A 57138-nucleotide genomic window follows, 5' to 3' on the forward strand; every position below is an offset into this window, starting at 1 on the left:
TCGGCGGCCTTCTGCTTCAGGCGGCAGGCGGCGGAGAGACCGGCGGGGCCCGCTCCGACGACGACGACGTCGAATTCCATGTATTCGCGTTGCATTTGTTGTTGTCCTCGCAATTCTTCGCAGCAGGGGCAGGCAAAAAAAAGGGCAACCCGTGGGTTGCCCATGCCCTGAAAAACCCTGTCTTTACCCAGGGCCAGTGTGCTGCTCGCGCAGCGTGGTATGAAATCAGCCGAGCTGGGCGCTCAGCTCGGGAACGGCCTCGAATAGGTCGGCGACCAGACCGTAGTCGGCGACCTGGAAGATCGGCGCCTCCTCGTCCTTGTTGATCGCCACGATCACCTTGGAGTCCTTCATGCCGGCCAGGTGCTGGATCGCACCGCTGATGCCGACGGCGACGTACAGCTGCGGCGCAACGATCTTGCCGGTCTGGCCGACCTGCATGTCGTTGGGCACGAAGCCGGCGTCCACCGCGGCGCGCGAGGCACCCACAGCGGCGCCGAGCTTGTCGGCCAGGCCGTAGAGCAGCTGGAAGTTGTCGCCGTTCTGCATGCCACGGCCACCGGAGACGATGATCTTGGCGGCGGTCAGCTCGGGACGCTCGGACTTGGCCAGTTCCTCGCCGACGAAGCTGGAGACGCCGGCGTCGCAGGAGGCGCCGATGGCTTCGATGCTGGCGCTGCCACCCGCGGCAGCCACGGCGTCGAAGCCGGTGCCGCGCACGGTGATCACCTTGACCGCCGCGCTGGACTGCACGGTGGCGATGGCGTTGCCGGCGTAGATCGGCCGCTGGAAGGTGTCGGCGTCGATCACCTTGACGATCTCGGATATCTGGTCGACGTCGAGCAGGGCGGCGACGCGCGGCAGGTAGTTCTTGCCGTTGGTGGTGGCCGGGGCCAGCACGTGGCTGTAACCGCGGGCCAGCTCGACGATCAGCGGCGCGACGTTTTCCGGCAGTTGGTGGGCGTAGGCCGGTGCATCGGCGACCAGCACCTTGGCCACGCCGGCGACCTGGGCGGCGGCCTCGGCCACCGCGCCACAGCCCTGACCGGCGACCAGCAGGTGGACATCGCCACCGATCTGTTGGGCGGCGGCCACGGTGTTCAGGGTGGCGGCGGCCAGGGCGACGTTGTTGTGTTCGGCAATGACGAGAATGGCCATCAGATCACCTTCGCTTCGTTCTTCAGTTTCTCGACCAGTTCAGCCACCGACTTGACCTTGATGCCGGCCTGGCGGGCAGCCGGGGCCTCGACCTTGAGGGTCTTCACGGTCGAGGTGGTGGACACGCCGAGCGCCTCCGGAGTCAGCACGTCGAGCGGCTTCTTCTTGGCCTTCATGATGTTGGGCAAGGAGGCGTAGCGCGGTTCGTTGAGGCGCAGGTCGGTGGTGACGATGGCCGGCAGTTTGAGGGCCACGGTTTGCAGGCCGCCGTCGATCTCGCGGGTGACGTTGACCTTGTCACCGGCGACCTCGACCTTGGAGGCGAAGGTGCCCTGGGCGAAACCGGTCAGCGCGGCGAGCATCTGGCCGGTCTGGTTGTTGTCGCTGTCGATGGCCTGCTTGCCAAGGATCACCAGCTGCGGCTGTTCCTTGTCCACCACGGCCTTGAGCAGCTTGGCCACGGCCAGGGAATTCAGCTCCTCGTTGCTCTCGACCAGGATGGCGCGGTCGGCGCCGAGGGCCAGGGCGGTGCGCAACTGCTCCTGGGCGGTATTCGGGCCCACAGAGACCACCACGATCTCGCTGGCGATGCCCTTTTCCTTGAGGCGCACGGCTTCTTCCACGGCGATCTCGCAGAAGGGGTTCATGGCCATCTTGACGTTGGCCAGGTCGACCCCGCTGTTGTCCGCCTTGACGCGGACCTTGACGTTGTAGTCGACCACGCGTTTTACCGCGACCAGTACTTTCATGGACGTGTCTCCTCTCAGATGCGCTCGAAGATCGCGGCGATGCCCTGGCCGCCGCCAATGCACATGGTCACCAGGGCGTAGCGGCCGCCAATGCGCTCAAGCTCATGCAGCGCCTTGAGGGTGATGATCGCGCCGGTGGCGCCGATCGGATGGCCGAGGGAGATGCCCGAGCCGTTCGGATTGACCTTCTGCGGGTCGAGGCCCAGCTCCTGGATGACCGCGCAGGCCTGGGCGGCGAAGGCCTCGTTGGCCTCGACCACGTCCAGATCGGCGACGCTCAGGCCGGCGCGCTCGAGGGCCAGCTTGGTCGCCGGCACCGGGCCGATGCCCATGTGGAGCGGGTCGACGCCGGCCATGGCGTACGACACCAGGCGCGCCATCGGCTTGAGGCCGCGACGCTCGGCAGTGGCGCGCTCCATCAGCACCACGGCGGCGGCGCCATCGTTGAGGCTGGAAGCGTTGCCGGCGGTCACGCTGCCGTCGTTGCGCTCGAAGGCCGGCTTGAGCTTGCTCAGCTCCTCGAGGGTCAGGTTGTCGCGCACGTGCTCATCGGTGTCGAACACCACTTCGCCGCGGCGAGTCTTCAGGGTGATCGGCAGGATCTGCTCCTTGAAGCGGCCTTCCTCGATGGCCACGGCGGCGCGGCGATGGGATTCCAGCGCCAGCGCGTCCTGGGCCTCGCGGGAGATGTGGTAGGTGCGGCGCACGTTCTCGGCGGTGACGCCCATGTGCACCTTGTTCATCGGGTCGGTGAGGGCGCCGACCATCATGTCGACCATGCCGGTGTCGCCCATGCGCGCGCCGAAGCGCATCGCCGAGGAGGAGTAGGGCGCGCGGCTCATGCAGTCGGCACCGCCGGCGACGGCGATCTCGGCATCGCCGAGCAGGATGCCCTGGGCGGCGCTGACGATGGCCTGCAGGCCCGAACCGCACAGGCGGTTGACGGTCAGGGCGGTGGACTGCTCGCTGACGCCGCTCTTCAGGGCGACCACGCGCGAGATGTACATGTCGACCGGCTCGGTATGGATGACGTTGCCGAACACCACCTGGCCGACTTCGTCGCCGTTCACCTGGGCACGCTGCAGGGCTTCGCGGGCGACCATGGCGCCCAGGTCGCTGGGGGAGAAGTCCTTCAGGCTGCCGCCGAAATCGCCGATGGCAGTACGGGCACCGCTGACGATGACTACTTCACGCTGATTCATGGGAGATACCCTCTTTTCAAAGCTGAAATTGGTTGATTAGTCTTTGCTGATGCGGGTCTTGCCGACGGCGACCAGGCGCTCGAGCAACGGTGCCGGTTGCAGCCACAGCTCGCCGTAGGCACCGAGTTGTTCGCGATACTGGCGGATGCTGTTGAGCACCCGCTCCAGGCCCAGGTGCTCGGCGTAGTGCAGCGGGCCGCCTAGCCAGGTGGGGAAGCCGTAGCCGCAGGTCCATACCAGGTCGATGTCGCCGGCGCGCAGGGCGATGCCCTCGTCGAGGATCTGCAGGCCTTCGTTGATCAGCATGAACAGGCAGCGGTCGTGGATTTCCTGGTCGCTGATCTCGCGGCGCTGGATGCCCAGTTCGGCGGCCAGGCGCTCGGCCATGGCCAGCACTTCCGGATCGTCCTGGCGCTCGCGGCCTTCGTAGATGTACATGCCGCGGCCGGTCTTCTGGCCGTAGCGGCCGAGGGCGTACAGCTCGTCGGCCAGGCGGTAGTAGCTGGGGTCGCGGGCCAGCACCTCGCGCAGCGGGGTGCGGATCAGGTAGCCGACGTCGATGCCGACCAGGTCGTACATGCTCAGCACGCCCATGTTCAGGCCGAGGTCGGTGAGTACGCGGTCGATCTGCGCCGGGGTGGCGCCTTCCAGCAGCAGGCGGTGCGCTTCGCGGGCGTAGGGCTCGAGCATGCGGTTGCCGATGAAGCCGTAGCACACCCCTGACACCACCGGCAGCTTGCCGATCTGCTTGCCCAGCTTGAGCGCGGTGGCCAGCACGTCGAGGGCAGTTTCCTTGCCGCGCACCACTTCCAGCAGGCGCATGACGTTGGCCGGGCTGAAGAAGTGCAGGCCGATCACGTCCTGCGGGCGACGGGTGAAGGCGGCGATCTGGTCGACGTCCAGGGTCGAGGTGTTGGTAGCGAGGATGGCGCCGGGCTTGCATACCTCGTCGAGGGTGGCGAACACCTGGCGTTTGACCTCCATGCTCTCGAACACCGCCTCGATCACCAGGTCGGCGTCGGCCAGATCGGCGTAGTCGAGGGTGCCGGCCAGCAGGGCCATGCGCTGCTCGACCTGCTCCTGGGTCAGCTTGCCGCGCTTGGCGCTGATCTCGTAGTTCTTGCGGATCTGCGCCAGGCCACGATCCAGCGCCTCGCGCTTCTGCTCGAGCAGCACCACCGGCATGCCGATGTTGGCGAAGTTCATGGCGATGCCGCCGCCCATGGTGCCGGCGCCGATCACCGCGACCTTGCGGATCGGCCGCAGCGGCAGGGAGGCGTCGATGCCGGGCACCTTGCCGGCTTCGCGCTCGGCGAAGAACAGGTGGCGCAGGGCCTTGGACTGCGGCGAGTCCATGGCCTCCTTGAACAGCTCCTCCTCGCGGGCCAGGCCGATTTCCAGCGGCTGCTCGCAGGCGATGCGTACCGCCTCGAGGGCCAGGTGCGGGGCGACCTGGCCCTTCCACTGACCGCTCTTGCGGGCGGTGTAGTCGACGAAGAAGTTGGCCGGCAGGTCGGCACCCGGCGCGGCATGCGGGGCGGATGGCTGCGCCGGGGCACCTGCCAGAACCAGTTCGCGGGCGAAGGCGCAGGCCTCGTCCAGCAGCGTCTCGGCCGAGGCGGTCAGGCGGTCGACCAGGCCCAGCTCGAGGGCGCGTTCGGCGCGCAGCGGCTGGCCGGAAAGGATGGTTTCCAGAGCGGTTTCGGCGCCGATCAGGCGCGGCAGGCGCTGGGTGCCGCCGGCGCCAGGCAGCAGGCCGAGGGTGATTTCCGGCATGCCCAGGCGCGCCTTGGGCTCGCTGATGCGGTAGCCGCAGGCCATGGCCAGCTCCAGGCCGCCGCCGAGGGCGAGGCCGCCGACCGCGGCGACCATCGGCTTGGCGCTGCCGGCCAGTTCGATCAGCAGCTGGGGCAGGGCCGGGGCGTCGAACGCGGCGCCGCCGAATTCGGCGATGTCGGCACCGGCGCAGAACGGCAGGCCGCGGCCGTAGACGACCATGGCCTTGACCGCCGGATCGGCGCTGGCCTGGCGGAAGGCAGCCTGCAGCTCCTGGCGCAGGGTGAGGCCGAGGGCGTTGACCGGGGCGCGGCCCAGCCCGATCAGGGCCAGCTCGTTATCCAGGGAGTAGTCGATCAGGGTGTACATGGCAGACCTCTGCAGAAGGTTGGGCCGGTCAGGGGCGAGGCATCCGGCCTAGCGGGTACGCGAATAAAGAAGCCGCCGCGCGGCGGCCAAGCAAAAAATCCGGCGGGGAGTGACCAAGAACGCCGGAGGCTGCTTCAGTGACTCAGAACTACGCCGGATACAGGCCCCAGGCATGGGTGATGTAGAAGGTGGCGTCGCTTTCGACGATGGTGTCCAGGGTCTCGGCAGCCACGCTCTCGGAGCCCTGTGGGTTCTCGAGGTCGAACGGTGCGTGGGTGGCGAAGCTCAGATCGCGCGAGGGCGCTTGGTAGGCCGGCATGTTGTTTCCCCTTGTTATGGTTGTGGGAGCCGATGCCGTTTTGTAGCAAGTCACACCCGCGGTTCGCTTCGAACCGCGGGTGGATTTGCGGGTGGAGTCGGCTGGAGTCGGGTGGAGCTTGAGGTTAAGGGCGCTCGGTCGGGCCGATGCAGCCCGGCCGGCGCTCTCTGCGAGCGACCAGCCGGGCTGTTGACGCTTAGGCCTGTACTACGGGAATACTGGCCTGCGCCGCAGCGTCCCGGTACTCGGCGATCTGGTCGAAGGACAGGTAGCGATAGATGTCGGCAGCCATGCTGTCGATGTTCTTCGCGTAGCCCATGTACTCCTCGACGCTCGGCAGCTTGCCGAGGATGGAGGCGACAGCCGCCAGCTCGGCCGAGGCCAGGAACACGTTGGTCGAATCGCCCAGCCGGTTCGGGAAGTTGCGGGTCGAGGTGGACACCACGGTCGAACCGGCCTGCACACGCGCCTGGTTACCCATGCACAGCGAGCAGCCCGGCATCTCCATGCGCGCACCGGCGCGGCCGAAGATGCCGTAGTAGCCTTCCTCGGTCAGCTGGTGCACGTCCATCTTGGTCGGCGGAGCCAGCCACAGACGGGTCGGGATGCCGCCCTTGACCTTGTCCAGCAGCTTGCCGGCCGCGCGGAAGTGACCGATGTTGGTCATGCACGAACCGATGAACACTTCGTCGATCTTCTGACCGGCAACGGTGGACAGCAGACGGGCGTCGTCCGGGTCGTTCGGCGCGCAGAGGACCGGCTCGGTCACTTCGGACAGGTCGATCTCGATCACGGCCGCGTATTCGGCGTCCTTGTCGGCTTCCAGCAGCTTCGGATCGGCCAGCCAGGCTTCCATCGCCTGGGCACGACGCTCCAGGGTGCGGGCATCGCCGTAGCCTTCGCCGATCATCCAGCGCAGCATGGTGATGTTGGAGCGCAGGTATTCGGCGATGGCCTCTTCCGGCAGCTTGATGGCGCAACCGGCAGCGGAACGCTCGGCGGAGGCGTCGGACAGCAAAAACAAGCCTTCGATCTCGAGGATGCGGCCGGAGAAGATGTTCTGCTTGCCCTTCTTCTCGACGGTCAGCAGGCCCTGCTGGATGGCGTAGTAGGGGATGGCATGCACCAGGTCACGCAGGGTGATACCGGGTTGCATCTTGCCCTTGAAGCGCACCAGCACGGATTCCGGCATGTCCAGCGGCATTACGCCGGTGGCGGCGGCGAAGGCGACCAGGCCGGAACCGGCCGGGAAGGAGATGCCGATCGGGAAGCGGGTGTGCGAGTCGCCACCGGTGCCGACGGTGTCCGGCAGCAGCATGCGGTTCAGCCAGCTGTGGATGATGCCGTCGCCCGGCTTGAGCGCAACGCCGCCGCGATTGCGCATGAAGTCGGGCAGGGTGTGGTGGGTCTTCACGTCCACCGGCTTCGGATAGGCGGCCGTGTGGCAGAACGACTGCATCACCAGGTCGGCGGAGAAGCCCAGGCAAGCCAGGTCCTTCAGCTCGTCGCGGGTCATCGGGCCGGTGGTGTCCTGGGAACCGACGGTGGTCATCTTTGGCTCGCAGTAGGTGCCCGGACGGATACCTTCGACGCCGCAGGCGCGGCCGACCATCTTCTGTGCCAGGGTGAAGCCCTTGCCGCTGTCGGCCGGCGCTTGCGGCTTGTGGAACAGGGTGGACGGCGCCAGACCCAGCTCGGCGCGGGCCTTCTCGGTCAGGCCGCGGCCGATGATCAGTGGGATACGGCCGCCAGCGCGCACCTCGTCCAGCAGCACCTCGGTCTTCAGCTCGAAGCTGGCCAGAACCTCTTCAGTGTCGTGCTTGCAGACCTTGCCGGCGTAGGGGTAGACGTCGATCACGTCGCCCATGTTGAGGTTGGCGACGTCGAACTCGATCGGCAGGGCACCGGCGTCTTCCATGGTGTTGTAGAAGATCGGCGCGATCTTGTTGCCAAAGCAGAAACCGCCGGCGCGCTTGTTCGGAACAAAGGGGATGTCGTCGCCGAAGAACCACAGCACCGAGTTGGTGGCGGACTTGCGCGAGGAGCCGGTGCCGACCACGTCGCCGACGTAGGCGACCGGGAAGCCCTTGGCCTTGACCGCTTCGATCTGCTGCAACGGGCCGACGGCGCCGGGCTGCTCCGGCTCGATGCCGTCGCGGGCCATCTTCAGCATGGCCAGGGCGTGCAGCGGGATGTCGGGGCGCGACCAGGCGTCCGGAGCCGGGGACAGGTCGTCGGTGTTGGTTTCGCCGGGAACCTTGAACACGCTCAGGCTGATCTTCTCGGCCAGCGCCGGGCGGGCGGTGAACCACTCGCCCTCGGCCCAGGAGGCCAGCACGGCCTTGGCGGCTGCGTTGCCCTTATTGGCGCGCTCGGCGACATCGTGGAAGGCGTCGAACATCAGCAGGGTGTGCTTGAGTTGCTCGGCAGCGGCGTTGGCCAGCTCGGCATCGTCCAGCAGCTCGACCAGGGTGGCGATGTTGTAGCCACCCTGCATGGTGCCCAGCAGCTCGACGGCGCGGGTCTTGCTCAGCAGCGGGGAGACGGCTTCGCCCTTGGCGATGGCGGACAGGAAGCCGGCCTTGACGTAGGCGGCCTCGTCGACGCCCGCCGGAACGCGGTCGGTGATCAGGTCGACCAGCACTTGTTCTTCGCCAGCCGGCGGATTCTTCAGCAACTCGACCAGCGCGGCGGTCTGCTCGGCGTCCAGGGCCAGTGGCGGCAGGCCCTGCTGGGCGCGTTCTTCCAGGTGTTGGCGATAACTTGCGAGCAAGGCGATATCTCCAGTCATGTCGATGAGGGGCGTGCAAGAGGCGCGCTTCCGGCCCGGAGGCAAGCTGCGGGGGAAAGCAGTGGGCAAAAAAAGGGGAGCAGTACCGGGAAAGTGAGGGTGACCAGCCTCTTTCCCGGTACGGCTCCCATAAACGGTGCTTTAGCGCTGCGCCAGGGCCGGCACGGCGCGCGGCTCGACGCCGGTGTACTCGGCGCTCGGGCGGATGATGCGGTTGTTGGCGCGCTGCTCGAACACGTGGGACGCCCAGCCGGTAACCCGCGAGCAGACGAAGATCGGGGTGAACAGCTTGGTCGGGATGCCCATGAAGCGGTAGGCCGAGGCATGGTAGAAGTCGGCGTTGGGGAACAGCTTCTTCTGCTCCCACATCACCTGGTCGATGGCCTCGGAGACCGGGAAGATCACCGTGTCGCCGACTTCTTCGGCGAGCTGCTTCGACCAGACCTTGATCACCTCGTTGCGCGGATCGGACACGCTGTAGATCGCGTGACCGAAGCCCATGATCTTGTCCTTGCGCGCCAGCATGGCGAGGGTGCCGTCGATGGCCTCCTGCGGCGAGGCGAACTTCTCGATCATCTCCATCGCCGCCTCGTTGGCGCCGCCATGCAGCGGGCCGCGCAGGGTGCCGATGGAGCCGGTGATGCAGGAGTACAGATCGGACAGGGTCGAGGCGCAGACACGACCGGCGAAGGTCGAGGCGTTGAACTCGTGCTCTGCATAGAGGATCAGCGACACGTTCATCACCTTGCGGTGCAGTTCGCTGGGTTTCTTGTCGTGCAGCAGGGCCAGGAAGTGGCCACCCAGATCGGCTTCGCCGGTGACGCAGTCGATGCGTACGCCCTCGTGGCTGAAGCGGTACCAGTAGCACATGATGGCCGGGAAAGCGGCGAGCAGACGGTCGGCGATGTCACGCTGCTCGTCGAAGCTGTGCTCCGGCTCCAGGGTGCCGAGCATCGAGCAACCGGTGCGCATCACATCCATCGGGTGGGCGTCGGCGGGGATGCGTTCGAGCACGTCCTTGAGCGCTTGCGGCAGGTCGCGCAGGCCGTGCAGGCGCTGCAGGTAGGCATCCAGCTGGGCAGCGGTGGGCAGTTCGCCGTAGAACAGCAGGTAGGCGACTTCCTCGAACAGGCAGTCCTTGGCCAGCTCGCGCACGTCGTAGCCGCGGTAGGTCAGACCGGCGCCTTCCTTGCCAACGGTGGACAGTGCAGTCTGTCCGGCGATCTGGCCACGCAGGCCGGCGCCACTCAGTACCTTTGCTTCAGCCATGGCGTTCTCCTCTTGGATTTGTTCTGGGTAGGGCAGTCAGGGCCGGGGCCGAGGGCATTCGGTCAAGGTCCCTGGTCCGGGCACGGCGGATACCGACAGCGCTCTGCTCGATGAGGCTTGCGCACCTCATTCGGGGTAGCGAAGGTCAGGCGCTGGTCGCGTCGTGATGCATGCTAAGCGGGCTTTGTCCGGTCTACGTCGTTATGAAAGCCGATGCAGCTTTTTAGCAAGATGTGCTAAGAGGCGCGTCGAACCGCGGGTGGATTTGCGGGTGGAGGCGGATTGGTCCGGGTGGAGGGGCAGCTGCAGCGGCTCAGTCGAGCAGCCGCAGCTCGCGGGCGGCGCGCAGGGCGGCGTCGCGGTCGGTGACGTCGAGCTTGCGGAACAGGTTGTTGATGTGGGTCTTCACCGTACTGAGGCTGACGAACAGGCCGTCGGCGAGCTGCTGATTGCTCTGTCCCCGCGCCATGCGCCGCAGCACGTCCAGTTCGCGGCGGGTGAGCGGCTCGAGCAGCGCCTGCGCCTGGGTGGCGCCTTCGCCTCCGGCGAGCCCGGCCAGCAACGCGGCCAGCTGCTCGCGGGGCGGCAGCGGGCGCTCCAGGCCGGCCTGGCGGCGCACCTGCGGCTGCAGCAACTGGCGGAACAGCTCGACCAGCTCGCGGCCCTCGTGGTGCAGCAACTGGCCGAAGCCGTGGCTGGCGGCCAGCTGCAGGGCCTCGTCCAGGCAGGCGAGGGCGGCCGTCTGGTCGCCGCGGTCGCGCTGCAGGGTAGCGTCGAGCAGCCACAGGTCGAGTTGCAGGCGACGGTTGTTCTCGCTGTCGGCCTGCTCGCGCAGGTTGCCGAGGATCTGCTCGGCCAGCGCCGGCTGGCCGAGATGACGCTGCACCCAGGCATAGGCCAGCCATTCCTCCGGCATCAGGTCCTCGCCGTAGTGGCGCTGGCACCAGTGCCATTCCTCCAGCCAGTGCAGGATGAAGTCCTGGTCGCGCTGGCGCAGTGCCAGGCGGGCACGCCAGGCGCCGGCCAGCCGGTACACGCCGAACTGGCGGAACTGGCGGGCCATGCGTCGCGCCTCGTCCCAGTGCGCCTGGGCCTTGTCCTGGTCGCCCAAGGCGTCATGCAGGCAGGCCTTGTGGTGGAGCACCTGGACCAGGGCGGCCGAATGGGGAAAGCCCAGCGCCAGGGTCTCCGTCTTGGCCAGGCGCTGTCTGGCCTGTTCCAGATGATTCTGCTGGGCGAACACCAGCCCCAGGCCCAGGTGGTGGAACAGTTCGTAGAAGTTGCGCGAGGCGGTCGCCGGCGACTTGTGCTCCAGGGCGAGGAAACGGCGCATGGCGGCCACGCTGTCGCCCTGGGCCAGCTCGATCTGGCCGAGCAGCAGGTGGGGAATGTTGGCGAAGCCGCTGAAGCCGAACTCGTCGAACTCGCCCAGCGCCTGTTCCACATCCTGGCGGGCGGCGGCCAGCTGGCCGAGTTCGAACAGGCAGCGGGCGCGGATGAAGCGCAGCACCGATCCCGCGGAGTTGCGCTGCGGATAACGCTGCAGCGCCTGGCTGGCCAGCTCCAGCCCATGGCGCAGGTTGCCGCCGAGATAGGCCAGCAGGGTGCGCAGATAGGCGATGGTCTGCTGGACCCGCTCGGGATTGCGCGGCACGCCCTGGCGCTGCAGCAGTCGCAGGCGCTGGATGCATGCCTTGGTGCGGGCGATGTCGTTGGTCACCATGACGATCGAGGCTTCGCTGATCGCCAGGGTGAAGTGGTCGCTGCCGCTCTCGCCGGAAACCTGGCTGAGCAGATCGACCAGCGCGTTGATCTGGCCATCGCGCAGCAGATCGAAGGTGTGCCGCTCGGCGGTGGCGAGTACCGCGTTGAAGTCGCGGGCGCGGCCGTACTGGTGGATGGCTTCCGAATAGCGGCGGTGTTCCAGCAGCCAGGCCGCCGCCATCTGGTGCAGCTGCTGCTGCAACTGCGGGTCGCGCTGCTGCAGGCGCTGGTACAGCACCTCGCGCAGAACCCGGTGGTAGCGGTACTCCACGCGCTCGCGGGAGCGCTGCTCGATGAACAGGTCGCGGCGCTGCACCTGATGAATCAGCCGCTCGGCATCCGGCCGCTCGCTGAGCACGCCGGCCAGCTCCGGGTCGAAGGTCTGTACCACGGCGGTCCGTTCAAGGAAGGCCAGCAACTCCGCGGGCAGCCGGGCGAGCAGTTCCTCGGCGAGAAAGTCGCTCACATAGGTATAGGCCTGGCGGGTCACGCTGCGCACCAGTTCGGGCTGCGGGCTGGCCGGCACCAGCTCGCGGTAGGCGGTGAGCCAGAACAGCAGGCCGGTAATCCAGCCCTCGCTGCCGGCGCGCAGTTGGTAGAGGGCATCGGCGTCCAGCCTGGCGCCGCGGCCGCTGGCCAGTTGGCCGATTTCCTCGCTGTCCAGGGCCAGCTCGCGGGCATCAATGATCGCCAGGCGCTCGTCGCGGCGCAGGTGGTTGATGGCCAGCTCCGGGGCGCCTTCGCTGGCCGCCAGCACCAGCAGGCCGGGCGGGCCGAAGCGCAGCAGCTGCTCGATGTAGTGGCGAGCGCGATCGGCGCGCAGCAGGTGCAGGTCGTCGAGGATCAGGGTGAAGCCTTCGCTCTGCTGCTCCAGACACTGCAGGACGGTGCGCCACAGGCGCTGCTCGTCGGCGGGGACCAGGGTGTGCTCGGGCGCGGGCAGGCCGAGGGCAGCGTGCAGGTGCAGCAGCAGGTGCAGTGGTTGGTTGTCGGCTGTGTCCAGTCGATACCAGGCCCAGGGCGTCTGCAGGCTGGTGGCGTACTGGGCGAGCAGGGTGCTCTTGCCGTAGCCCAGCGGCGCGCTGAGCAGGATCAGGCGGCAGCCGCGGCTGGCGGCTTCCTGCAGATGCTGCAGCAGACGCGGGCGGGCCAGGGCCCTGTCCGGCAGTGGCAGCGGGCGGAGTTGACTCGGATTGACTAGCGGAGAGGCCATTGTTGTTCTGTTGTTTTTCACGAGGCGGATGCCGCGAAGTTACCAGAACTTGGCTGGGTGGTGTTCTGCTGAGGGCCGTTGGCTAGTGGGCAGACCTGCGTGAGAGGGTCGTCAAAAGCGACTGGCCGGACAAGCTGCGCCACGGTTGTGGCTAGCGGGCCAACCGTGGCGCGATCTCAATGGAACAGGCCGGACCAGCCGCCCACACCGGGTGGTAGGGAGCAGGTCTGTCGACTGTGGCTGTCCGGGCACGCATAGGCGAGAGGGTTCTCTGCCGCGGATTTCCACTCGCCGCCGAAGGTCAGCACCAGCGCGAGAATCGACAGGAACAGCAGCCAGGGATAGCTATCTACGTTCATGGCACGCCCCGTTGGTATTGTTTTTGGGTGAGGTGCAGTCCATGCATCGACGAGGCAATCCGCGCCGTTCTGGGCGTGGTTCCTCGGATGGACAGGAGGGTGCTCCACGGGTCCATCTGAGCAGGAGCTTAGATCAGCGATCGCCTGTGTGTCGTTCAAAAATCCTGAATAAGCTGTTCGATTTATCCGCACCGGCGCCCAGGATATGACGCGTCCTGACCCGGTGGCCTGTGCCTCTCCCGAACTGGGTGCGCGCATGGCCGCCGCCATCTTGCAACTTTACTGAACAACCCCTTCGCCCCGGCGGCCTGTCTTCCCCGCCTTCCCCTGCAAATAATCCGCCCCAACAGGTCAGCGGATTCGAGGAAGGGGACCATGCAGGATTTCGACGTCATAGTGATCGGCGGGGGCAATGCGGGGCTGTGCGCCGCGCTGTCGGCCCGCGAGCAGGGCGCGCGGGTGGCGCTGCTGGAGCGCGCTCCCGAGGAGCAGCGCGGCGGCAACTCGGCGCATACCGGCGGCGCCTTCCGCGTCGCCTATCGCGGGGTGGACGATCTGCGCCGGCTGATGCCCGACCTGCTCGACAGCGAGATCGAGAGCAGCGACTTCGGCAGCTACACCCAGGACGACTTCTACGGCGAGCTGGCCGCGCAGAGCCAGTACCGCGCCGACCCGGAAGTGCTCGACACCGTGGTCAGCGAGAGCCTCGACACCCTGGGCTGGATGACCCGCCAGGGCGTGCGCTTCATGCCGATCTACGGCCGCCAGGCGTTCAAGGTCGACGGCAAGTACAAGTTCTGGGGCGGTCTCACCGTCGAGGTGTCCGGCGGCGGCCTGGGCCTGGTCGAAGCGCTGATGCGCCGCGCCGAGCGCAGCGGCGTCGAGCTGCACTACGCCTGCCGCGCGCAGAAGATCGGCCGCGCCGACGGCCGCTGGCAGATCGAATGCGCGAACGGCCAGCGCTTCAGCGCCGCCGGGTTGATCCTCGCCACCGGCGGCTTCCACGCCAACCTCGAATGGCGCGCCAAGTACCTGGGGCCGGGCTGGGATCTGGCCAAGGTGCGCGGCTCGCGCTTCAACACCGGCGACGGCATCCGCATGGCCATGGACGTCGGCGCGGTGGCCCACGGCAACTGGTCGGGCTGTCACGCGGTGTTCTACGACGTCAACGCCCCCGAGCTGGGCGACCTCGACCTGCTCAACATGCAGAAGAACTACTTCCACCTCGGCGTGGTGGTCAACGCCGACGGCAAGCGCTTCGTCGACGAGGGCCTGGATTTCCGCAACTACACCTACTCGGGGATGGGCGCCAAGGTGCTGCAGCAGCCGGGCGGCGTCGCCTGGCAGCTGTTCGACCAGCACAGCGAGCACCTGCTGCCCGACGAATACCGCGTGCGCCACGCCACCCGCATCCAGGCCGACACCCTCGAGGAGCTGGCCGGCAAGCTCGAAGGCGTCAACGTCAACGCGCTGCTCGACACCCTCAGTGAATACAACGCCGCCGTGCGCCGCGAGGTGCCGTTCAACCCGGCGGTGCGCGACGGCCGCTCGACCCAGGGGCTGGCGATTCCCAAGTCGAACTGGGCCAACCCGCTGGAGCGCGGCCCCTTCGTCGCCTACGCGGTCACCTGCGGCATCACCTTCACCTTCGGCGGCCTCAAGGTGAACAGCGGGGCGCAGGTGATCGACGAGGATGGCCAGGTGATCCCCGGCCTGTACGCCGCCGGCGAGCTGGTCGGCAACCTCTACTACGTTAAGTACGCCGGCGGCGCCGGCCTCACCTCGGGTTCGGTGCTCGGCCGCATCGCCGGCGCGGCTGCTGCCAGCCAACAACAATAAGGAACCACCATGACCATCCGCATCTGGCACCAGAGCTTCACCGTGCTCAGCGACCTCGGCGCCTACGACGCCGCCCTGCGCGCCCACTTCAAGAAGGTCGCCCGTCCCGACACGGTGATCGACATGCACGGCATGCAGCCGGGCACCTACCGCACCAACTACCCGGGCGACGACATCAAGTACGGCGCCATCCAGTACCTGCACGGCCTGCAGTTCATGGCCGCCGGCATCAACGCCGAGCAGCAGGGCTACGACGCCTACGCCATCAGCACCCTGCCGGAGCCGGCGCTGCGCGAGATCCGCAGCCTGCTCGGCATCCCGGTGGTCGGCTACGGCGAGTCGGCGATGCTCACCGCCTGCACCCTCGGCCGCAAGTTCGGCGTGCTGGTGTTCATCGACGAGCTGGCCGAGCTGGTGGCCGAGAACGCCGCGCGCCACGGCCTCGGCCAGCGTCTGGCTGGGGTGCGCCACGTCGGCTTCCGCTTCGCCGACGTGCTGGCCGCGTTCAGCGATCCGGCATCCTTGATCGACCGTTTCCGCACCGCCGCCCGCGCGCTGATCGCCGTCGGCGCCGAGGTGATCATCCCCGGCGAGGCGCCGCTCAACGTGCTGCTCGCCACCCACGGCATCAGCGAGGTGGACGGCGTGCCGGTGCTCGACTCGCTCGGCGCCTGGATCAAGCAGGCCGAGTCGATGGTCGACCTGCAGCGCGCCAACGGCACGCGCACCTGCAACCGAGGCTACTTCTCCGCCCAGCCCGACCCCGAGCGGGTGCGCGAGATCTTCGCCTTCTATGGCCTGGCCCAGCGGTTTCTCGAGCCGCGCTGAGGAGTGACGAACATGAGCGAGATCCTGAATACCCAACTGCTGGTGATCGGCGGCGGCCTGGCCGGTTTCGCCGCCGCGCTGAGCGCCGCCGAGGCCGGCATCGACGTGTTGCTGCTGGAGAAGACCGCCGCCACCGGCGGTTCCTCGGCGATGAGCGGCGGCTGCCTGGCCTTCGCCGGCACCGACCTGCAGGTCGAGCGCAGCATCGAAGATTCGTCCGAGCTGCTGTATCGCGACCTGGTGGAGGTCGGCAAGGGCGAGTGCGACGAGGCGCTGGTGCGCGCCTACGCCGACAACCAGCTGGCCACCTACGAGTGGCTCAAGGCCCACGGCGTGGCCTTCCAGCCGGTTATCGAGGCCGCCTCCGGGCAGTCGGTGCCGCGCGTGCACAACGTCGATCCGGCCGACATGGTGCGCCAGCTGGAGCTGGCCGCGCTGAACACCGGCAAGGTCGAGGTGCTGCGCAACACCCGCGCCCGCCGCCTGCTGCGCAGCGCCGGCGGGCGGGTGATCGGCGCCAGCGCCGAGCGTGACGGCCAGCCCTTGGAGATTCGCGCCGCGCGCGGGGTGATCCTCGCCTGCGGCGGCTTCGTTCACGACCGCGAGCTGATCCACCGCTTCGCCCCGCTGTACGACAACGCCGTGTTCATCGGCGGCGAGGGCAATGAAGGCGACGGCCTGCGCATGGCCTGGGCGCTGGGCGCCGACCTGCGCGACATGGTCCACATCAAGGGCACCTTCGGCAAACACCCGATGGACGAGAACAACCACCACGCCTGCCTGGCCGTGTACAAGGGCGCCATCGCGGTCAACCAGGAGGGCCGCCGCTACGTCGACGAGTCGCTGTCCTACAAGCTGCTCGGCGACGCCTGCATGCAGCAGTCCTACGGCGTGACCTACCAGATCCTCGACCGCGACATCATGGAAAGCGGCGACGACCGCGTGCGCATCCTCGACTTCGAGCGCCGCCTGGAGGAAGGCCTGTTCGTCGAGGCCGACAGCTTGGAGCAGCTGGCCAAGCTGCTGGAGCTGCCGGTCGAAGACTTCCTCGCCGAGGTGGCCGCCTACAACGCCGCGCTCAGTGCGGGCGAGACGCCAGAGTTCGGCCGCCGCCACCTGGTCCACCAGCACGGCGCGCTGCGCAGCATCGCCCGCCCGCCGTTCTACGCCTACCCGTCCACCGCCGCGGTGTTCGGCACCTACTGCGGGGTCAAGGTGGATGCGCAGATGCGCGTGCACGACGTGTTCGGCGCGCCCATCGACGGCCTGCTGGCCGCCGGCGAGATGGTCGGCGGGCTGCACGGCGCCGCCTACATGACCGGCTCGGCGCTGGGCAAGGCGGCGATCTTCGGCCGCCTGGCCGCCGCCACCGCCTGCCAGAGCTGAGGGGAGAAGAGCCGATGAACATCCTGGTACTGCTGGCCGGCGTGGCCGACGTTCGCTACCCGCTGCACGAAATCCGCATCGACGCCGCCGGGCTGATCGAGGAGGGCGGCCAGTCGCGCCGCCAGCTCGGCCCGTTCGACGAGGGCGCCCTGGAGCTGGCGCTCAAGCTGCGCGACGCCCGCGAGGACTGCCGCATCGAGGTGCTGGTGCTCGGTGGCAGCAACAACGACAACCTGCTGCGCAGCGTCGCCGCCTTCAAGCCCGACCGCCTGCGCCTGCTCGACCTGCAGCCGTGCCGGCCCTGGGACGCCCGGCTGAGCGCGGCGCAGATCGCCGGGCTGATCGGCGCGGAAGGCACTCCCGACCTGTTGCTGATCGGCCGCGAGTTCGGCGACCTCGACGAGGGCAGCCTGCCGGTGCTGCTCGCCGCGCGCCTCGGCCTGCCGCTGTTCGCCCTGGCCCAGTACGCCGAATGGCAGGGCGAACAGGTGCGCCTGCTGCGCGAGCGCGGCATCCGCCAGCAGTGGCACAGCGTCGCCGGCCCGCTGCTGGCCACGGTGACCAACGACCGGCGCAACAAGCTGCGCCACCCGCTGATGAAGAACGTGATGCTGGCCAAGAAGATGACCTTCGACAGCGTGACTGCCAGCGCGGCGGCGGACAGCGACGTGCGCCTCGCCGACCTGGCCCCGGCCCGCGAAGTGCAGCGCGGCGGCCAGTGCCGGCTGCTGGACGGCGACGTGCCGAGCCAGGCCCGCGCGCTGGCCGGCTACCTGCGTGGCGAAGAAGAGGAGAACGCGGCATGAGCGCACCACTTAAGACACGCGAAATTCTGGCCCTGATCCCCCTGGCCTGGGGTGACGACGCCCTCGACATGACCCTCGGCGCCGCCCAGCGGGTGGCCGCCGACGCCGGCCTCGGCTTCGCCGCGCTGCTGCTCGGCAACGCCGGCGCCGAGGAGGGCGCCCGCCGCGCGGCCGCCGCCGGCGCCGCGCGCATCTGCCTGGCCGCGCATGGCGGGCTGGCGCTCGATGCCGAACCCGCCGCCCTGGCACTGGCCGGCGCCGACGCCGTGCGCCGCCAGCCCGAAGCCAACCAGCGCCTGCTGCTGGTGCCGCCGGGCGCCGACGGCGAGGAACTGGCCGCGCATCTGGCAGCGGTGCTGGACGCCCAGCCCCTCGGCCGCTGCAGCGCGTTGAGCTGGACCGAGGCAGGTCTCGAGGCCGAGCGCGCCACCTGGGGCGGCCGCCTGCGCCTGGGCATGACCCAGGCTGACGGTAGCGCCGTCGCCTGCCTGCGCTTGGGCAAGGCCGAGCTGAGCAGCACTGCCGAGCCGCCGTGCGAGCGCCTGGAGCTGGACACCGTCCTGCCCGCGCCGCTGGCGGTGGAGGAGAGCACCAGCGGCCAGCGCCTGCCCCCGGTGGAGAGTGCGCGCATCGTGGTTTCCGGCGGTCGCGGGGTCAACGAACAGGGCTTCGCCCTGCTCGAGGAACTGGCCGAACGCCTGGACGGCAGCCTCGGCGGCAGCCTGCCGGCGGTCGACGCCGGCATGGTCCCGGTGATGCGCCAGGTCGGCGTGTCCGGCAAGTTCGTCAGCCCGGACATCTACCTCGCCGTCGGCATCTCCGGCACCCCACAGCACCTCGCCGGCATCAGTCCGGACACCCGCATCGTCGCCATCAACAAGGACCCGGCGGCGGACATCTTCAAGGTCGCCAGTGTCGGTGTGGTGGGGGACTGGGAGCAGGTGTTGCCGGAGTTGTTGAGGGTGGTGGAGAGATAGGGAGGTGCTACCTGATATACCGGGGCTTGTGGGGTAGGTTAAGGCCGTAACCCACAAGCTGTCAGAAATAGCTATGATTTCGTAGATGTGGCGGCAATTTTTCTAGCAAGTCCCAAGATTTCAGGGGGTTTGATCTTTCAGTCTGTACTGCAAGGCTGTCTCGTATGCGATGTTGAAGAATTCGGTTAGGGGCCTTCGCTCAAATGACTCATGCTCGCTTACTATTTCCGAGTGATCCGAGTCGCCCAGAAGTCTACGATAGTGAAGCCATCCGTAGAGTTTTGGTGTGGTCTGCACTTGTAGTTGCAGTTTTTCCTCGGAAAAGCGCCGTGCGAGCTTTTCATCAGTCATTACTGCTATTGTCGAGATCCGATAAGACATAGCTATGCAAGACAGCTCACCGCTACTCAGTCTTGAAGGTGCTAGCCGCGCCACCGCTATGAGGTCGTCAAGATCACAATGCTGAATGGATATTGAGTTGCTTTGAAGTGCGCTTTGCAGGCGTCCCTTTAGCGTCTCAGATTGGGTGGTATTTGTTTTTCTTGGCTTGTGCATGCACTCGTATTTAACCATCGGCGTTATACAGAAGGTGGTGCCGCATGAGAATGCTGCAAGACTCAGTTTTCTTGCTGAAAGAATATTCCAGACGGCGCAGGTATCCACGACTACCATCCTGGAGAATTGACGAGGATCAAAGGCCATGCTGTATAGTCCATCCAAACAGTTTTCCAAACTCTGCGAGATCGTCAGGCTCAATTCGAAGTAGCTCGCACAACCGATGAGTGCTAATTATTCCCTTGTCATGGGCTTGCCGGCAAAGCTCTACATAATAACCTGAAAGACCTCTCTTAAGAAGCCCTAGGCGACGCTCTCGCTGGTTTTCTGTTAAGCCCTCAGGGGCCTCGGGATCAATTTTCTCTGCTTGATGAATTCTGACTAATCGGAGTCTGCTTGCGGTTTTCTCGTCAATAATTCCTGCATCCTTCAACGCCTTGGCAAGTGCTGGAGTGCTTACCCTAAACCGCTGTGCCCATGCGGCAGCAGACTCTTCATTCAGCTTTGGTAGGGAATTTAGCATTGTTAATGGCATTAGGTAGTGAGAGGCAAAGCTGTTGGCTCTTATTTCGATAAAGTCCTTAGGGGAGAACTTTGAGCTTCGAGCTTCATATGTCACCATAATTCCATCGGAGGAATCAAATATGGAGTGGGCGACTTCATGTGCGGTAGAAAAGCGCTGCCTGTATATGTCTTCATTATAATTTATAAGTACGCAGTGCCCGGCAATTGGATCTTCTATATAAAGGCCGGATATTTCGTTGTTTTCCAGTTCCCTTCGAAAAATGTGCACTCCAATTGCCCTGAAATCTGCATATATGTCTCGGTTAACTTCATTGGGGCGATACCCGATAATGTTCCTAAGCTGCTCCGCTGCTTGTCTTCCGTGGGTTTTGTAGTTTGTTCCGCTCCAGCTAAGCTGCGGTCTGGTTTTTTTTCTTCCTAAGATCTCCTCCAGATTCGCCTCGGCTTGGCATAAATATAAGAACTCCTGTACTGCTCTTCTGTCTTTAGGGCTAAAAGAGTCTCCGTGTCGTCTATATAAGATCTCTGTTTTTTCGGAAGGGGCGGGAAGTCTTTCATCTATAAGTTGAAGGAAGTCGCAGTCATAGAGAGCGGCTAATATAAGAATTTCATCGCCGGACGGTTTTGTGTTTCCGTCCTCAATTTCTATCAGTCTATTTGCGGGTATGCCAGAGGCTCTGCTTGCCTCATCAAAGTCATAAGCTAGTGCTTCTCGGCTCTTCCTCAGTCGAGCGGACAAAACATTAAGGTTGATTGCCATTTTCCTGATCCGTCATTAAGGGTCCATGGGTCGGCGCCATTAGGCTTCCTTTTTCTGCGCTTTCAAACTCGAATCATGAGCGCAGTTGGTGGGGGCTAAAGCTTCTACTTCGTGCTCAGTTTGTTGTCATGCGCAAGGATATGCAAAGTATTATAAGGGTAGTTGAAGGGTGCTTCAATTGCTCATGCTCAAGCCGCGGCGTTTTTAATGTGGTAAATCCAAGCACTTTCCTTATAGCTAAAAGAGTCGCTACGGACCATTTACCCCCGCCCCGTCTCCCTGTATGCACCCCCGGCGCTGGGCGTCCAGGCTGCGCCAGCAGAACTCGATGAAGGCGCGGGTGCGCGGGGCGACGAAGCGGGACTTGAGGGTGACGGTAAAGAAGGTGCGGCCGTAGGTCTGCCGGCCGGGGAACAGTTCCACCAGTTTGCCCCAGTTCAGCTGGTTGACGAACACGCCCAGCACGCAGATGACACCCTAGTCGGCCAGCGCGGCGTCGATCAGGGCGTCGGTGCCAGAAAAGTAAATCTGTCCCCTTTTTTCTAAGTGTCGAACGAGTCCAGTGAAGCACGCTGCCAACAGCGCTCATAGCCAAAAAAATAAAAGGCCCTAAAGCTGATGGCCTGTCTTGAGAAACTCATCTAAATGCATGATCTTGGTTGGTACACCTAGATACGTGTAAGCCACTCGCACCTTATGACAAAAACGATCGTCTCCGGTGACGAAGAAATTGGCTTTTGTAGCGTAAATTGCGTGAGTAACATCATGCATGCGAGAGCGAGCCATCTTAACTTTTTCCGGCTTAAATCTCAGCTCCTCAAGATAGTTCATCAAAATTTCGAAAACATGTTCCAGTACTTGGTGCGAAATGGAAATGCTCTCCCAAGAGAAATCAGGCAACCCAGCCTGCCTTGCATTTTCTTGGAGCACAGCATCCGAGTTAAATTTTTTCTTTATTTCGGAGTCGTATTCTGCACTTGAAAGGAACGTCACAGGCAGGTTTGAGGCGATGCGTGAACGCGCGCCATCAACATCACTTGCTTTGAGATCTTTAAGCAGCTTGCGCTCGCGGCTGTCGAGAAATCTATTCCGATCAAAATATTCCAAAACGCGCATCAAGCACTGGCCTGGGTGCTCTTGTATGATTCGGGTGGGATTATTCCCTTGGCCAGGAAATATTTCATAGTTATTCGAGATGTCGGAAATGCTTTGCAGTCTTTCCCCGCAGCGATGCGCGACATCCTTAATCTCTTCCTCCTCAAATTTACGCCACATTATGGACGACCCCAAGTCCTCCAGATGGGCAGGGCTATAAGGGAACATGTATTTCTCTTTCAGTGCATCTACGACCTCACGTAGGCCGGCCACATCATTATTAAAATGGCTCGCAAAAACGTTATAATCTAAATAAATTATTTTCTTTTCAATCAAAATCAAATCCCTCTGATGGAAGCAAAAAATCTAGTCACACAAAAGCGGTACTCAAATCATCGCCACACCGCCACCAACCTGTACCCCTGACTTCCTTAGCCTATCAAATCTCACCTCGGATCTAGAGGAACACGTCGCTGATGGAGTTTCCCAGAAAGCTTAGATATATTAACTCCATGTAATAATTTGGTCGTGCCATTATAATGCTATTTTGCAAGTGGCAAGGCAGGCTGGACTCAAAAGCTTACAACCGATGCTTACGGTTTCCCCTAACGATCCATTGCGGCCCGTCACAGCACGCTGGAGCACATCAGCCCGGAGGCCTTCGAGCCTCGGGTGAGTGTTTAACCGCGTGTCCACGATTGCGGGTCATACTGCACCAGTGCCTTGGGTCTGGCGCCCTGCGGCGATCCGCCGGTGAGCACCAGCTCCATCAGCACGGCGGACTCCTCGCCGGCGAGCACCTGCTGCGCTTCCTGCGCCAGCGCCAGCAGCTGCAGGTCGGCTTCCGGCAGCGGCGTGTCGGCGGCGGGCACGAAGCTCAGCGCGCCCAGCGCACGGTCGCCGATGAAGGCCAGGCGGTCGAGCGGGCCGGGGCTGATGCCCTGCCTGCGGAACAGCCGATCCATCAGCAGCAGGCCCCAGCCATCGGGGAGGGCGTCCGCCACCAGGCCCGGCAGGCGGTGCTGGTAGGCAGGAAAGCCGCCGTAGGCCTGCGCGCGCAGCTTGAGGTGGCGTGGCGACAGCTCAAGCTTCTGGGCCAGTGCCTCGGGGGAGTACTCGAACAGCAGGCTGGCGCCGTCGTCGGCCAGGGTGCCCAGCCGCCAGTGCTCGCCCCAGCCGCAGTAGTACACGTCGAGCTTTTTCATGGGCGCTTTCTCCGCGGCGCCCGTACCCGCTGGGTTTGCCGAGCCTGTTCGGCCTGCTCCATCTGGGCGATGGACTGGCTGGGCAGCACGAACAGCGCCTGCAGCTCATCGGTCAGCCCGAGGGCCTGCACCACGCGCACCACGGTTTCCAGCGAGGAGGTGCCGTTGCCCTCCAGCTTCTTGATGGTGCCGGGAGCGACACCGGCCATGCCGGCCAGTTCTTGCTGGGTAAGCTCCTGCGCCAGTCGCTGAAGGCGCAGACGCTGGCCCAGCTCCTGGAGGATTTCGCTGCGGTCTGCGAATGAGAAGTCCACTATATTGATCCTTAGTGGGAAAATGTCCTGTTAGAGGATATCATAGTGGCTCTTATATGGTGGTGCGGGTGTGCAATCGCGTGAGGCCAGTTTCCCAGTCCGTAGGGTGGGCTTTAGCCCACCAACGCAGGTCAGCGTGGGCTAAACCCACCCTCCAAGGCGAGTTAGAGTCAGGTAGTAGAGAGCACCTGCCCATTGGTCGACAAGGATGGCGGTGCAAACTCACCGCTCTTTGCATATGCCTCGTTCACAAACGCTTTGAGGTAGGCCATGACATCAGGCTTCAAGCGCTCGTAGTGCGCTCCAAGATTCTCCATGTGCTTGTCTTGAATCCATCCGGGATAAGTCATTGCAAGTTTTCCGTTGGCTTTAGAGTCGTTGTGTTTGATGCTGTTGTTGATTAGGCGCAATTCGTCGACGGCTCTGAATCCGAAGAGATTGGTACAGTCGATTTCGTTTGAGTTACCACGAATAAGGCAGGCTTTCTTGTCTTCCCCAAGCGAAGGAAAAGTTACTCTCAGTACGGCACCCAAGTGCGTTTCGACTAATCGATAAAGGCCAACAATTGCCAGAGACTCTCCCAGTTTTTTAACTTCGTCGAGCTGCCAATATTCGTCGCTGAGAACACCTTCATAATCCGCTCGGTCTTGCTCGCACTCGAACTGCTCGTCGCTTAGGCCATCGTAGGTTTTCTGCAGATCCTTGCGGCTCGCTGCTACTGAGCTGCCGAAATGGAACCGGAATTCGTCTAAAACCTCGGAGCTGAGGTTCAGGTGAATGTTCCGTAGCATCGCACCAAACTGGGCGCTTTTCTTTGCCATGAAGTCTCATCCTTGTTCGTGTTGACGGGCCATGAAGCCATGAGTTTTTTATGGCCAAGTGATATTGGGGCGCGAGATTGGGTATACAACTCTTCCGGTTCAAGCTCGGCAGAGCGCTGCAATCTACTCAAAGCGCGTCCAGTGTTGAGCCTCCGCTCTTGGCCGATACCTGCCGTGACCTTGATGGGGACTGGTATGTGGCTCGGCTCTTGACCAAAGCCCTCACCCCCGCCCCCGTCTCCCCACATGCAACCCCACACTCGCCCCCGGCGCCGGCCGGCGCTGGGCATCCAAACTCGCCAGCAGGAACTCGATAAAGGCGCGGGTGCGCGGGGCGACGAAGCGGGATTTGGGGGTGACGGTGAAAAAGGTGCGGCCGTAGGTCTGCCAGCCGGGGAACAGTTCCACCAGCTTGCCCTGGGAGAGCAGCCGGTTGACGAACACGTCCAGCACGTAGATGACGCCGAGGTCGGCCAGCGCGGCGTCGATCAGGGCGTCGGTGCTGTTGAAGTGCAGCTTGCCCATCGGCTGCAGGTCGTGGGCTTCCTCGCCGAGGGTGAACGACCAGCGCGCCGGGGTGTAGCTGCTCTTGGGGAACAGGCCCAGGCACTGGGTGGGGTCGAGCTGGGCAGGGTGGTCGGGGGTGCCGAGCTTCTCCAGCAATGACGGTGTGGCGCAGGCGACGTAGTGGGCCTGGTACAGCGGGCGGGCGACCAGGTCGGCGTCGTTGACCGAGTCGATGCGGATGGCCATGTCGGTGCCGCTCTCGATCAGCCCCTCGGGGTGGTCGGTCAGGCGCAGAGCGATGCGCAGGTCCGGGTGGCGGGCGCCGAATTCGGCGAGCAGCGGCGCCATCACGTCCTTGCCGAAGGCGGCCGGCGACTCGATGCACAGCTGGCCCTGGACGCTGGCGGTCTGCTCCATGACCTCGGATTCGGCCTGCTCGACCTGGCGCAGCAGCTCGACGCAGTGCTTGAAGTAGCGCTCGCCGGCGTCGGTCAGGCGCAGGGTGCGGGTGTTGCGGCTGAGCAGGGTGACGCCCAGGTGGGTCTCCAGGTTGCGCACGCTGGCGGTCACCGTGGCGTTGGCGATGTCCAGCGATTCGGCGGCGCGGTTGAAGCTGGCGCACTCCACCACGCGGGTGAACACCTGCATGGCCCAGAGTTTGTCGATCCGGCTCTTCATTATTTTCAAATGCCCCATTAGCTCGGCCGGCCTCGTTCTGCGGTCGGCGCCTTCCTATCGTAACAACCACCAGAGGGAGGCTCAAAAATGACCGATCTGAATTTCGATTTGATTGTGGTGGGTTGCGGTGCCGCGGGGTTGTCCACGGCGGTGTCGGCGGCGGAGAGCGGCCTGCGCGTAGCGGTGCTGGAGCGGGCGAAGAAGGAGGAGCGCGGCGGGCAGACCCGCTTCACCGAGGCCTACTTCCGCATGAAGAACCACGAGGAGGTGACCGATGACTTCGACGCCTTCCTGGCGGAGAACTCCGGCTACTACCAGGACCCGGACTTCGTCGCCGAGAGTCTCAGCGAGCGCAGCGCCTGGTCGGTGCAGACCCGCGCGCTGGCGTCCATCGACGCCAACGTGATCGGCACCTTCGCCGCGGAAGTGCCGGGCACCGTGCAGTGGCTGAAGGACAACGGCGTGAAGTTCGACTTCCTGCCCACCCAGTTCCTCACCAGCACCCAGCCGCGCCTGCTGCCGGTGGGCGGCGGTGAGGCCATCGTCGAGGCGCTGGCGGCGCGCGCCGAGGCGCTCGGCGCCGAGTTCTTCTACGAGACCACCGCGCGCGGCCTGCTCACCGCCGGCTGCAACGAGGTGGTCGGCCTGCGCGCGTACTCGCCGGCCCGCGGCGAGATCCGCTTCGGCGGCGCGGTGATGCTGGCCTGTGGCGGTTTCGAGGGCAACCTGGAGATGCTCAGCCGCTACGTCGGCCCGCGCGCCTCCTTCATGCGCCCGGTGTGCAAGGGCGGCTACTACAACCGTGGCGAGGGCATCCAGATGGCCCTGGAGGCCGGCGCCGCCGCTGCCGGCGAGTACGGCAGCTACCACGCCGAGCCGGTCGACCCGCGCTCGGGCATCTCCGAACCGTCGATCTTCATCTTTCCCTACGGCGTGCTGCTCAACAAGGAAGGCCTGCGCTTCACCGACGAGGCGCCGGGCACCGTGGATGCCTGGTACGAGCGGGTCACGCGGAAGATCTTCGCCCAGACCGACGGCATCGCCTGGGTGATCCTCGACCAGAAGGTCAAGGACATCCCCAACTATCGCCTCGGCATCCGTACCGACCAGCCGGCCATCGAGGGCGCGAGCCTGGCCGAGCTGGCGAGCAAGCTCGACCTGCCGGTGGCGGCGGTGGAGCGCAGCGTGGCCGAGTACAACGCCGTCTGCCGTCCCGGCGAGTACCGCCCGTTGCAGCTCGACGGCCTGGCCACCGAGGGGCTCAATCCGCCGAAGAGCAACTGGGCGCTGCCGCTGGATAAGGGGCCGTACCTGGCCTACCCGATCATCTCCGCCAACGTGTTCACCTTCGGCGGCCTGAAGACCGACGAGCACGCGCGGGTGATCAACGTCGACGGCGAGCCGATCCGCAACCTGTACGCCGCCGGGGAAACCGCCGGCATGTACTTCGGCAACTACTGCGGCGGCACCTCGGTGCTGCGCGGCCTGGTGTTCGGCCGCATTGCCGGCCACACCGCCGCGGAGAGCCGCTGACATGGCCGTGGCAATGGTGACCGGCGCCGGCGGCGCCATCGGCAGCGCGGCGTGCCGGCTGCTCGCCGCGCAGGGCTACCGGGTGGCGGCGCTCGATCTCGCCGAGCCGGCGACGCTGCCGGCCGGCGCCTGGTTCCGCGCCTGCGACGTGTCCTCGCGCGCCAGCGTGGCGGCGGCGGTGGAGGAGGTGGAGCGCGAGCTGGGCGAGATCACCGCGCTGGTCAACGTGGCCGGCGTGGTCTCCAGGGGCAGTGCGCTGGATCTGGACGAGGCCGAGCTGCAGCGGGTGTTGCGCATCAACGTGCAGGGCACGCTGATCCCCTGCCAGCTGGTCGGCCGGCGCATGGCCGAGCGGGGCAGGGGAGCCATCGTCAACATCGGCTCGGTGGTCGGCAAGAACGGCGGCAACGCCCGCCCGTGGCTGGACCCGGCCGAGCAGGCCAGCGCCGGCAACGTGGCCTACGGCATGTCCAAGGCGGCGGTGCACAGCCTGACCCAGTTCCTCGCCAAGGAACTGGCCAGCCGCGGCGTGCGGGTCAACGCGGTGGCGCCCGGCCCGATCGCCACCGACATGACCACGACCTTCCCCGAGACCCTGCGCGCGCTGATCCCGCTCGGGCGCATGGGCCGCGCCGAGGAGGTCGCCGAGGCGGTGGCCTTCCTGCTCTCCGACAAGGCCGGCTTCATCAGCGGCGAAATTCTCGACATCAACGGCGCCCTGTGGTGCGACTGATTCAACCCAGCAGAGACTTGAAACAATGAAGAGCATCTATCTGGTTCTGGACATGCAGAACGACCTGATCCACGAAGACGGCGCCAGCGGCAAGTCGCCGCTGGGCGAGCAGGTGCGCTCGCGCGAGATCATCGCGCGCACCGCCGCGGCCATCGACAAGGCACGCAGCAAGGGCATCCCGGTGGCCTTCGTGCGCGTGGCCTTCTCCGACGATCATCGCGAGGCCAACCCGAACTCGCAGGTGTTCGGCCCGATCGCGAAAAATGGCATCCTCAAGATGAACGCCTGGGGCGGCCAGGTGCACGCGGCGCTGGCGCCGCAGGCCGGCGAGTGGGACATCGTCAAGCACCGCGTCTCGCCGTTCTACCAGACCAAACTGGAGCTGCTGCTCAAGCGCGAAGGTATCGAGCGCATCTACTGCAGCGGGGTGAGTACCCAGGCGGTGGTGCAGGCTACAGTACGCGACGCGCATGACCGCGATTTCGACGTGGTGCTGCTGGAAGACTGCTGCGCCTCGCCGTCGGCCCAGGAGCATGCCAACTCGGTGGCCAGCATTGGTCGCTTCTGCACCACGGCCAATTCCGAAACCGCCTTCGGCTGAGGGAAGCAACCCGTGCGCTGGCGCTCATGCAGGGTGGGCGCCATCGGCTATCTTGAAGTCGTCAACGCCGAGCCGCACGGCGTTCTTGCAACCCCGGATCGGGCGTCTGCCCGATCCCCCTGCCAGGAATCAGCACATGTCCCTCTCCATGTACCAAGCCTCCATCCCGACGCTCCTCCGTGGCCTGGATAGTCTGGCGGCCATCCTCGCCAAGGCTGCCGCCCATGCCGCCGCGCGGAAAATCGCCCCGGAAGTGCTCCTCAACGCTCGGCTCGCTCCCGACATGCTTCCGCTGGTGCGTCAGGTGCAGATCGTCTCCGACACGGCCAAGGGCTGTGCCGCGCGTCTGGCTGGTATCGAGGTGCCGAGTTATGCCGATACCGAAGCCAGCTTTGACGAGTTGCAGGAACGCCTCGCCAAGACCGCGACCTTCCTGAAGGGGGTGGCGCCGGAGCAGATCGACGGCAGCGAGGAGCGCGCCATCGTGCTCAAGGCCCACGACCAGGAAATCCATTTCACCGGGCGAACCTATCTGCTGGGCTTCGTCCTGCCCAACTTCTATTTCCACCTGACCACCGCTTACGGCATCTTGCGCCACAACGGCGTCGAGATAGGCAAGAAGGACTATCTGGGCGAGGTTTGACGCTCGGCAGGGCCGCGTTGGTGAATGGATGCACCCCTGCGGACCGGGAAATCGGCTTCATGCGATTGCCCTGGCCGGCCGGCGCAAAGCCTGCCGAAGGGGCGCCATCGCGCGTATAATCGCCGCCTTTCAAAAGCTGCCGGGTTGCCTCCGGCCCTGACGTGGACGGCCCCATGCTGCGCATCACCGAACTCAAACTGCCCCTCGACCACAGCGACGCCGACCTGCGCGCCGCGATCCTGCAGCGCCTGGGCATCGCCGATGCCGAACTGCTCGACTTCAGCCTGTTCAAGCGCAGCTACGACGCGCGCAAGAAGTCCAGCGAGCTGCTGTTCATCTACACCCTGGACGTCAGCGTGCGCGACGAAGCGACGCTGCTGGCCAAGTTCGCCGACGACCGGCAGATCGGCCCCAGCCCGGACATGCGCTATCAGTTCGTCGGCCACGCGCCCGAGCAGCTGGAAGAGCGTCCGCTGGTGGTCGGCTTCGGTCCGTGCGGCATCTTCGCCGGCCTGCTGCTGGCGCAGATGGGCTTTCGCCCGATCATCCTCGAGCGCGGCAAGGAAGTGCGCCAGCGCACCAAGGACACCTGGGGCCTGTGGCGCAAGGGCGTGCTCAATCCCGAGTCCAACGTGCAGTTCGGCGAGGGCGGCGCGGGGACCTTCTCCGACGGCAAGCTGTACAGCCAGATCAAGGACCCGCAGTTCTTCGGCCGCAAGGTGCTCGAGGAGTTCGTCAAGGCCGGCGCGCCGGAGGAGATCCTCTACGTCAACAAGCCGCACATCGGCACCTTCCGCCTCACCGGCATGGTCGAGAACATGCGCGCCGAGATCATCGCCCTCGGCGGCGAAGTGCGCTTCGAGCAGAAGGTCAGCGACCTGCTGATCGAGGACGGCCAGCTACGCGGCGTGCAGCTGGAGAGCGGCGAGCGGATCGCCAGCCGCCATGTGGTGCTGGCCCTCGGCCACAGCGCCCGCGACACCATGCGCATGCTCCACGGCCACGGCGTGTTCATGGAAGCCAAGCCGTTCTCGGTGGGCTTCCGCATCGAGCACCCGCAGTCGGTGATCGACAAGGCGCGCCTGGGCAAGTACGCCGGCCACCCGAAGCTCGGCGCCGCCGACTACAAGCTGGTCTACCACGCCAAGAACGGTCGCTCGGTATACAGCTTCTGCATGTGCCCGGGTGGTACCGTGGTGGCCGCCACCTCGGAGCCGAACCGGGTGGTGACCAACGGCATGAGCCAGTACTCGCGCAACGAGCGCAACGCCAACTCCGGCCTGGTGGTCGGCATCAGCCCCGAGCAGGACTTCCCGGACGGCCCGCTGGCCGGCATCGAACTGCAGGAGCGCCTGGAATCGCTCGCCTACGAACTCGGCGGTCGCAACTACGAGGCCCCGGCGCAGCTGGTCGGCGACTTCATCGCCGGCAAGCCGTCCACCGCGCTGGGCAGCGTCGAGCCGTCGTACAAGCCGGGGGTCAAGCTGCAGGATCTGGCCGCGGCCCTGCCGCCGTTCGCCATCGAGGCGATCCGCGAGGCACTGCCGGTGTTCGACAAGCAGATCCGCGGCTACGCGATGCACGACGCGGTGCTCACCGGCCTGGAGACACGCACCTCCTCGCCGCTGCGCATCACCCGCGGCGCCGACCTGCAGAGCCTCAACGTCAAGGGCCTGTTCCCCGCCGGCGAAGGCGCCGGCTATGCCGGCGGCATCCTCTCCGCCGGGGTCGACGGCATCCGCATCGCCGAAGCCGTCGCCCGCGACCTGCTAGGCTTGCCCAACCCGGCATGATCGCGGCCTGCGCCCGGCTTCGCTCCCGATTAATGCGAGAGAGGAGCCGGGCCTGCCCGCATCGGGTCAACCACGGCAATCGAGTGTTTGGATGATGTGTAGATTTCGCCGGAGGGAAACTCCCGATTGATGAAGATCGAAGCGGTCAATCTGGCTGAGCCAGAAGTAACCTGTGCCAACTGCCAGGCCTGCTGTTGTCGCCTGGAAGTCATGCTGATCACCGATACCGGCGTGCCTGAGCAGTTCATCGACATCGACGCCTGGGGCGGCCAGGTGATGGCGCGCCTGGACGATGGCTGGTGCGCGGCGCTCGATCGCGAAACCTTGCTGTGCACGATCTACGAAAACCGCCCGTTCATTTGCCGCGAATTCGAAATGGGCGAGTACGAATGCATCGACGAGCGCGGCGCGGGTCTTCCCGGCGTCTCCTCATGAGGGGCTAGGAGTCCTGCCGGGGCAATCGCATGAAACCCATAGCGTGGCGTAGGGGCGAATTCATTCGCCTTTGCGAGGCATTTTGGCGAATGAATTCGCCCCTACAGCGGCTTGCCAGGGCCTGACTTGCCGCCCGGTGACCCTGGCAAGGCTGGGGCGCTTCACTCTTCGCTCTGCGCCATCTTCTTCAGCCGGTAGTCGAGTTGGGCGCGGGTCATGCCGAGCAGGGCGGCGGCCTTGGACACGTTGCCCTCGCACTGCTCCATGGCGACCTCGATATATACCTCCTCGATATCCGGCAGCTTGACCGGCCCGCGCTGCAGGGCGCGTTTGGCCAGGTTGAGCAGTTGCTCGTGGCTGGCGTTCTCCTGCTGGGCGAGGCCGACCCCGGACGGCTCGCTTTCCGGCAGGCGGATGCCGATGGCCGGGCCGGCTTCCCAACTGACCGTGCCGACGCGCTCGCGCTGCCCGCCCTGGCCTAAGCCGGAGAGGTGGCGCATGTCGATGGCCTCGCCGTCATCGGCGAGGATGACCGCACGTTCGATGACGTTCTCGAATTCGCGGATGTTGCCCGGCCAGTTATGGTCGAGGATCGCCTGCAGGGCCCGCGGGGTGATGCCGGTCAGCCGGCGGCCGTGCAGCGCGGTCAGCTTGGTGAGGCAGACGTCCAGTAGCAGCGGCAGGTCGTCCTTGCGCTCGCGCAGGGGGGCGATGGTCACCGGGAAGACGTTGAGCCGGTAGAACAGGTCGCTGCGAAAGCGACCTTCCTTGACCGCCACGGCCAGGTCCTCGTTGGTGGCGGCGATCACCCGCACGTCGACCTTGATCGTCTTGTTGCTGCCCAGGCGCTCCAGATCGCCGCTCTGCAGCACCCGGAGCAGCTTGCTCTGCGCGGTCATGCTGAGGGTGCCGATCTCGTCGAGGAAGATGGTGCCGCCATCGGCGAACTCGAAGCGTCCCGCGCGCGGCTCGGTGGCGCCGGAGTAGGCGCCGCGCTGCACGCCGAACAGCTCGGACTCGATCAGTGCCTCGGGGATGGCCGCGCAGTTGATCTCCACGAAGGGGCCGTTTACGCGGCGGCTGTTGGCATGCACCTCGTGGGCGAACATGGTCTTGCCGACGCCGCTTTCGCCGAGCAGCAGGACGGTGGCGTTGGTCGTGGCCACCCGCAGGATCTTGTGCAGTGCGGCGTGGTAGGCCGCCGAACTGCCCACCGGGCGGTCCAGTTCGGCCGGGTTGCTGCGCGGTTGGGTCAGGCCGAAGGGCGCGGCGACCAGGCTGGGCGCCGCGGGCGTCTGCGCGGGCTGCGGCATCGGCTCGCCGCGGCGATGGTCGGCGGCGCGCGGCTGGAAGTACTTGAGGTCTTCCTCTGCGTCGTCCCATTCCTCCACCGGCCGCGCCACGGCCCGGCACACCTCGTCGCCGCTGGCGCGGCACTCGGTCTCGCGTACCAGGATGCGCTTGCCCATCAGGCGGGTCAGGAAGCCCGAGCTGTAGCCCACTTCCATCCAGCAGATCGGATCGCTGCTGGTGCCGTTGCTGGCCACATGCAGATCGCTCTCCACCGAATGTTTCCAGAGGAACTCGCCGTACAGGTAGCCCTTGCTCTGGTCGAACTCGATGCACACCGGGGTGACTTCGACCATGCCGGCCAGGGCGTGTAGCTGCGCGCCGGCGGCGAGGATGTCGAGCTGGGTGCCGCTGGTACGGGTCTTGATGGCCAGGTCTGCATCGCGCACGCCGGTGAGGTAGCCGATGCGGGTGAACACCCCGCGGGTGAACTCGACCCCCATGGATTCGATCAGCTCCTGACGCAGGGCGCCGAAGGCCTCCGCGTGCAGCAGGAGCATGCGTTTCTCGCCGAGCCAGATCAGCCCTTCCTGAAGATTGAAGAACAGGTGTTCGGTGAGGTCCTGCATGTCGGGGAAACGCAGGTCGGTGATGATGCCACGGGAGTCGCTGCGCCTTCCTTTGCGTGCGCCTGCGCCGTCTTCGCTCGTGGTCGTACTCATGGATGTGCCTGTTTTGCTTGTAGTTATCCGCAATGTGATGCCGAGGTTGATCGCCAGCATCGCCTGTTCGGGATGCTCCGGACAAGCACCGTCGGTGATTTCATGTTTTTCGTTCCGAATTTTTGGTGCCTGCGGAAAATTCGCAAGGGTTGTCCGCTGCAAGGAGCTGCGCAACGCGCTCCGCAAGTCTCCGCAACAAATCCTAAGCTATTGAAAATAAAAGATATTTTAATCTCTTCTGGCGCCTTTTCAGGTGCTGGCACGGGCGTTGCTCTACCTAGGGAAAGCGCCGGCAGTTCTCACGGCGCAACTGACCGGGGCGCTGAGCGAGGCCTTCGGAACAATAAAAACAACAGAGGGACGTGAAGTGGCAGAGATCAACTCACTGGGTTATGTCGGCCTGGGTGTCAGCGATCTGGATCAGTGGCAGTGGTTCGCCAGCGAGATCCTCGGCCTGCAGGTTGGCCAGCGCGATGCGCAGGGCCTGAGCCTGCGCATGGACGAGCACCAGCAGCGCATCTTCCTGGAAGAAAACAGCATCGACGACCTGCTGGTGGCCGGCTGGCAGTTCAAGACCGAGCGGGCGCTCGAGGAGTACGTCGCCGAGCTGCGCGACAAGGGTGTCGAGGTCAGTGTCGTACCCGCCGAGTTGCTGCAGCGCCGCAAGGTGGAAAAGGCCTACGCCTGCCAGGATCCCAACGGTTTCAGCCATGAATTCTTCTTTGGTCCGCATGTGGCCGAGTTGCGGAACCCGTTCCGCTCCAAGGTGCTCAAGGGTGGCTTCGTCTGCGGCGAGCTGGGTATCGGTCACATCCTGCCGTTCGCCAAGGCCGGCAAGGGTGAGCAGACCCTGAGCTTCTACAGGGACGTGCTCAAGCTGCGGGTCAGCGACTACATCCGCGAGGAAATCATGCCCGGCATGCTGGTGGACGCCACCTTCTTCCACACCGCCAGCGGCCGCCACCATTCGATCGCCACGGCCGAGAACCCGATGGCCACCAAGACCCTCAACCACTTCATGTTGCAGGTGGAAGACCTCGACGACGTCGGCCTGGCCTACGACCGCACCGTGAAGGCCGGCATTCCGGTGGCTCTGGAGCTGGGCCATCACCCGAACGACCGCATGTTCTCCTTCTACGCCCGCACACCGTCCGGTTTCAACTTCGAGATCGGTTGGGGCGGGGTGGTGATCGACGAGAACGACTGGGAAGTGCGCAGCTACTCCCAGATGAGCGACTGGGGCCACAAGCGCAACCAGATCGTCTGATCGACACAGTGGAGAAATGAACATGAGCATCTGGCTGGACTTCCTGGGCGCAGAGATTCGCTACATCGATCTGCCCACCTATGGCCGCACCCGCATCGCCGAAGCCGGCAAGGGCAAGGCCGAGACGTTGATCCTGATGCACGGCATCGGCGGCCATATCGAGGCCTATGCGAAGAACGTGGTGGCCCTCGGCGAGCACTACCACGTGATTGCCTTCGACTATGTCGGCCACGGCCTGTCGGCGAAGAAGACCGACATCGAGTACTCGATTGCCGACTACGTCGAGCAGCTGCGCGAGCTGATGGATGCGCTGGACATTGAGCAGGCGCACATCTCCGGCGAGTCGCTGGGCGGGGTGGTCACCGGCGACTTCGCGGTGCGCTATCCGCAGCGCATCAAACGAGCGGTGCTCAACACCACCGGCGGCATCCCGGTGGTCAGCGACAAGGGCCGCGCCGATCTCAAGTACCTGGCCGAGTTGTCGGCACGCAGCTTCGGTCAGGCGCCGACCTTCGAGAGCATCCGCGAGCGCATGCAGTGGCTGCTCTACGAGGGCAACTGGCACCTGCTCAGCGACGAGCTGATCCAGTCGCGACTGACCTTCTACTCCTCGGCCGGCTACCAGCAGTGCGCCCCGCTGATCTACGCGCGGCTGAAGAAGGTCAAGGACGGCGGCAAGCCGGACATGATCGAGCTGGAAAAGATGCAGTGCGAAACCCTGCTGCTGTGGACCACCCACAACCCGATCCACGACGTGGCGGCTGCCGAGTCGGCGCTGCCGCGCCTGCCGAAAGGGCAGCTGTACGTGATGAAAACCGAGGCCGGGCACTGGCCGCAATACGAGGATCCGCAGGAGTTCAATCGGGTGATGTTGCAGTTCCTGGCCAGCGGGACGATTTGAACAAGACCGTACGCCGTTTTCTCGCGGCATAACTTCCGCGCCGTGCTGCTTGCCGGTCACGGATATCGAATAAAAATAATTGAGAGATACGCACATGAACCAAGTATTGAAGAAGTCCGCACTCATTGCCGATCAGCAGATTCCCAGCGAGGCCGAACTGCTGCAACGCGCCCGCGAGCTGATTCCCATGCTGCGCGAAAAGGCCGACTCGGTAGAAAAGAACCGCATGGTCTCGAAGGAAACCATTGCCGCCTTCGTCGAGGCCGGGTTCTTCAAGATCCTGCAGCCGGCCCAGTTCGGCGGCTGGGAAATGAACCCCAGCGTGTTCTACAAGGTGCTGATGGAGCTGGGTCGCGGCTGCTGCAGCAGCGCCTGGAACATGATGATCCTCGGTATCCACCAGTGGGAATTCGGCAGCATGCCCGAGCAGGCCTGCGTCGACGTCTGGGGCGAGAACGATGCCACCATCATCGCCTCGTCCTACCCGCCCTTCGGCAAGGTCGAGGAGGTCGAGGGCGGCTACCGCATCAGCGGCACCTGGAAGACCTCCAGCGGCTGCGACCACGGCCAGTGGGCCTTCCTCGGCGGTCTGCGCAAGGATGCCGAGGGCCGGGTGATCGACCGCCTGTCGATGCTGGTGTCGGCCGACGACTACGAGATCATCGACGACTGGCACACCTTCGGCCTGGCCGGCACCGGCAGCAAGAGCCTGCTGGTCAAGGATGCCTTCGTGCCGCACCACCGCGTGCACAGCCTGATCAAGTACGAGTACAGCGAGCGCGGCAACCACTACCTGTACCCGTTCAACCAGGTGTTCTTCGGCGCGGTCTCCTCGCTGATCGTCGGCATGGCCCAGGGCGGCGTCGACGAGTACATCCGCCAGATGAGCGTGCGCACCAACACCACCGACGGCAACAGCGCGGCGCTCAGTCCCTACGTCAAGGATCGCCTCGGCAATGCCGTGGTCCGCGTGCGCACCGCCCGTGCCCGCCTGCTGCAGATGATGGCCGAGAGCACCGAGATCGTGGAGCGCCGCGAACTGGTACCGACCTTCGAGCGCGTGCACTACATGCTCGACATCGCCCGCGTCGGCCGCGAGTGCGAGGAAGCGGTGATGCTGCTGTTCAAGGCCACTTCGGCCCGCGGCATCTATCTGGACAACCCGCTGCAACGCATCCTGCGCGACGTCATCGCCGCCGCCAACCACATCACCCAGAACGCCGACGATACCGCCGGCATGCTCGGTGCCTACCTGCTGGGCCAGCAGTTGCCGCCGATGATCTTCGGCCTCGAGGCGGTATCGATCAACGACTGAGGGATGTCCGGGGGAATTTGTGTAATCCGATGTATGCCACTGCCGGCAGCCTGGCTCCGGCAGTCACCCCATAACAATAAAAGACGGGTTACCGTCATTCGAGGTGTTCAAATGGCCAATAAAAGACAGTTCACTGTCAGTACTGCCTGCGTGGTTGAAAAAGCCTTCAAACTTTCCGCACTGAGCGTCGCAATCCTGCTGCTGCCCAATATGTCGGCCCAGGCCTTCCAGTTCGAGACTGGCAGCGACTGGGAGGCGCGTTGGGACAACACGCTCAAGTACAGCAACGCCTGGCGGGTCAAGGATCAGCACGACAAGCTGGTGGCCGACCCGAACCTGGACGATGGCGATCGCAACTTCGACCAGGGGATCATTTCCAACCGGGTCGACCTGTTGTCCGAACTGGACGTCTCGCGCAACGGCGCCGGCTTCCGCGTCAGCGGCGCGGCCTGGTACGACGACGTCTACAACAAGGACAACGACAACGATTCGCCGGACACCGCCAACGCCTTCAGCGTCGATCACGACGAGTTCACCGACGACACCCGCGACCTGCACGGCCGCGATGCCGAGATCCTCGACGCCTTCGTCTACAGCGACTTCAACCTGGGCGAGGAGATGTGGGGGGTGGCCCGTCTCGGCCAGCACGCCCTGCTGTACGGCGAGAGCCTGTTCTTCGGCAACAACGGCATCGCCGCGGCCCAGCAGCCGATCGACGTGGTCAAGGCGATCTCTGTGCCCAACTCGCAGTTCAAGGAACTCGGCCTGCCGGTCAAGCAGTTCTCCACCCAGCTGCAGCTGACCCCCAACTTCTCGGTGGGCGCCTACTACCAGTTCGAGTGGGAGAGCAACCGTCTGCCAGGTGCCGGCAGCTACTTCAGCCCGGCCGACCTGCTCGACGAGGGCGGCGAGCGCATCATCCTCGCCAGCGTGCCGGGTGTGGGGCCGGTGGCTTCCTTCTACCGCGGCAAGGATATCGAGGCGCGCGACTCGGGGCAGGGCGGCATCCAGCTGCGCTACCGCTCCGACGCGCTGGATACCGACTTCGGCCTGTACGCGGTGCGCTACCACGACAAGAACTTCCAGGTGCAGGTGCGCCCGGGGGCCAACGTCGGCCCGGGCCAGCCGGGGGACAAGCAGGGCGAGTACATGCTGGTGTTCCCGGAGGACATCACCGCCTTCGGCTTCAGCGCCAACCGTGGTATCGGCAACGCCAACGTCGGCTTCGAGGCTTCCGTTCGCCACGATGCGCCGCTGGTCAGCCTGACCGTCGCCGACCTGAGTTCGCTGGCGCCGGTCGCGGTCGGCGACAACGACCACAACCCGCTGTACGCCATCGGCAAGACCGCCCATGCGCAGGTCAACATGATCAACGTGCTGACCACCGGCCCATTCTGGGACTCGGCGGTCATCCTCGCCGAACTGGCGTGGAACCGTACGCTGAGCGTGGACAAGAACCGCAACATGCTCGACCCCAACTCCACCCGCGACGCCACCGCCATGCGCGTGGTGTTCACCCCGACCTACTTCCAGGTGCTCGACGGCCTCGACCTGTCGGTACCGATGGGCTTCGGCTACGGCATCGACGGCCGCTCCTCGGCGGTCGGCGGCTTCAGCCAGGCCAAGGGCGGCAACTACAACATCGGCATCTCCGGCGATTACCTGAAGTCGATCAACTTCAGCCTGGCCTACAACGGCTTCTTCGGCCCCTCGGCGCCGATCAACATCGGCGGCATCAAGACCTACGAACAGACCAACGCCGACCGCGATTTCGTCGCCTTCAGCGTCTCGCACACTTTCTGAGGTGTTGAACATGTACAACAACAAGAAAACCCGTTTCCTGACTTGCGTATCCCTGCTGACCCTGTGCATCGGCGCCGCCCATGCGGCGGTCAGCCCGCAGCAGGCCGAGGCCCTCAAGGGCAAGCTGACCCCGCTGGGCGCCGAGCGCGCCGGCAATGCCGACGGCAGCATCCCGGCCTGGGACGGTGGTTTCACCCAGGTACCGGCCGGTTACCAGCCTGGCCAGCGCAACGTCGATCCGTTCGCGGCCGACCAGCCGCTGTTCACCATCACCGCGGCCAACCTGGAGCAGTACAAGGACAAGCTGGCCGAGGGGGTGATCCAGCTGTTCAAGGAAAATCCGGACACCTTCCGCATCGACGTCTACCCGACCCGCCGCACCGCCGCGGCGCCGCAGTGGATCTACGACAACACCCTGAAGAACGCCACCAACGCGACCCTGGAGAACGATGGGCTGACCGTGAAGGGCGCCTACGGCGGCGTGCCGTTCCCGATTCCCCAGTCGGGTCTGGAGGTGCACTGGAACCACATGACCCTGTGGCGTGGCGAGTCGACCCACACCAAGTACAAGGTGTGGACCACCACCGCCGATGGCAAGCAGGTGCTGGCCACCGCGGCCCAGGACGAAGGACAGTATCCCTACTACTACAAGGAAGGTTCGGCCGAGACCTCGCCCAACCCCAACTACATGCTGGCGATCCAGGCGACCTACGCCCCGGCCTTCCGCGCCGGCGAGGCGCTGATGGTGCACAACGTGCTCGACCACGTGAAGGGCCGCACCCTGTGGCAGTACCTGGCCGGCCAGCGTCGCGTGCGCCGCGCGCCGAGCATCAACTTCGACACGCCGAACGTGGTGGCCTCCGGGGTCAACTTCGTCGACGAGACCTTCGGTGGCGGCGGCTCGCCGGAACGCTACGACTGGAAGCTGCTCGGCAAGCGGGAAATGATCATTCCCTACAACAACAACAAGCTGCTGGCCCATGCCGACCAGGAAGTGATGGGTCAGCGCCATGCCAAGCCGGAAATGATGCGCTGGGAGCTGCACCGGGTCTGGGAGGTCGAGGCGACCCTGAAGCCGGGCAAGCGCCATGCGGTGCCCAAGCGCAAGTACTACTACGACGAGGACAACTGGGGTACCGCGATCCTCGACGGTTGGGACGCCGAAGGCACCCTGTGGCGCACCGCGCTGACCACACCGTTCGCCGCGCCGGATATCCCGGCCACGGTGAACTACTGCACCGGCTTCTTCCACGACCACCGCACCCAGGCCTGGGTCTACAACTGCGCCCTGGGTGATGCCGGCAAGGACCAGTACGCGATGACCGAGCGCCGCCGCGAGAGCTACTTCTCGCCGGAGTCGCTGACCAACCAGAGTGCGCGCTGAGCCCTGAACGGTAGACGGCGACCTTCCCCGATAGCCGAGGAAGGTCGCTGCTCCGGTGGCAGGTGGTAGCAGAGGTTCGAACCATGAAAAAAACAATAATTGCCTTGTGTGTATGCCTGGCCGGCATGGGTGGCGCTAGCGCCCATGCCGTCGAGGCGGCGGCCAATCAGGCGCCGAGCAAGCAGGTGGCGGATACCCTGGAGCAAAAGGCGCTGCCTTCTGCGCTGGCCGCCCACTCCATGCTCAGCGCCATCGCCATGGCCGGCGAGCGCCTGGTGGCGGTGGGTGTGCGCGGCCATGTGGTGTATTCCGACGATCAGGGGCGGAGCTGGCAGCAGGCCAGCGTGCCGGTGACGGTGACCCTGACCGGAGTGTGCTTCGCCGATGCGCAGACCGGCTGGGCAGTCGGTCATCGCGGGGTGATCCTCAAGACCGTGGATGGCGGCCAGAACTGGAGCAAGCAGCTGGACGGCCGGCAGGCCGCAGCGAGGATCCTCCTGGCTCGCGAGATGCAGGACCCGGAACAATCGGCTGACGCCCGTCGCCTGCAGATGGAGGGCGCGGACAAGCCGTTCCTCGATATCCAGTGCGTCGATCGCCAGCACGCCGTGGTCGTGGGCGCCTATGGCTTCGGTTTTGCCACCCGTGACGGCGGCACCGACTGGAAGCCCTCGCTGGAACTGCTCGACGGTAGCGAACAGCGCCATGTCAACGTCGCCCGCCAGCTGCACGACAAGCTCTACCTGGCCGGAGAGCTGGGCATGCTGCTGCGCATGGATGCCGACCTGCGCCAGCTGGAGCCCCTGGGCGAGCCCTATGCCGGCAGCTTCTTCGGCCTGGTGGTGAGCGGCAAGGGCTGCCTGCTGGCCTTCGGTCTGCGCGGGAACCTGTTCCGCTCCACGGACGCCGGGGCGAGTTGGCAGCAGGTCGAGCTGGGCACCAGCAAGAGCCTGACCACCGGTATCAACCTGGCCGATGGCGCCATCCTGCTGGTCGACGAGTCCGGCACCGGCTGGCTCAGCCGCGACGACGGCCTGCGCTTCAGGCCGGTCAAGCCCAATCGGCAATTCCCCTTCGCCGGCCTGCTGGCCACCGCCCAGGGTGGCGGCGTCGCCGTCGGTGTGAACGGGGTTGCCTTCTTCGAGCCGGACGCCCTGCGCTGAGTCGCTGGATACACGAGGTGAACAACATGGGTATCGGTACATCTTCCGATGGCTTCGAGGCCATCGCATCCCTTGCGGATTTCGACAAGTACTCGGGCAACCGCCTCGAGCGTCTGCTGTTCAACCACCGCTTCTGGGTGATCGGCTTCTGCCTGCTGCTGACCCTGGTGTTCGCCCTGGCGGCGACCAACCTGCGGCTCAATGCCAGCTTCCTCAAGACCATTCCGGCCAATCACCCGTTCGTGCTCAACTTCCTGAGCCACGGCGACGACCTCAAGGGCTCGGCCAACTCGCTGCGCATTGCCGTGGCCAGCCGTGGCGAGCAGGACATCTTCACCGCCGAGTACATGGAGACCCTGCGCCAGATCAACGACGATCTGTACCTGGTGCCGGGCGTCGACCGCGCCTTCATGAAGTCGCTGTGGACGCCGCTGACCCGCTGGCAGGGCGTGACCGAGGAGGGCTTCGACGGCGGCCCGGTGGTGCCGGACGGCTTCGACGGCAGCCCGGCAAGCCTCGAGACGCTGCGTGCTAACGTCGAGCGCTCTGGCGAGATCGGTCAGCTGGTCGCGCGCGATCTGCGCTCCAGCATCGTGCTCATCCCGCTGCTGGACATCGACCCGAAGACCGGCGAGGCGCTGGACTACCAGACCCTGTCCGATGCCCTGGAGCAGATCCGCACCCGCTACCAGGCCAAGGGCGTGGACATCCACATCATCGGTTTCGCCAAGGTGATGGGCGACCTGATCGCCGGCCTGCAGGCGGTGCTGGGCTTCTTTGCCGTGGCGGTGCTGATCACCTCGGCGATCCTCTACTACTTCACCCGCTGCTGGCGCAGCACCCTGGTGGTGCAGGGCTGCACCCTGATCGGGGTGACCTGGTTGCTCGGCTGCCTGCCGCTGCTGGGCTATGAGCTCAACCCGTACTCGATCCTGGTGCCGTTCCTGGTCTACGCCATCGGCGTCAGCCACGGCGCGCAGAAGATGAACGGGATCATGCAGGACGTCGGCCGCGGCACCCACAAGCTGATCGCCGCGCGCTACACCTTCCGTCGCCTGTTCGCCGCCGGCATCACTGCGCTGCTCGCCGACGTGGTCGGCTTCGCCGTGCTGACCATCGTCGACGTGCCGGTGATCCAGGAGCTGGCGATCATCGCCAGCGTCGGTGTCGGCATCCTGGTGTTCACCAACCTGGCGCTGCTGCCGATCATGCTGTCGTTCACCGGCGTCTCGGCGCAGGCCGCCGCGCGCAGCCTGAAGAGCGAGGCCGGCGCGGAGCAGGGCGGCGCCAGGCATCCGCTGGTGCAGTGGCTCGACCGCTTCACCGCGCCGCGGGCGGCTACCATCGCCATCGTCGTGGCCCTCGGCGTCGGCCTGTTCGCGGTGCTGGTGGGCAAGGAGCTGAAGGTCGGCGACCTCGATCCAGGTGCCCCCGAGCTGCGCGCCGACTCGCGCTACAACCAGGACAACCAATTCGTCATCGGCCACTACCAGGCCAGCAGCGACGTGTTCGTGGTCATGGTGGAAACCCCGGCCGGCCAGTGCGTCGACTACGCCACCCTACGCAAGGTCGAGGAGCTGGAATGGCGGCTGCGCCAACTGCCCGGCGTCGAGGGCACCAGCTCGATCGCCGGGCTGGCGCGCAAGATCAACGTCGGCATGAACGAGGGCAACCTCAAGTGGAACGAGCTGCCGCCCAACCAGGCGATGATCAACGCCGCCGCCATCCGCTCGCCGCGCGAACTGTTCAATGACACCTGCGACCTGCTCTCGGTGTACGCCTACCTCAAGGACCACAAGGCCGACACCCTGGACGCGGTGGTCGACGTCACCCAGCGCTTCGCCGCCGAGTACAACGATGCCGACGCGCGCTTCCTGCTCGCCGCGGGCAACGCCGGCATCGAGAGCGCCACCAACATCGTGGTCAAGCAGGCCAACGGCCAGATGCTGCTCGGCGTGTACCTGGCGGTCACCCTGCTGTGCTTCGTCGCCTTCCGCTCCTGGCGCGCGGTGGTCTGCGCCATCCTGCCGCTGATCCTCACCTCGCTGCTGGCCGAGGCGCTGATGGTCAAGCTGGACATGGGCCTGAAGGTGGCGACCCTGCCGGTGGTGGCGCTGGGCGTCGGCATCGGCGTGGACTACGCGCTGTACATCCTCAGCGTCACCCTGTTCTGGATCAAGCGCGGCGCCACGCTGTCGCAGGCCTACTACCAGGCGCTGATGTTCACCGGGCGGGTAGTGGTGTTCACCGGCCTGACCCTGTCGCTGGGCGTGGTCACCTGGATCTTCTCGCCGATCAAGTTCCAGGCCGACATGGGCGTGCTGCTGACCTTCATGTTCCTCTGCAACATGCTGGTGGCCCTGGTGCTGGTGCCGGCGCTGGCCTGCTTCATGCTCAAGCCGGCCGCGCCGCTGGCCTGCGCCGGCAACCGGGAGGTGCTGGTATGAACCTGCATCCCAACCCCGGCACCGAAGTGTTGCGGCTCGGCGATCCGCTGAGCCTGCCGGTGGCCCACCAGTCCATCGCCGCCGCCCTGCGCCATGCCGAGGCGCGCGGCCTGCGGGTCAGCGTCGCGGTGGTGGACGCCGGCGGCCACCTGCTGGCCTTCTCCCGCCTGCCGCAGGCACCGCTGCACACCATCGACATCGCCCAGGACAAGGCGATGACCGCGGTGTCGTTCTCCATGCCGACCGGCGCGCTGGGCGAGCTGATGAGCTGCGCGCCCGAGCACGTGCGCACCTGCCTGCTGCTGAGGCCACGCATGGTGCCGATGGGCGGTGCCTTCCCGCTGCTGGTCGACGGCCGGCTGGTCGGCGCCATCGGCGTGTCCGGCGCCAGCGAGGAGCAGGACACCGAATGCGCCGCTGCCGGATGCCACGCCATCACATGAACCTGAACTGCCTCAACCCATTCCGCAGTTTCCCCGCACAGGAGAACCACTCCGTGAATAGCACCTCCTTCGACATCGCGGCGCTGGGCGACGAGCTGTTCAACGCGCTGCGCAGCGCCGAGGCGGTCGCCCCGCTGACCGAGCGTTTCCCGCAACTGAGCATCGAGGATGCCTACGCCATCCAGCAGCGCCTGATCGCCCGGCGCCTGGAGCAGGGCGAGCGCATCGTCGGCAAGAAGATCGGCGTCACCAGCCAGGCAGTGATGGACATGCTCAAGGTCGACCAGCCTGACTTCGGCCAGCTCACCGACCGCATGATCGTCGACCAGGGCTCCAGCGTGCCGATGGCCTCGCTGATCCAGCCCAAGGCCGAGGGCGAGATCGCCTTCGTGCTCAAGCACGACCTGGCCGGGCCGGGGGTCACCGTGGCCGACGTGCTGCGCGCCACCGAGGGCGTGATGGCCTGCTTCGAGATCGTCGATTCGCGCATCCAGGACTGGAAAATCAAGATCCAGGACACCGTCGCCGACAACGCCTCGTGCGGCGTGTTCGTGCTCGGCGACCGTCTGGTCGACCCGCGCCAGCTCGACCTGTTCACCACCGGCATGGTGCTGGAGAAGAACGGCCGCATCGTCGGCACCGGCGCCGGCGCGGCGACCATGGGCTCGCCGGTGATCGCCGTGGCCTGGCTGGCCAACACCCTGGGCCGTCTGGGCATGGGCCTGAAGGCCGGCGAAGTGATCCTCTCCGGGGCGCTGTCGGCCATGGTGCCGGTGACGTCCGGCGACCAGTTGCGCATGACCCTGGCCGGCATCGGCAGCTGCTCGATCCGCTTCGACTGAGCGACATTAGCAAAGGAATCCCGATGAACAACAAGAAACTCAAAGTCGCCATCGTCGGCTCCGGCAACATCGGCACCGACCTGATGATCAAGATCCTGCGCAACGGCAAGAACCTGGAAATGGGCGCCATGGTCGGCATCGACCCGGCCTCCGACGGCCTGGCCCGCGCCGCGCGCATGGGCGTCGCCACCACCCACGAGGGTGTCGAAGGTCTGACCCGCCTGGAGGTGTTCAAGGACATCGACTTCGTCTTCGACGCCACCAGCGCCGGCGCGCACGTCAAGAACGACGCCTTCCTGCGCTCGCTCAAGCCCGGCATCCGCCTGATCGACCTGACCCCGGCGGCCATCGGCCCGTACTGCGTGCCGGTGGTGAACCTCGAGGAGCACCTGGATGCGCTGAACGTCAACATGGTCACCTGCGGCGGCCAGGCCACCATCCCGATGGTCGCTGCCGTCTCCCGCGTCGCCAAGGTCCACTACGCCGAGATCGTTGCCTCGATCGCCAGCAAATCCGCCGGCCCCGGCACCCGCGCCAACATCGACGAGTTCACCGAGACCACCACCCAGGCCATCGAGGTGATCGGTGGCGCCGCCAAGGGCAAGGCGATCATCGTCATGAACCCGGCCGAGCCGCCGCTGATCATGCGCGACACCGTGTTCGTGCTCTCCGAGCTGGTCGACCAGGCCAAGGTCGAAGCCTCGGTCGAGGAAATGGCCGCCGCCGTGCAGGCCTACGTGCCGGGCTACCGCCTGAAGCAGAAGGTGCAGTTCGACGTGATCCCCGCGGACAAGCCGCTGACCATCCCCGGCCACGGCCAGTTCTCCGGCCTGAAGACCTCGGTGTTCCTCGAAGTCGAAGGCGCCGCCCACTACCTGCCGGCCTACGCCGGCAACCTCGACATCATGACCTCCGCTGCGCTGGCTACCGCCGAGCGCATGGCGCTCTCCATGTTGTCCCAGCCGATGCAGAACGCGTAAGGAGCGCCGCCATGACCTTCAATCCCGGCAAGAAGCTGTACATCTCCGACGTGACCCTGCGCGACGGCAGCCATGCCGTGCGCCACCAGTACTCGATCCAGAACGTGCAGGACATCGCCCGCGCCCTGGACGAGGCCAAGGTCGACGCCATCGAAGTCACCCACGGCGACGGCCTGCAGGGCTCGAGTTTCAACTACGGCTTCGGCGCGCACACCGACCTGGAGTGGATCGAGGCCGCCGCCGACGTGATCAAGCAGGCCAGGATCACCGTGCTGCTGCTGCCCGGCATCGGTACCGTCCATGATCTGAAAGCCGCCTACGACGCCGGCGCCCGCTCGGTGCGCATCGCCACCCACTGCACCGAAGCGGACGTGTCGAAGCAGCACATCGAGTACGCTCGCGAACTGGGCATGGACACCGTCGGCTTCCTGATGATGAGCCACATGATCCCCGCCGAGCAGCTCGCCGCCCAGGGCAAGCTGATGGAGAGCTACGGCGCGCAGTGCATCTACATGGCCGACTCCGGCGGCGCGATGAACATGAACGACATCCGCGAGCGCATGCGCGCCTTCAAGGCGGTGCTGAATGCCGAGACCCAGACCGGCATGCACGCCCACCACAACCTCAGCCTCGGCGTGGCCAACTCCATCGTCGCGGTGGAAGAGGGTTGCGACCGTATCGACGCCTCTCTGGCCGGCATGGGCGCCGGCGCCGGCAACGCGCCGCTGGAGGTGTTCATCGCCGCCGCCGAGCGCATGGGCTGGAACCACGGCACCGACCTCTATCGCCTGATGGACGCCGCCGACGACCTGGTGCGTCCGTTGCAGGACCGTCCGGTGCGCGTCGACCGCGAGACCCTCGGCCTCGGCTACGCCGGCGTGTACTCGAGCTTCCTGCGCCACGCCGAAGTGGCCGCCGAGAAGTACGGCCTGAAGACCCTGGATATCCTCGTCGAGCTGGGCAAGCGCCGCATGGTCGGCGGCCAGGAGGACATGATCGTCGACGTCGCGCTGGACCTGCTGGCGGCCGGCAAGGGCCGCTGATCGATGAAGGCGGCGGGAGCCAGGTTGGCTCCTGCCCCTTCCGGCACCGTGACCGATTGTTCATAACAACAAGGAAAATCGTCATGCTTCATCGCCTGTTGCTCGTCCTCCTGCTCATGCTGCCTGGCCTGGCTAGCGCCAGTCTTGCTGCCCAGCGTCTGCAGGACATCCGCCTGCAGGCTTTCGCCGCCTGCAGCAACCTGCTCGCCTTCTACAACCCCAACCAGGATGAGGCCGACCCACGCCACCTCGAGCGCTATCGGCAGGGGTTTGATGGGCTACAGCAGCTGCTGACCGGGCAGGATGACGCCACGCTGAAGGAGGCGTCCGCCGAGATGCGCAGCGTGCTCGAGGAGATCGAACGCGTTCCGACGGGCCAGGTGGAACTCTATCCCGAGCGGATCATCCCGCTGATGAAGGCCCATGCCCGTCTCGACCATCGGGCGGCCGAACTTTATGCCGCAGCGCCAGCCGCCGAGCCGCGCCAGTTGACCCTGCACCGCCTGAGTCTGGACATCGAGCGGCTGCTGCTGCTCTACCAGTCGCGCGCCTTCAGTCTGATCGGCATGTACGTGCTGGACGTGGACGACGACACCGTTCCCCAGCTGGACGGCCAGATCCTCCAGGGCTTCGCCGATCTCAAGGCGCAATGGCCCGAGCGCGCGACCGAGCTGAGCAAGCTGAAACAGAGCTACGACTTCGTCCGCCCCCGTCTGTTGCAGCACGACCGGGCCTGGGTTCCGGGCAGCGCGGCCTACTACCTGGGGCAGGTCACCACGCGGCTGGCGCAACTCGATGCCAAATAGCGCATGTATCCACCCCACTTAACTGATCGTCGTCGCGCCTGACGCGATGTAGTCCTTCACCTGACATCCAAAAACAAAAGGAATCAACCCATGAGCCAATACACCCAGGACAACACCAGCCACTTCGCCCAGGTCGGCGACCTGCGCCTGCACTACAACGACGTCGGCGAAGGCGAGGTGGTGATCATGCTGCACGGCTCCGGCGCCGGTGCCACCGGCTGGGCCAACTTCCACCGCAACGTCGACGCCTTCGTCGCGGCCGGCTACCGGGTGATCCTGCTCGACTGCCCGGGCTTCGGCAAATCCGAACCGCTGCTCAGCGCCGAGCCGCGCTTCGTGGTCAATGCGCGCTACACCAAAGGGCTGATGGATGCGCTGGACATCGACAAGGCGCACCTGGTCGGCAACTCCATGGGCGGCGGCAGCGCGCTGGCCTTCGCGGTCGAGTTCCCCGAGCGCCTCGGCAAGCTGATCCTCATGGGTGCCGGGGGCGTCGGCAAAACCAGCCTGTTCACTCCGCTGCCGATGGAAGGCATCAAGCTGCTGTTCCAGGTCTATCGCGAGCCGACCCTGGACAATCTGAAGAAGATGCTCAACGTCTTCGTCTACGACGCCAGCACGCTGACCGAGGAGCTGGTCCAGCTGCGCCTCAACAGCATCCTCGCCAACCCGCAGCACCTGGAGAACTTCCTCAAGAGCGTCGAGCTGAGCCAGTTCAACTTCGGCGACTTCAGCGCCAACCTGCCGGACATCAAGGCCAAGACCCTGATCACCTGGGGCCGCGACGACCGCTTCGTGCCCATCGACTGGAGCCTCAAGCTGCTCAACGGCATCCCCGACTCGCGCCTGCACGTGTTCAGCCAGTGCGGCCACTGGGCGCAGTGGGAGCACGCCGATGCCTTCAACCGCCTGGTGATCGACTTCCTGCAGCACTGAACCGCGACTGAGCAAGACCGAGGGGGAGGCGGCTTGCCTCCCCCTTTTGCGTTAATAGAAAGGAGAAGGCTTGCCCGTGACTTCGACCAGAGACGTACCGCTCATGCTGCTGTTGCTGCTGGGCACCCTGACCGCCATCGCCCCGATGTCGACCGACATGTATCTGCCGGCCTTCCCGGCGATCCAGACTGCGCTGGAGCTGGCACCCGGCGAGGTGGAGCTGAGCTTTTCCGCCTATTTCGTCGGCATGCTGCTCGGCATGCTCTGCTACGGGCCGATCAGCGACCGCTTCGGGCGCAAGCCGCCGCTGCTGTTCGGTCTGTCCCTGTATACCCTGGCGTCGCTGCTGCTGGCCGGCAGCGACAGCCTGACCGAGCTGATTGGCTGGCGCTTCGTGCAGGGACTGGGAGGCTGCGCCGGGGCGGTCCTGGCGGTAGCCATCGTGCGCGACCGCTGCACGCCGCAGCAGGCCGGCCGGGTGATGAGTCTGATCACCCTGGTGATGGGCGTGGCGCCGGTGTTCGCGCCGCTGGCCGGTGGGCTGGTGCTCGAGCTGTGGGGCTGGCACGCCATCTTCGTGGCGCTCGCCGGCTTCGGCGTGTGCTGCCTGCTCGGGCTGCTGACGGTGCTCGACGAGAGCCTGGCGCAGCGCAGTGCCAGTCTGGCGCTGCGGCCGGTGCTGGCCGGCTACGGCCAGTTGCTGCGGGATCGGCGTTTCATCGGCTATTCGCTGAGCCAGGCCTGCACCACCGGGGCGATGTTCGCCTACATCGTCGGCTCGCCGTTCGTGCTGATCGATCTGCACGGGGTATCGCCGCAGCGTTTCGGTCTGTTCTTCGGCATCAATGCCATCGGCCTGGTGCTGGCCAGCCAACTGGTGCGCCTGCTGCTGCGCCGCCACTCTCCGCTGCAGTTGCTACCACGGCTGCTCTGGGCGCCGTTGCTGGCCGGCAGCCTGCTGGTGCTCAACCAGCTCATTGGCGTGAGCGGGCTGTGGCTGATCCTGCCGGCGTTCTTCGTGCTGGTGTCGAGCGTCGGCCTGGTCGGCCCCAACGCCACTGCGCTGGCGATGGCCGAGCAGGGCGCGCGCGCCGGCCAGGCGTCGGCGCTGCACGTCAGCCTCACCTTCGGCATGGGCATGCTCGCCGGCCTGCTGGTCAGCCGGCTGCACGACGGCAGCCTGTTGCCGCTGGCGCTGGTGGTGTTCTGCTTCAATGTCGCCGGCCTGCTGGCCTGGCGTCTGCGCAGTGAGCCGCTGGCCGAGCCGGCGCAGGAGGTCGGTGTCTGATTGCGTGAGGAAGGGGAGAAGCGCGGGGCCGAGCGGCCCCGCGTGGGAGGATTCAGCGGCTGGCCATGCCCAGGCGCAGGGCCTTCTTGAGCACTTCCAGCTCGCCTTCGCTGAGGGCGCCGAAGATGTCGTCCTGAGCCTTGTTCACAGTGCTCCACAGCGCCTCCAGCTTGGCATGTCCGGCCGCGGTGACCTGGTGGCGCTGCTCCACGCTCTGCAGGTAGCCGCGCTCCTGCAGGGCGACCAGGGCCTCTTCCACTTCCTGCGCCGGCATGGCCGCGGCCTGCTGCAGTTCGGCCAGGCTGGCGTTCGGTGCGCTGTCCAGCACCAGCAGCAGGCGCGCCTCGCTGTTGCGCAGATCCAGCTTGAGGTTTTCCTGGACGAAGCGCGGATGGCAGGCGTTGACCGCCTGGATCATCAGGTAGAACAGGTTGTCGCCCAGGCGGGTATTGAGCAGGTCGCCCGCTTGGCTGGTTTCGCTGTCCTCCGGTTTGCGCCCGCGCGGGTGGGGCAGAACCATGGCGTAGCCGCCCTGGTGATAGACCAGTGGCGCGCGGCCGTGGTCCTCGTAGCGCTCCACCTTGCCGATCATGATCCAGTGGTCGCCGCCGTCGATGTGTTGGAAGTGGCTGCACTGGAAGTTGCCCGCGCAGCCATCGAACACCGGGGAGTCGCCCAGGCCGCTGGCGTATTCGATCCCGGCGAACTTGTCTTCCTGCGGACGGGCGAAGTGGTTGGAGAGGGCGATCTGGTCCGAGGCGAGCAGGTTGACGGTGAAGTGGCTGGCGGCCTGGAAAACCTCCCAGGCGCTGGAGCGCTTGTCCAGGCTCCAGAGGATCAGCGGCGGCTCGAGGGACACCGAGTTGAAGCTGTTGGCGGTGACGCCTACCTTGTGTCCGTCCGGCCCGCAGGCGGTGACGATGGTCACCCCGCTGGCGAAGTTGCCGAGGGCGCGGCGAAATTGGCGGGGGTCCATGCTGTTCTCTGCAGTAGTCATGAGGCTCTCCTGGGATCCTTCCGCGGCGCTGCCTGCGCAAGATCCGTTTCGTTGTCGAGGTAAGGCCATTCTGGTCAACCTGGCTGGCGGGATCATTGGCGTTAAACCGAAAGCACCTTTCACTTGGTTTGGCTGGTCGAATGGGCCACAGCTGGTAGCGTGACGCTGACTGGATATCGGAAGAGCAACAGGAGTTCCTCGTGCACAAGATCCATTGCGTCGCTGCGCTGGCCGGTTCGCTGGCTGCCGGTCTGGTTATCGCTGAATCGGCCTTTGCTGAAGCGCTTTCCGCTGAGGCTCCCGTCTGTGCCCCGGGCGACGGCTACCAGCCGGTCTGCGGCATTGCCCCGCCGGAAGATCTCGAGCTGTCGCCGGACGGTCGTCACCTGTTCATGAGCATTACCCCCGGCCTGGCCGGCCAGCAGGTGTCGCGCCTGCGGGTTATGGATCTGCACAGACAGCAGGTGAGCGATCTGGACGTGGCCATCGAGCCGGCGGCCGGCTGGGGAGATGGGCAGTGTGCTGCGCCCACGCAGGCGCCGGGCGCCCACGGCATTCACCTGTCCCGGCGTGCCGATGGTCGCCACCAGTTGCTGGTGGTCAACCACAGCGGCCGCGAGGCCATCGAGTTCATCGAGCTCGAGGCGGCCGACAAAGGCTGGACCGCCACCTGGCGCGGCTGCGTCGAGCAGAAGGGCGTCGGCCGCTTCAACGATGTGGCAGCTACCCCGGATGGCGGTTTTGTCGCCACCGTGATGTTCGAGTCGCCGAGCATGGCGCCGCCGCTGCCCCTGGTGCAGCTGCTCGATGGCCGCGATACCGGCTACCTGATGAGCTGGGCACCAGGTAGCCCGCTGGCCAAGGTTGAGGGCAGCGAGGCGCCGTTCCCCAATGGCGTGCAGGTGTCGGCCGATGGTCGGCATGCCTGGTTCGCCGCCTGGACTGTCGGGGAAATCCGTCAGTTCGACCTGCAGGACAAGCGCACGCTCGCCCACATCCCGGTAGGCTACATGGTCGACAACCTGAGCTGGGGGCGCGACGGCCGCCTGCTGGGGGCGGGGATCTCCGATGTTGCTGCGTTCCAGCGCTGCTTCGCCAGCCATGTCGAGCACTGCCCGGTGGGCTTCAAGGTTTCTGCGCTGGACACCGCGAGCGGGCGGCACCGTGTGCTGTTCGAGGCCGGCGAAGGCGTGCTGGCTGGCGCATCGGTGGCTGTCGAGGCGGCAGGCCAGCTCTATGTCGGGGCCTACACCGGGGATCGCCTGTTGCGAGTGAGCGAAATTCGCCTGGAAGACTGATCGGCCTGTCGATAACAAAAAAGAGAAAAACTCATGAAGCGATTCAAGCGAGCGGCCACGGCTGCCATGCTGGCCTGCGTGCTGCCGCAAGCTGCCTTTGCCGCCAGCAGCCCACCGAACATCCTGCTGATCCTGGCCGATGACCTGGGGTTCTCCGATATCACCAGCTATGGTGGCGAAATCGAAACGCCGAGCCTCGATCAACTGGCCGGCGAGGGCGTCCGACTGACCGGTTTCTACGCCGCCCCGACCTGTTCGCCCACCCGCGCGATGCTGATGTCTGGCACCGACAACCACTTGGTTGGCTTGGGCACCATGGCTGAGGTGCTGCCCTTCGCCAAGGATCTGCAGGGACGCCCCGGCTACGAGGGCCACCTCAACGATCAGGCGCACTCTGTGGTGCAGCTGCTCAGGGACGGCGGCTACGCCACCTACATGGCCGGCAAGTGGCACCTGGGCCAGGCCGACGACCAGGGGCCGCATGCCTGGGGCTTCGACCGCTCGGTGACCCTGCTCGAGGGCGGCGCCAGCCACTTCAAGCCGCTGCCTGGCTCCAAGGTGCGGATCGAGAACGTCAGCTACCGGGAAGATGGCAAGCCGTTCGAGGTGCCGGAGGATTTCTTCTCCAGCGACTTCTACACCGACAAGCTGATCGACTACATCGAGTCCGGGCGCGAGACTGGCAAGCCGTTCTTCGCCTATGCCGCCTATACCGCGCCGCACTGGCCGCTGCATGCCCCGCAGGAATACCTCGACAAGTACAAGGGCCGCTATGACGGCGGATACGATGCCATTCGCCATGAGCGCATCGAGCGCCTGAAAAGCCTCGGTCTGATCGATCCGCAGTTCGCCGCGGCGCTGCCGGCACCAGTGCCGAGCCCGCAGTGGCAGCAACTGAGCGTCGAGGAACGGCAGCTCCAGGCGCGCAAGATGGAAGTCTACGCCGCCATGGTCGACCACCTGGACATGAATATCGGCCGCCTGGTCGACTACCTGAAGAAGATCGGCGCCTATGACAACACGTTGATCGTCTTCATGTCCGACAACGGTGCGGCTGGCGAGGACCATGCCAAGGGCTATTCGCCCGCCGACGAGAACACCGACAACTCGCTGGCCAACATCGGCCATAAGGGCTCCAACATCAACTACGGCTACCGCTGGGCCGAGGTCAGCGCCACACCGTTCAGTCTGGTCAAGGGCACTACCGCCGAGGGTGGCATTGCCGTGCCGACCATCGTGCGTTTGCCGGCCAGCCTGGGCGGTGAAGGCGGGCGCATCCTGCGCGGTTTCGGTCGCGTCGATGACCTGGCACCGACCTTCCTCGAACTGGCCGGTGTCCCGGTGCCGGGGGCCAGCTATCGGGGGCAGCCCAAGCAGCCGATGACCGGACAGTCGCTGCTGGGCATGCTGGCCGGCAAGGAACCCGGCGCGGCACGGCCGGTGGCCGGCGAGCTGTTCGGCCAGGCCTACGTGCGCGATGGCGACTGGAAGCTGGTGGCGGCCCGCGCCCCGGACGGCAGCCCGCCGCTGCCCGACCGGCCCTACGACTGGAAGCTGTACAACCTGGCCGAGGATCGCGGCGAAACCACCGATCTGTCCGCCCGCTATCCCGCGAAGGTCGAGGCGCTCAAGGCGCAGTGGCGCAGCTATGTCGAATGGGCGGGGGTGGCTGAACCGCCGTCTCAGCCCGGAAGGTAACCGCTACAAATCCAGCACAACAGGACAGCCCGGCGACAGGTGTGGCGACGGGCGTCTGAACAATAGCGAGTGGATGCACCCGAGGTACCGATGAAGATTCTGGTAACTGTGAAACGCGTGGTCGATTACAACGTCAAGGTCCGCGTCAAGGCGGACAACAGCGGCGTCGATCTGGCCAACGTCAAGATGTCGATGAACCCGTTCTGCGAGATCGCCGTGGAAGAAGCGGTGCGTCTCAAGGAAAAGGGCATCGCCAGCGAAGTCGTGGTGGTCTCGGTCGGGCCGAACGCGGCCCAGGAGCAGCTGCGCACCGCCCTGGCCCTCGGCGCTGACCGCGCCATCCTCATCGAGTCGAACGACGAGCTGAACTCGCTGGCGGTGGCCAAGCTGCTCAAGGCCGTGGTCGACCAGGAGCAGCCGCAGCTGGTCATCACCGGCAAGCAGGCCATCGATAGCGACAACAACCAGACCGGGCAGATGCTCGCTGCGCTGTGCGGCTTCGCCCAAGGCACCTTCGCCTCCAAGGTCGAGGTGAATGGCGACACGGTCAACGTCACCCGCGAGATCGACGGCGGCCTGCAGACCGTGGCCCTGAAGCTTCCGGCCATCGTCACCACCGACCTGCGCCTCAACGAGCCGCGCTACGCATCCTTGCCGAACATCATGAAGGCCAAGAAGAAGCCGCTTGAGGTGCTGACCCCGGACGCGCTGGGCGTATCCACCGCCTCGACGGTGAAGACCCTCAAGGTCGAAGCCCCTGCCGCGCGCAGCGCCGGGATCAAGGTCAAGTCGGTGGCCGAACTGGTCGAGAAACTGAAGAACGAAGCGAAGGTGATCTGAGATGGCAATCCTGGTAATCGCTGAACACAACAACAGTGCCCTGGCTGCCGCCACCCTCAATACCGTGGCCGCCGCACAACAGATCGGTGGCGATGTCCACCTGCTGGTGGCCGGCGCCAACTGCGGCGCGGTGGCCGAGGCCGCCGCCCAGGTCGCCGGTGTGGCCAAGGTGCTGGTCGCCGACAGCGCCGCGTTCGCCCACCAGCTGCCGGAGAACCTGGCGCCGCTGGTGGTGCACCTTGTTCAAGGGCAGGGGGCTCGCGGTTACAGCCACGTGCTGGCCCCGGCCACCACCAACGGCAAGAACTACCTGCCGCGCGTCGCCGCGCTGCTCGACGTCGAGCAGATCTCCGAGATCGTCAAGGTGATTGACGCCGACACCTTCCAGCGGCCGATCTATGCCGGCAACGCCATCGCCACCGTGCAGTCCAGCGCGGCGGTCAAGGTCATCACCGTGCGCGGCACCGGTTTCGGCCCGGTGGCGGCCGAAGGCGGCGCTGCTGCCATCGAAGCGCTGGCGGCTGGCAGCGATGCCGGCATCTCCGCCTTCGTCGGCGAGGAACTGGCCAAGTCCGAGCGTCCCGAGCTGACCGCGGCGAAGATCATCGTCTCCGGCGGCCGCGGCATGCAGAACGGCGACAACTTCGCGCTGCTCTACAGCGTGGCCGACAAGCTCGGCGCCGCCGTCGGCGCCTCGCGTGCCGCGGTGGATGCCGGCTTCGTGCCCAACGACATGCAGGTCGGCCAGACCGGCAAGATCGTCGCCCCGCAGCTGTACATCGCCGTGGGCATCAGCGGCGCCATCCAGCACCTGGCCGGCATGAAGGACTCCAAGGTGATCGTGGCGATCAACAAGGACGAGGAGGCACCGATCTTCCAGGTGGCCGACTACGCTCTGATGGGGGATCTGTTCGAAGCAGTGCCTGAGCTGGGTTTGTTGCTCGGTTGACAGCTCTCGCTCCTGCCTGCTCGGCGGCGTCTGACATCCTCGGATGCCGCCGAGCAGGGGCGGCTCCGTCGTTCTGGCAGCCCCCCGCAAACCTGCGACCCATTCGAATCAGTTTAGAAGGGCGTGCCCTGGGCGGGTGGCGCTGATCGCTGGGAAGTTGACGAATATCGTCTGCACGCCTGTTATTGCCCGGCGCCGCGTCAATCGAGCGTAACGCCGTTGGCCTTTGCCTAGAGTGGATAAGGTGTTCCACCACCATAGTCGTTGTCCTGCCGCTTGCCAGCGCATGCGCAGTTCCACGACCACCACGTCGCTCAGGTAGACTGCCATGGAAACCCCCCGCTATACCCTTGCCCTGTTAGGCAGCCTGCTCTGCCTGACCACCCCCGGCGTGGCCAATGCCGGGAGCATCGTGCCCTCCGAATCCGCCACGGATGACCTCAACCTGGTCTACCAGTTGCGCTCGGACACCCACATCGGCCTGCACTACAGCTTCCCGGTGGCGGGCGAGTCCGCGGCTCGCCAGGGCAGCGACAATCCGCTGTTGGCTCAGGCGGCCTTGCTGGATGCCCGCGGTCTGCGCAGCGCACCCATGCCGATCGAGATGAGTCTTCCGCAGGCCGCGACCCTAAGCCTGTACCGGGCCCTGGGGCCGCAGTGGGCCTTGCTGGTCAGCGCTGGCTGGCAGGACTGGTCGGCGCACCGCCGGGCCGACGTCGAGTGGGGCGGCGCCAGCGCGAGCTCCGGCGCCGCTGAGCGCAGCTACCGCGACACCTGGCACCTGGCCATCGGTACCCAGTACCAGGCCAGCCCGAAACTGCTCCTGCAGGCCGGGGTGGGTTATGACAGCTCGGCGCTTACCGAGGGGCGGCAGACCTTCGCCGCCCCCATGGCGGCAACCTGGCGGCTGGCTTCGGGACTGAGCTATGCCTACGACCGCAACACTGAACTGAACTTCAACTATGCCTTCACCTGGATGGGTGACCTGGCGGGGGAACAGGGCTACAGGGGGGATCAGCGGCTCGGCGCCGCCGAGGAGTTCAGCAACGCCTACTTCCATACCGTGACCTGGTCCGTCACCTGGCGTTACTGATGGCCGCACCGCTGCGCTGGTGCACGCCAGCAGGACGGAGGTCTTGGGCGTGACCTGCATCGCTGCGGGTCACGCCCTCCACGCTACTGCTGTTGTCGTTGTGGGAGCCTCGCCCTCGGGGCGAAGCTCTTGCCTCGCCAGACTCAACGCTGGATCGGGCAGCCGGTGGCGGCCTGCAGCTCCTCGAAGCTGACGCCCTCGGCCAGCTCGACCAGCTTCAGCCCTTGCTCTGTGACGTCGAGCACGGCTAGGTCGGTGATGATCCGGTCGACCACGCCGACGCCGGTCAGCGGCAGCTCGCAGCGTTCGAGGATCTTGTGCGCGCCGCCCTTGGCGGTGTGCTCCATCAGCACCACCACGCGCTTGACGCCGGCGACCAGGTCCATGGCGCCGCCCATGCCCTTGACCATCTTGCCGGGGATCATCCAGTTGGCCAGGTCGCCCTGGGCCGACACCTGCATGGCGCCGAGGATCGACAGGTTGATGTGGCCGCCGCGGATCATCGCGAAGCTCGCCGCGCTGTCGAAGAAGCTGCTGCCGGGCAGGGTGGTGATGGTCTGCTTGCCGGCGTTGATCAGGTCCGGATCGACCTCGTCCTCGCTCGGGAACGGGCCGATGCCGAGCAGGCCG

51 protein-coding genes (1 of these 51 running past the window's edge) are annotated in these 57138 nt (G+C 65.6%); 30 read left to right on the forward strand and 21 right to left on the reverse strand.

Annotated features, from left to right (window positions below):
* From BMZ19_RS22230 to BMZ19_RS22235, 10 genes are all read right to left on the reverse strand, one after another.
* Positions 1-95: FAD-binding protein (locus BMZ19_RS22230; RefSeq protein ID WP_139214706.1), on the reverse strand; the 95-nt coding region annotated here is incomplete at its 3' end.
* 130 nt (positions 96-225) lie between these two features.
* Positions 226-1158 carry an electron transfer flavoprotein subunit alpha/FixB family protein gene (locus BMZ19_RS15605; protein ID WP_090312483.1) on the reverse strand — a complete coding sequence of 311 codons (933 nt, stop codon included), beginning with the start codon at positions 1156-1158 and terminating at the stop codon, positions 226-228.
* Positions 1158-1907 carry an electron transfer flavoprotein subunit beta/FixA family protein gene (locus BMZ19_RS15610; protein WP_090312485.1) on the reverse strand — a complete coding sequence of 250 codons (750 nt, stop codon included), beginning with the start codon at positions 1905-1907 and terminating at the stop codon, positions 1158-1160. The genes BMZ19_RS15605 and BMZ19_RS15610 overlap by 1 nt, the downstream gene beginning before the upstream one ends.
* Before the next feature lie 14 nt (positions 1908-1921).
* On the reverse strand, positions 1922-3109 hold the full coding sequence (locus tag BMZ19_RS15615) for an acetyl-CoA C-acyltransferase family protein (protein ID WP_090312486.1): 1188 nt from the start codon (positions 3107-3109) through the stop codon (positions 1922-1924).
* A 36-nt stretch (positions 3110-3145) separates the two neighbouring features.
* Positions 3146-5254 (reverse strand): 3-hydroxyacyl-CoA dehydrogenase NAD-binding domain-containing protein, encoded by a 2109-nt coding sequence (locus tag BMZ19_RS15620; protein WP_090312488.1) that lies wholly within the window; start codon positions 5252-5254, stop codon positions 3146-3148.
* A gap of 148 nt (positions 5255-5402) precedes the next feature.
* The gene (locus tag BMZ19_RS22470) at positions 5403-5573 is read right to left on the reverse strand and encodes a hypothetical protein (protein ID WP_170847791.1); all 171 of its coding nucleotides are present in this window, start codon (positions 5571-5573) and stop codon (positions 5403-5405) included.
* Between the two features lie 196 nt (positions 5574-5769).
* The gene (gene acnB / locus BMZ19_RS15625; RefSeq protein WP_090312490.1) at positions 5770-8346 is read right to left on the reverse strand and encodes a bifunctional aconitate hydratase 2/2-methylisocitrate dehydratase; all 2577 of its coding nucleotides are present in this window, start codon (positions 8344-8346) and stop codon (positions 5770-5772) included.
* Between the two features lie 159 nt (positions 8347-8505).
* On the reverse strand, positions 8506-9633 hold the full coding sequence (prpC, locus tag BMZ19_RS15630) for a bifunctional 2-methylcitrate synthase/citrate synthase (RefSeq protein WP_090312492.1): 1128 nt from the start codon (positions 9631-9633) through the stop codon (positions 8506-8508).
* Between the two features lie 313 nt (positions 9634-9946).
* Positions 9947-12610: a winged helix-turn-helix domain-containing protein gene (locus BMZ19_RS15635; protein WP_090312494.1), complete on the reverse strand. Its 2664-nt coding sequence runs from the start codon at positions 12608-12610 to the stop codon at positions 9947-9949.
* A 176-nt stretch (positions 12611-12786) separates the two neighbouring features.
* Positions 12787-12969, reverse strand: a complete 183-nt coding sequence (locus tag BMZ19_RS22235; protein WP_139214696.1) for a hypothetical protein — start codon at positions 12967-12969, stop codon at positions 12787-12789.
* A 375-nt stretch (positions 12970-13344) separates the two neighbouring features.
* On the opposite strand from BMZ19_RS22235, the gene tcuA reads away from it, so the two are divergent.
* The 5 genes from tcuA to BMZ19_RS15660 are packed head-to-tail and all read left to right on the forward strand — an operon-like array spanning position 13345 to position 18805.
* Positions 13345-14808 (forward strand): FAD-dependent tricarballylate dehydrogenase TcuA, encoded by a 1464-nt coding sequence (tcuA, locus tag BMZ19_RS15640; RefSeq protein WP_090312497.1) that lies wholly within the window; start codon positions 13345-13347, stop codon positions 14806-14808.
* Between the two features lie 9 nt (positions 14809-14817).
* Positions 14818-15636: an aspartate/glutamate racemase family protein gene (locus BMZ19_RS15645; protein WP_090312498.1), complete on the forward strand. Its 819-nt coding sequence runs from the start codon at positions 14818-14820 to the stop codon at positions 15634-15636.
* A 12-nt stretch (positions 15637-15648) separates the two neighbouring features.
* The gene (locus BMZ19_RS15650) at positions 15649-17022 is read left to right on the forward strand and encodes an FAD-dependent oxidoreductase (RefSeq protein ID WP_090312500.1); all 1374 of its coding nucleotides are present in this window, start codon (positions 15649-15651) and stop codon (positions 17020-17022) included.
* Positions 17023-17036: 14 nt separating this feature from the next.
* Positions 17037-17828 carry an electron transfer flavoprotein subunit beta/FixA family protein gene (locus BMZ19_RS15655; RefSeq protein ID WP_090312502.1) on the forward strand — a complete coding sequence of 264 codons (792 nt, stop codon included), beginning with the start codon at positions 17037-17039 and terminating at the stop codon, positions 17826-17828.
* Entirely contained in the window at positions 17825-18805 is a 981-nt protein-coding gene (locus tag BMZ19_RS15660) for an electron transfer flavoprotein subunit alpha/FixB family protein (protein WP_090312505.1), read from the forward strand. The genes BMZ19_RS15655 and BMZ19_RS15660 overlap by 4 nt, the downstream gene beginning before the upstream one ends.
* 120 nt (positions 18806-18925) lie before the next feature.
* Here BMZ19_RS15660 and BMZ19_RS22240 read toward each other — a convergent pair whose 3' ends face one another.
* The 8 genes from BMZ19_RS22240 to BMZ19_RS15695 all read right to left on the reverse strand — a co-directional run bounded on the left by BMZ19_RS22240 (position 18926) and on the right by BMZ19_RS15695 (position 25265).
* Entirely contained in the window at positions 18926-19507 is a 582-nt protein-coding gene (locus tag BMZ19_RS22240; RefSeq protein ID WP_139214697.1) for a PIN domain-containing protein, read from the reverse strand.
* Entirely contained in the window at positions 19497-20645 is a 1149-nt protein-coding gene (locus BMZ19_RS15665; RefSeq protein ID WP_212633246.1) for a helix-turn-helix domain-containing protein, read from the reverse strand. The genes BMZ19_RS22240 and BMZ19_RS15665 overlap by 11 nt, the downstream gene beginning before the upstream one ends.
* 249 nt (positions 20646-20894) lie before the next feature.
* Positions 20895-21110, reverse strand: a complete 216-nt coding sequence (locus BMZ19_RS15670; protein WP_090312507.1) for a hypothetical protein — start codon at positions 21108-21110, stop codon at positions 20895-20897.
* Positions 21111-21254: 144 nt separating this feature from the next.
* A complete protein-coding gene (locus tag BMZ19_RS15675; protein WP_139214698.1) occupies positions 21255-22076 on the reverse strand; it encodes a hypothetical protein in 822 nt (273 codons plus the stop codon).
* A gap of 344 nt (positions 22077-22420) precedes the next feature.
* A complete protein-coding gene (locus tag BMZ19_RS15680) occupies positions 22421-22945 on the reverse strand; it encodes a HipA N-terminal domain-containing protein (RefSeq protein WP_090312509.1) in 525 nt (174 codons plus the stop codon).
* On the reverse strand, positions 22942-23259 hold the full coding sequence (locus BMZ19_RS15685; RefSeq protein WP_090312511.1) for a helix-turn-helix domain-containing protein: 318 nt from the start codon (positions 23257-23259) through the stop codon (positions 22942-22944). Before BMZ19_RS15685 ends, BMZ19_RS15680 begins: the two co-directional genes overlap by 4 nt.
* Positions 23260-23429: 170 nt before the next feature.
* Positions 23430-24080, reverse strand: coding sequence for a hypothetical protein (locus BMZ19_RS15690; protein ID WP_090312513.1), 651 nt, complete (start codon positions 24078-24080; stop codon positions 23430-23432).
* Positions 24081-24302: 222 nt separating this feature from the next.
* A complete protein-coding gene (locus BMZ19_RS15695) occupies positions 24303-25265 on the reverse strand; it encodes a LysR family transcriptional regulator (RefSeq protein ID WP_244517258.1) in 963 nt (320 codons plus the stop codon).
* An 87-nt stretch (positions 25266-25352) separates the two neighbouring features.
* On the opposite strand from BMZ19_RS15695, the gene BMZ19_RS15700 reads away from it, so the two are divergent.
* From BMZ19_RS15700 to BMZ19_RS15725, 6 genes are all read left to right on the forward strand, one after another.
* The gene (locus BMZ19_RS15700) at positions 25353-26798 is read left to right on the forward strand and encodes an FAD-dependent oxidoreductase (protein ID WP_090312514.1); all 1446 of its coding nucleotides are present in this window, start codon (positions 25353-25355) and stop codon (positions 26796-26798) included.
* Position 26799: 1 nt separating this feature from the next.
* Positions 26800-27531 carry an SDR family NAD(P)-dependent oxidoreductase gene (locus BMZ19_RS15705; RefSeq protein WP_244517259.1) on the forward strand — a complete coding sequence of 244 codons (732 nt, stop codon included), beginning with the start codon at positions 26800-26802 and terminating at the stop codon, positions 27529-27531.
* A 25-nt stretch (positions 27532-27556) separates the two neighbouring features.
* The gene (locus BMZ19_RS15710; RefSeq protein ID WP_090312516.1) at positions 27557-28132 is read left to right on the forward strand and encodes a cysteine hydrolase family protein; all 576 of its coding nucleotides are present in this window, start codon (positions 27557-27559) and stop codon (positions 28130-28132) included.
* Positions 28133-28268: 136 nt separating this feature from the next.
* Complete coding sequence (locus BMZ19_RS15715) at positions 28269-28775, forward strand: DUF1993 domain-containing protein (RefSeq protein WP_090312518.1); 507 nt, start codon at positions 28269-28271, stop codon at positions 28773-28775.
* Between the two features lie 173 nt (positions 28776-28948).
* Positions 28949-30568: an NAD(P)/FAD-dependent oxidoreductase gene (locus tag BMZ19_RS15720; RefSeq protein ID WP_090312519.1), complete on the forward strand. Its 1620-nt coding sequence runs from the start codon at positions 28949-28951 to the stop codon at positions 30566-30568.
* A gap of 129 nt (positions 30569-30697) precedes the next feature.
* Positions 30698-31003, forward strand: a complete 306-nt coding sequence (locus BMZ19_RS15725) for a YkgJ family cysteine cluster protein (RefSeq protein WP_090312521.1) — start codon at positions 30698-30700, stop codon at positions 31001-31003.
* Positions 31004-31164: 161 nt separating this feature from the next.
* On the opposite strand, the gene BMZ19_RS15730 is transcribed toward BMZ19_RS15725, so the two are convergent.
* Entirely contained in the window at positions 31165-33015 is a 1851-nt protein-coding gene (locus BMZ19_RS15730; RefSeq protein WP_090312522.1) for a sigma-54-dependent Fis family transcriptional regulator, read from the reverse strand.
* 367 nt (positions 33016-33382) lie between these two features.
* Between BMZ19_RS15730 and BMZ19_RS15735 the strand changes: the two genes are divergently transcribed.
* The 14 genes from BMZ19_RS15735 to BMZ19_RS15800 all read left to right on the forward strand — a co-directional run bounded on the left by BMZ19_RS15735 (position 33383) and on the right by BMZ19_RS15800 (position 49633).
* Positions 33383-34282 (forward strand): VOC family protein, encoded by a 900-nt coding sequence (locus tag BMZ19_RS15735; protein WP_090312523.1) that lies wholly within the window; start codon positions 33383-33385, stop codon positions 34280-34282.
* A 22-nt stretch (positions 34283-34304) separates the two neighbouring features.
* Positions 34305-35183: an alpha/beta fold hydrolase gene (locus tag BMZ19_RS15740; RefSeq protein ID WP_090312525.1), complete on the forward strand. Its 879-nt coding sequence runs from the start codon at positions 34305-34307 to the stop codon at positions 35181-35183.
* Positions 35184-35277: 94 nt separating this feature from the next.
* Positions 35278-36498, forward strand: coding sequence for an acyl-CoA dehydrogenase family protein (locus BMZ19_RS15745; RefSeq protein WP_090312526.1), 1221 nt, complete (start codon positions 35278-35280; stop codon positions 36496-36498).
* Positions 36499-36609: 111 nt separating this feature from the next.
* The gene (locus BMZ19_RS15750) at positions 36610-38301 is read left to right on the forward strand and encodes a DUF1302 domain-containing protein (RefSeq protein WP_090312528.1); all 1692 of its coding nucleotides are present in this window, start codon (positions 36610-36612) and stop codon (positions 38299-38301) included.
* 10 nt (positions 38302-38311) lie between these two features.
* Entirely contained in the window at positions 38312-39685 is a 1374-nt protein-coding gene (locus BMZ19_RS15755) for a DUF1329 domain-containing protein (RefSeq protein WP_090312530.1), read from the forward strand.
* 83 nt (positions 39686-39768) lie between these two features.
* Positions 39769-40848 carry a WD40/YVTN/BNR-like repeat-containing protein gene (locus BMZ19_RS15760; RefSeq protein WP_244517260.1) on the forward strand — a complete coding sequence of 360 codons (1080 nt, stop codon included), beginning with the start codon at positions 39769-39771 and terminating at the stop codon, positions 40846-40848.
* A 26-nt stretch (positions 40849-40874) separates the two neighbouring features.
* Complete coding sequence (locus BMZ19_RS15765; protein ID WP_090312611.1) at positions 40875-43295, forward strand: efflux RND transporter permease subunit; 2421 nt, start codon at positions 40875-40877, stop codon at positions 43293-43295.
* Positions 43292-43738 carry a GlcG/HbpS family heme-binding protein gene (locus BMZ19_RS15770; protein ID WP_090312534.1) on the forward strand — a complete coding sequence of 149 codons (447 nt, stop codon included), beginning with the start codon at positions 43292-43294 and terminating at the stop codon, positions 43736-43738. The genes BMZ19_RS15765 and BMZ19_RS15770 overlap by 4 nt, the downstream gene beginning before the upstream one ends.
* Before the next feature lie 53 nt (positions 43739-43791).
* The gene (dmpE, locus tag BMZ19_RS15775) at positions 43792-44580 is read left to right on the forward strand and encodes a 2-oxopent-4-enoate hydratase (RefSeq protein ID WP_244517261.1); all 789 of its coding nucleotides are present in this window, start codon (positions 43792-43794) and stop codon (positions 44578-44580) included.
* Between the two features lie 23 nt (positions 44581-44603).
* Positions 44604-45560: an acetaldehyde dehydrogenase (acetylating) gene (locus tag BMZ19_RS15780; protein WP_090312537.1), complete on the forward strand. Its 957-nt coding sequence runs from the start codon at positions 44604-44606 to the stop codon at positions 45558-45560.
* An 11-nt stretch (positions 45561-45571) separates the two neighbouring features.
* Positions 45572-46603 (forward strand): 4-hydroxy-2-oxovalerate aldolase, encoded by a 1032-nt coding sequence (gene dmpG / locus BMZ19_RS15785; protein WP_090312538.1) that lies wholly within the window; start codon positions 45572-45574, stop codon positions 46601-46603.
* 83 nt (positions 46604-46686) lie between these two features.
* Complete coding sequence (locus BMZ19_RS15790) at positions 46687-47409, forward strand: hypothetical protein (protein WP_090312540.1); 723 nt, start codon at positions 46687-46689, stop codon at positions 47407-47409.
* Positions 47410-47499: 90 nt separating this feature from the next.
* Positions 47500-48345, forward strand: a complete 846-nt coding sequence (locus tag BMZ19_RS15795; RefSeq protein WP_090312541.1) for an alpha/beta fold hydrolase — start codon at positions 47500-47502, stop codon at positions 48343-48345.
* 76 nt (positions 48346-48421) lie between these two features.
* Positions 48422-49633, forward strand: coding sequence for a multidrug effflux MFS transporter (locus BMZ19_RS15800; RefSeq protein ID WP_139214699.1), 1212 nt, complete (start codon positions 48422-48424; stop codon positions 49631-49633).
* A gap of 52 nt (positions 49634-49685) precedes the next feature.
* Here the strand turns inward: BMZ19_RS15800 and BMZ19_RS15805 are convergent, their stop codons facing one another.
* A complete protein-coding gene (locus BMZ19_RS15805) occupies positions 49686-50630 on the reverse strand; it encodes a p-hydroxyphenylacetate 3-hydroxylase reductase component (RefSeq protein WP_090312543.1) in 945 nt (314 codons plus the stop codon).
* A 200-nt stretch (positions 50631-50830) separates the two neighbouring features.
* Between BMZ19_RS15805 and BMZ19_RS15810 the strand changes: the two genes are divergently transcribed.
* The 5 genes from BMZ19_RS15810 (at position 50831) to BMZ19_RS15830 (ending at position 56508) form a co-directional block, all read left to right on the forward strand.
* Positions 50831-51928: an SMP-30/gluconolactonase/LRE family protein gene (locus BMZ19_RS15810; RefSeq protein WP_090312544.1), complete on the forward strand. Its 1098-nt coding sequence runs from the start codon at positions 50831-50833 to the stop codon at positions 51926-51928.
* Positions 51929-51961: 33 nt separating this feature from the next.
* A complete protein-coding gene (locus BMZ19_RS15815; protein WP_090312545.1) occupies positions 51962-53626 on the forward strand; it encodes an arylsulfatase in 1665 nt (554 codons plus the stop codon).
* A 90-nt stretch (positions 53627-53716) separates the two neighbouring features.
* Positions 53717-54466 carry an electron transfer flavoprotein subunit beta/FixA family protein gene (locus tag BMZ19_RS15820; RefSeq protein ID WP_090312546.1) on the forward strand — a complete coding sequence of 250 codons (750 nt, stop codon included), beginning with the start codon at positions 53717-53719 and terminating at the stop codon, positions 54464-54466.
* A gap of 1 nt (position 54467) precedes the next feature.
* Positions 54468-55415 (forward strand): electron transfer flavoprotein subunit alpha/FixB family protein, encoded by a 948-nt coding sequence (locus tag BMZ19_RS15825; RefSeq protein WP_090312547.1) that lies wholly within the window; start codon positions 54468-54470, stop codon positions 55413-55415.
* A gap of 328 nt (positions 55416-55743) precedes the next feature.
* Entirely contained in the window at positions 55744-56508 is a 765-nt protein-coding gene (locus tag BMZ19_RS15830) for an OmpP1/FadL family transporter (protein WP_090312548.1), read from the forward strand.
* 143 nt (positions 56509-56651) lie between these two features.
* Here the strand turns inward: BMZ19_RS15830 and BMZ19_RS15835 are convergent, their stop codons facing one another.
* Positions 56652-57138: the 3' portion of a CoA transferase subunit B gene (locus tag BMZ19_RS15835; RefSeq protein WP_090312549.1), read on the reverse strand. It continues 143 nt past the right edge of the window; 487 of the gene's 630 nt are visible here — the last part of the coding sequence; its start codon lies beyond the right edge, outside the window; it ends in the stop codon at positions 56652-56654.

Origin of the sequence: Pseudomonas linyingensis (genome assembly GCF_900109175.1) — a bacterium.
Taxonomy (GTDB): Bacteria; Pseudomonadota; Gammaproteobacteria; order Pseudomonadales; family Pseudomonadaceae; genus Geopseudomonas; species Geopseudomonas linyingensis.

Coding starts and splice junctions, on each gene's coding strand:
- BMZ19_RS15715 (WP_090312518.1), top strand. CDS start 28,269: ATGTCCCTCTCCATGTACCAAGCCTCCATCCCGACGCTCCTCCGTGGC.
- BMZ19_RS15825 (WP_090312547.1), top strand. CDS start 54,468: ATGGCAATCCTGGTAATCGCTGAACACAACAACAGTGCCCTGGCTGCC.
- BMZ19_RS15805 (WP_090312543.1), bottom strand. CDS start 50,630: ATGACTACTGCAGAGAACAGCATGGACCCCCGCCAATTTCGCCGCGCC.
- BMZ19_RS15690 (WP_090312513.1), bottom strand. CDS start 24,080: ATGGCAAAGAAAAGCGCCCAGTTTGGTGCGATGCTACGGAACATTCAC.
- BMZ19_RS15655 (WP_090312502.1), top strand. CDS start 17,037: ATGAACATCCTGGTACTGCTGGCCGGCGTGGCCGACGTTCGCTACCCG.
- dmpG (WP_090312538.1), top strand. CDS start 45,572: ATGACCTTCAATCCCGGCAAGAAGCTGTACATCTCCGACGTGACCCTG.
- BMZ19_RS15645 (WP_090312498.1), top strand. CDS start 14,818: ATGACCATCCGCATCTGGCACCAGAGCTTCACCGTGCTCAGCGACCTC.
- BMZ19_RS15830 (WP_090312548.1), top strand. CDS start 55,744: ATGGAAACCCCCCGCTATACCCTTGCCCTGTTAGGCAGCCTGCTCTGC.
- BMZ19_RS15680 (WP_090312509.1), bottom strand. CDS start 22,945: ATGAAAAAGCTCGACGTGTACTACTGCGGCTGGGGCGAGCACTGGCGG.
- BMZ19_RS15705 (WP_244517259.1), top strand. CDS start 26,800: ATGGCCGTGGCAATGGTGACCGGCGCCGGCGGCGCCATCGGCAGCGCG.
- BMZ19_RS15740 (WP_090312525.1), top strand. CDS start 34,305: ATGAGCATCTGGCTGGACTTCCTGGGCGCAGAGATTCGCTACATCGAT.
- tcuA (WP_090312497.1), top strand. CDS start 13,345: ATGCAGGATTTCGACGTCATAGTGATCGGCGGGGGCAATGCGGGGCTG.
- BMZ19_RS15660 (WP_090312505.1), top strand. CDS start 17,825: ATGAGCGCACCACTTAAGACACGCGAAATTCTGGCCCTGATCCCCCTG.
- BMZ19_RS15720 (WP_090312519.1), top strand. CDS start 28,949: ATGCTGCGCATCACCGAACTCAAACTGCCCCTCGACCACAGCGACGCC.
- BMZ19_RS15710 (WP_090312516.1), top strand. CDS start 27,557: ATGAAGAGCATCTATCTGGTTCTGGACATGCAGAACGACCTGATCCAC.
- BMZ19_RS15750 (WP_090312528.1), top strand. CDS start 36,610: ATGGCCAATAAAAGACAGTTCACTGTCAGTACTGCCTGCGTGGTTGAA.
- BMZ19_RS15760 (WP_244517260.1), top strand. CDS start 39,769: ATGAAAAAAACAATAATTGCCTTGTGTGTATGCCTGGCCGGCATGGGT.
- BMZ19_RS22470 (WP_170847791.1), bottom strand. CDS start 5,573: ATGCCGGCCTACCAAGCGCCCTCGCGCGATCTGAGCTTCGCCACCCAC.
- BMZ19_RS15610 (WP_090312485.1), bottom strand. CDS start 1,907: ATGAAAGTACTGGTCGCGGTAAAACGCGTGGTCGACTACAACGTCAAG.
- BMZ19_RS15620 (WP_090312488.1), bottom strand. CDS start 5,254: ATGTACACCCTGATCGACTACTCCCTGGATAACGAGCTGGCCCTGATC.
- BMZ19_RS15795 (WP_090312541.1), top strand. CDS start 47,500: ATGAGCCAATACACCCAGGACAACACCAGCCACTTCGCCCAGGTCGGC.
- BMZ19_RS15730 (WP_090312522.1), bottom strand. CDS start 33,015: ATGAGTACGACCACGAGCGAAGACGGCGCAGGCGCACGCAAAGGAAGG.
- BMZ19_RS15725 (WP_090312521.1), top strand. CDS start 30,698: ATGAAGATCGAAGCGGTCAATCTGGCTGAGCCAGAAGTAACCTGTGCC.
- BMZ19_RS15790 (WP_090312540.1), top strand. CDS start 46,687: ATGCTTCATCGCCTGTTGCTCGTCCTCCTGCTCATGCTGCCTGGCCTG.
- BMZ19_RS15745 (WP_090312526.1), top strand. CDS start 35,278: ATGAACCAAGTATTGAAGAAGTCCGCACTCATTGCCGATCAGCAGATT.
- BMZ19_RS15815 (WP_090312545.1), top strand. CDS start 51,962: ATGAAGCGATTCAAGCGAGCGGCCACGGCTGCCATGCTGGCCTGCGTG.
- BMZ19_RS22235 (WP_139214696.1), bottom strand. CDS start 12,969: ATGAACGTAGATAGCTATCCCTGGCTGCTGTTCCTGTCGATTCTCGCG.
- BMZ19_RS15780 (WP_090312537.1), top strand. CDS start 44,604: ATGAACAACAAGAAACTCAAAGTCGCCATCGTCGGCTCCGGCAACATC.
- BMZ19_RS15765 (WP_090312611.1), top strand. CDS start 40,875: ATGGGTATCGGTACATCTTCCGATGGCTTCGAGGCCATCGCATCCCTT.
- BMZ19_RS15635 (WP_090312494.1), bottom strand. CDS start 12,610: ATGGCCTCTCCGCTAGTCAATCCGAGTCAACTCCGCCCGCTGCCACTG.
- BMZ19_RS15695 (WP_244517258.1), bottom strand. CDS start 25,265: ATGAAGAGCCGGATCGACAAACTCTGGGCCATGCAGGTGTTCACCCGC.
- BMZ19_RS15770 (WP_090312534.1), top strand. CDS start 43,292: ATGAACCTGCATCCCAACCCCGGCACCGAAGTGTTGCGGCTCGGCGAT.
- BMZ19_RS15650 (WP_090312500.1), top strand. CDS start 15,649: ATGAGCGAGATCCTGAATACCCAACTGCTGGTGATCGGCGGCGGCCTG.
- BMZ19_RS15615 (WP_090312486.1), bottom strand. CDS start 3,109: ATGAATCAGCGTGAAGTAGTCATCGTCAGCGGTGCCCGTACTGCCATC.
- BMZ19_RS15700 (WP_090312514.1), top strand. CDS start 25,353: ATGACCGATCTGAATTTCGATTTGATTGTGGTGGGTTGCGGTGCCGCG.
- BMZ19_RS15820 (WP_090312546.1), top strand. CDS start 53,717: ATGAAGATTCTGGTAACTGTGAAACGCGTGGTCGATTACAACGTCAAG.
- BMZ19_RS15755 (WP_090312530.1), top strand. CDS start 38,312: ATGTACAACAACAAGAAAACCCGTTTCCTGACTTGCGTATCCCTGCTG.
- BMZ19_RS15605 (WP_090312483.1), bottom strand. CDS start 1,158: ATGGCCATTCTCGTCATTGCCGAACACAACAACGTCGCCCTGGCCGCC.
- prpC (WP_090312492.1), bottom strand. CDS start 9,633: ATGGCTGAAGCAAAGGTACTGAGTGGCGCCGGCCTGCGTGGCCAGATC.
- BMZ19_RS22240 (WP_139214697.1), bottom strand. CDS start 19,507: ATGGCCTTTGATCCTCGTCAATTCTCCAGGATGGTAGTCGTGGATACC.
- BMZ19_RS15665 (WP_212633246.1), bottom strand. CDS start 20,645: ATGGCAATCAACCTTAATGTTTTGTCCGCTCGACTGAGGAAGAGCCGA.